Raw genomic sequence first — 57671 nt, forward strand, 5'->3', positions numbered from 1 at the left:
GGCGGAATGGACGGGACTCGAACCCGCGACCCCCTGCGTGACAGGCAGGTATTCTAACCAACTGAACTACCACTCCGCATCCCACATACGTGGATGTACTACTCTAAACTCGACCTGGTGGGCGTGGAGAGGCTCGAACTCCCGACATTCGCCTTGTAAGGGCGACGCTCTCCCAACTGAGCTACACGCCCTCAAATCGAGAGCCGAATTGTAAGGATTTTACTTGGCATGTCAAACGTTTATCTTAAAATATTTTCATCATGTTGCAGAGCTTACCTCTGCCAGGGCGGGCACATTATGTGCCGATGTTTTGCGCCAACCCTCGCGCCCTCTGGTAAACTAACAGACACAACAGCCTTACGGCACAAAAGACTAACCATTGCTGTACCGGACCCAACTAAAGATGTCCCAGACCCTGATTGAAAAAATTGACTCGTTCATACAACAAGCCCTTGATCTGCAACTCAGTCAGACCGGCCGCCTTCCACTCACTATCTATGACCCTGAATGGCTGTCAGAATGCCACGAGCCAATCGCAGAACCCGGCCAACAGACACCATGGCAGCCGGTGTTACAGTCACAAAATGATAATGCCTGTCATGATATGCTAGACCGACTAGAGCAGGCGCTGGGATACGCTATACATCCGGGTATTCGCACATGGTACAGCCGTTACTGGTCTGACCCGCTGCCCGCAACCTCTGACTGGGGCGATCTGAGTCTACTGTTTGTCTGGAGCGAGAAAGATTGTGAACGGCTTCGCGGGAACCTGGTGGGCCACTTGTTGACTAAGCAGAAACAAAAGCAGCCTGCTACCCTGTTTTTTGCCTGCACTGAACCCGACGGTGAAAAGTTCATATCGATCGACAACCAAACCGGAGAGGTATGGCTTGAACAGCCAGGTAAAAAACCAATAATGAAGCTCGCTGATTCACTAGATGTTTTTTTGGGGAAACTAACCCCCAAACCGATCCCTGATATGGAGCAATAACCCATGCGCAAATCCATTATTTCAATCATCGGCAGCATATTCCTGCTGTCAGGATGTAGTACATTCAAGCCACACCAGGTGTCTGTTGAACCGCTACACCCAACGGTAACCGCTCAATCATTATTGCCAGCTGACCTTCAGATTGAGGTACAAGCCAGGGATATGCGCAACTCAGATGTCATTGGTTATCGCATCAGTCGTTTCAGCGACCGGGCGGAAGTCAATCTGCCAGTGCCTGCAGCTGAGGCTCTTCGACAGGGCGCCAGAGTTGCGGTGGTTAAACTGGGTGGTATTCCGGCACAGACTGCAGATACCAAGCTAACTGTCGAACTGACAAACCTGGTATACAGCGCCACTCAAAGCGCGCTGCAGTCAGTCAAGCTGAATGCGACCATCAAGGTTACCGCTGAGAAAAACAGCGAATTTCTAAGTGGCAGTTATAGCACTGAAAAGGAATATCAATATGCGACTACCCCCTCCCTCGCTGACAACCAGAAAATGGTCAATGAGATCCTGCTGATGACCATCAGCCGGGCGTTCAATGACACCAAGCTGATCAACTTCCTGGGCAGATAACTGAATAGTTACCAACCCACTGTATAGGACAATAGCCGGCTGATATGAGCCATCGGCCGGCCTGACTCCTGCTGCCACTGATTAAAGCATGCTTGCACTTTCAGCAAATCCCGCTGGGCGGTAGGTGCTTTATCAATAATGCCCTGAGCTTTAAGCGCCGCGACCACATCATCCGTCAGGATAAAGGTATCTTTACCCAGCTGACGTAAAAAGTAAGCGCCAGACTTACCCCCCAACTGCTGACCCTGTTTTTTCAGCAGCGTCCAAAGACCGATAATATCGGTCACCGGCCAGTCAGCAATGAAATTGGCAAAACTGCCATGCTGCGCTGCCAGCTCAGTCACCATCATCGCATTCGCCCGCACTGATTTAATCTTCCCCCAGTGGCGGATAATCTGATCATTCTGCATCAGATTCTCTAACTGATCATCACTCATGAGGATAATTTTATCGGGATCAAAACCATGAAATGCCTGCTCAAACGCCGGCCACTTTGCATCCACCACCGAGTGTTTTATGCCTGCACGGAATACCCTCAGGGAGATCTCAGAGAGCAGCCGGTCATCGCCAATGCTTTTCAGCTCCTTTGCTGATTTTACCTGTGGCAACAAAGCCTCGACATCCTGCCCCGCTTTATGCGCAGTCACATGCTCGTAGATCCAGTTAAACGACTTCACTGATCAGCTCCCCTCTGCATCGAAGTCAATAGACACCGAGTTGATACAGTAGCGCATGCCGGTCTCGGTTGGCCCATCCGGGAAGAGATGTCCCAGATGCGCGCCGCAACCACTGCAGACCACTTCAGTACGAATCATGCCATGCGAGACATCCCTGTTTTCGGTAATATTTTCTACCACCGCAGGGGCATCAAAACTGGGCCAGCCACAGCCTGCATCAAACTTACTTTCACTATTAAACAGCGGCTCACCACAGGCAACACACTGATAGGTTCCGGGCTTAAAAAACTGGTCGTATTGCCCGGTTCCAGGCCGCTCAGTACCCTTCTGTCGACACACATAATATTGTTCAGGTGTTAACTGTTCACGCCACTCATCTTCAGTTTTTTTCACTTTAAAATCATCATCTGCCATAAAAAACTCCAATACAGATACACTCAACGAAAAGATCAATCTGTCACTGTGCAATAAATGTGAAACAGCGTATTATTCCCGGCCTTCGGTAGGCGGTTATCGCTGTGTATTTTTGCCACGTACCGATAATAGAATATTACAGGGCACCACTACAGGATTAATCCATGTCCGTTATCAGAAAATCGAACAAACTGATCAACGTCTGCTATGACATCCGTGGTCCCGTCCTTCAGGAAGCTAAACGTCTTGAGGAAGAGGGACAACGAATTATAAAACTGAACATCGGCAACCCTGCCCCTTTTGGCTTTGATGCGCCGGAAGAGATTGTTCAGGACGTTATTTACAACCTGCCTTCAGCTCAGGGTTATTGTGATTCTAAAGGCCTGTTCTCCGCCCGTAAGGCCGTCATGCAGGAGTGCCAGAAAAAAGGCATCCGCAACGTCACGATCGAAGATATCTATCTGGGTAACGGCGTCAGCGAGCTGATCGTTATGGCGACTCAGGGTCTGCTGAACGATAACGATGAACTGCTGATCCCTGCACCCGATTATCCACTCTGGACTGCCGCCGCAAGTCTCGCCGGTGGTAACCCGGTTCATTATCTGTGTGATGAAGAGAAAGGCTGGGCACCGGATATTGATGATATCCGCAGCAAAATTACCGATCGCACCAAAGGTATCGTGGTTATCAACCCGAACAACCCTACCGGCGCCGTCTATCCTGAAGCGATTCTGCGGCAGATTGTTACTTTGGCTGAAGAGTTCGGGCTGATCATTTTTGCCGATGAGATCTACGACAAAATCACCTACGATGATGCGCTGCACATCCCGCTGGCGTCGCTAAGTGATGAGGTTCTCTGTATCACCTTTAACGGATTATCTAAGGCTTACAGAGCCGCAGGCTTCCGTTCTGGCTGGATGATACTGTCCGGGCCAAAACACCACGCCCGTGATTATATTGAAGGCCTGGATATGCTGGCCAGTATGCGCCTGTGCGCCAACGTGCCAGCACAACATGCAATTCAGACGGCACTGGGTGGATACCAGAGTATCGACGAACTGACCGTACCAGGCGGACGGCTTTATGATCAGTGCAATCTCGCCTGGCGGAAAATGAATGAGATACCCGGCGTATCCTGTGTTAAGCCGCAGGGGGCGTTGTACCTGTTTGCCCGACTGGATCCTGCGGTATATCCGATTAAGAATGATGAAAAGATGGCGCTGGATCTTTTACAGCAGCAAAAAGTGCTGATTGTTCAGGGCAGTGGATTCAACGTTCCGGATACCCAGCACTTTCGACTGGTGTTCCTGCCACGTGAAGATGAACTCTGCGAAGCGATTGATCGCATTGCAGCATTTCTGAAAAATTACGCCCAGGAATGACCCAATTAAAAAGCGATCTGATGATCGCTTTTTTTTATTTCTGAAACAGGCTCTATACTTAGTCATATTTCTGTTATAAAACAGACATATAATCTGGTGGCCTTGTAGCTTTCCAGTGCGAAGGATGATTGGAACGGGTTTAATTGATTCTCTGCTGTTACTTAGCAGCCAAAGACGCAAGAGAGCTGTTCATACCGTCCTTAACAATAACCCACTCTCGCGGAATCGGTATGTTTATTAAGATCAAGAAAAATTGCGGTATCTACATGGAACACAATGGCATGGAAAAAAACCATATCATGCCGGTCACCAGTAACTTTCTGATCAACCTGGGTCATGCAGCGGAGATCTCTTTCTATACCATCAAAGAGACTAAAATACGCTATGATCTGGAAAATCACCAAATTACAGTGCCACCACACACCCGCGTTATCCATCTGCAGATGGCTTACCGTTACTCCAGCACTAAAGAACAGATCGGTGACTCGAAAGGCAGTATCGTTGAACGCAACTTCTACAAGTTCTACTTCAAGCCAGAAGAGATGGGCCAATATGAAGAACTGCGTATGCATATTGAAAAACATGTCCTGAACCTCTGATCAAAACCACTAAGCAGATAAGAATTATCTGTTAGCGCACTCCTCTGCTTAAATGAGCTCAGATCCGGCGACAAGCCTACAGCGTCCGCCGGATCAGCAAATCTCCCCATATTGAGTTTCATTTCTGTTGCAAAACCTCTGAATTAAGCTGATTCTGAAATAAAAGTGGCACAAGTTACCCACTGCCTAGCGGATAGCCTGTCACCGTCAACCAATAAGGATGAAGCAATGGAAGTCAGCGAACTATTACAACAAACACATCAGCTGCCAAATGTCCCGGATGTCGTACGTGAGCTTATTCAGCAACTCAACAATCCAAAAGCCGATTACAGCGTTATTGCCGATAAAATTATTCACGACCAGACGCTATCTCTCAAAATTCTTCGGCTGGTCAACTCAGCCCATTTTGGTCTTAGCCGAAAAGTTACCTCTATCAACGAAGCAATCATTTTGCTGGGAATGGCTCAACTAAAAACGATGGTAGTTGCATCCGGTTTTTCCGGGTCGGTAAAAGAGGTAGAGGGACTTGATCTGAAACGGTTCTGGGCAGAATCTTTCGAAGTAGCAGCCCTGTCTAAATGGTTCGCAGAGAAAACTACCGATGTAGATCCGGATACTGCGTTCACGGTTGGGCTAATTCACAACATCGGCCAATTGCTTTTACACCTGACAAAGCCAAAGCTCGCTGAAGCGATAGTCAAACTGGTTGATGAAACCGGCTGCAGCCGCTCTGAGGCGGAGATGGAGAGACTTAACTTTACCACGGCGGAAGCAGGTCAGGCGCTGTTAAAATACTGGCAGTTTCCAGCCAGCCTGGGCGAAGCTGTGCGTTACCACAAACACCCCCTGGACGCCCCAGATCCAAATCCATTGAGTGCAATTGTTAATATCGCTTGCTATTTCAACACCAGTATTCGGCAGAACCGACCTGTCGAAGAGGTTATGACGATGTTCCCTATGGCAGCAGCCGAAGTTGCCGGGCTGCCAAAAGATATTGCCGAATCGTCAGAGGACGCGATGCAGTTACAGTCAGGACTTGATGAATTGCTATAAACCTATTCATTACGTGCGCTGAAACAATGTATTGAGAAAGCAAAAAGGCAGCCTTAACAGCTGCCTTTTTACTCAGGATTAAACTTAATACATATCAGACAGAAAACCTGACGCTGCGAATCGCCTCCAATATGTGATCAACATCATCCATCGCTCGATGCTGGCGCAACTGAGCTTTGCAGACAAACTGATACTGAATCAGCTCTTCAGCGCTCAGCACATCCCGCAAGCCGACCAAACGGAAAGCCATCGTTTGCTCCCCCGCTTTAAACAGACGGCGTAACCAGAAACTATCAAACTCCCAGGCATCACTGAGCACCTCACACCCCTGCAACGCCTCATTCAGACGCTGGCAGGCGGATAGCGCAGTTACCCCATGCTGCCGTAACTCGCTGCGACAGATGTTATGCAGCTCCTCTGCGTACTCATTCCAAAAGGTCCACTCCGGGACAGAATCCGGATTAATTAAAAAGCTGTCGCAGACCTCTTCTGTACTTTTCCAGGCAACTTCAATTGGATAGGAGTGCGGCCCCAGGCCACTGGCTTCCAGATCCAGGCAGATCAAATTCATAACTTTCCTGTAAACACTTTACTTTCAGGCCTTCACACAGCCTTTTTGAATAGCAAAACTTTAAGCGCTTGCTCCGGCTCCCGGTCCGGAAAATCATCCGGATTAGCGATACGTTCAGAGTAGATAAATTCCGGACAGCAATCCTTAACCAGCTGTTGTAAAAAATCACTACCCAGCTCAGGGGAGTTAAGGCATAGCAGCACCTCACCAGACTCAGTCGTCAGCTCGGGCAGACGCCGTAGAACCTTTCGATAGTCACTGCTGGCGACAAAACTGCCGCGCTGAAAACTCGGAGGGTCAATAATCACCAGATCATAAGGCCCTTCCCGCTTCAGCTTACCCCAGGAACGAAACAGGTCATGACCTAAAAACTTCACCCGATCGAGAGATAGCTGATTCAGACGGTGATTTTCCCGGCCTGTATTCAGTGCCCCCCGACTCATATCCAGGTTAACAACACTGTCGGCACCGCCGGCCATCGCTGCAACAGAAAAACCACAGGTATAGGCGAATAAGTTGAGAACCCTTTTCCCCTGGCTGTTTTGCTTAACCCAGCGACGCCCTTCCCGCATATCCAGAAACAGACCACTATTCTGGTTTTTTAACGGACGTACACTGTATTTCAAACCCAGCTCGCTCACCTGCAGCAACTGCTCCGGATCAACCCCACGGTTATTCCACAACACCTCAATACACGCTTCCCGGCGATAGCGATGCTGAACCACCAGCAAATCGGGTTTAATACCACTATCAAGTTGCAGAAAAAACGCTTTAAGCTGCTCAACCAACTCCGGAGGATGCTCACTGAACAGACGGATAATCACGACCGGAGGCAACAGATCTATAATCAACTGTTCATAGCCCGGATAACAGCGCCCCCGGCCATGAAACAACCGTCGAACTTCACCCGATGCCAGACCAAGCTGTGTGGAGATAGAATCGAAAATAGCCTGCATGATAGATCCGCCAGATGCATCTTTGCGTAGAAAAAGGCGCGATTATAGTGATCCGCTGGTCGGCGGGCCAGTTTTTTATCTCCCATAGTAAACGAATGGTTGAAACTTACTCTGATCGCCTATATCTATAACATCAACTTCATTACAAAGAGCTACCTGAATTATGATGCGAATCGGTCTTTTCCTGTTAACCAATATTGCTGTTATTGCCCTGGCCAGCATAACGCTGAGCCTGTTTGGTGTAGGATCAATGCTGCAGGCAAACGGTGTCAATCTGGATCTGGGAAACCTGCTGGCCTTCTGTGCAGTGTTTGGTTTTGCTGGCTCCTTTGTGTCACTGCTGTTATCTAAGTTTTTAGCCAAAAAAGGCACCGGAACCGAAATCATTACCCAGGCACGCAGTGCTGACGAACAATGGTTGCTGGATACTGTTAAAGAACTGGCAGACAAAGCGGGCATCGGCATGCCGGAAGTCGGTATTTTTCCGGCACAACAAGCCAATGCTTTTGCCACCGGCTGGAACAAAAACAGCGCTCTGGTTGCGGTCAGCCTGGGACTGCTGCAACGCTTCCGCAAAGAGGAGATTCGCGCCGTACTGGCTCATGAAATTGGCCATGTAGCCAATGGCGATATGGTTACCCTTGCCCTGATTCAGGGAGTGGTCAACACCTTTGTAATGTTCTTCGCCCGCATTATTGGTCATTTTGTTGACCGGGCGATTCTGAAGAATGAACAGGGACACGGCATCGGCTACTTCATCACCACCATTGTGGCCGAAATTGTATTGGGCATTCTGGCATCAACCATCGTTGCATGGTTTAGCCGTCGCAGAGAGTATAAAGCGGACGAAGCTGGCGCTTCGCTGGCCTCCCCGCATGCCATGATCGGCGCACTTCAGCGACTCAAAGCTGAATCAAATGTCCCTGACCAGATGCCTGAAACCCTCACAGCATTTGGTATTAGCAGTCATATGAAACAAGGATTCATGGCACTCCTGTCGACTCACCCGCCACTGGATGACCGGATTGCAGCCCTGCAAAAAACATTAAATTAAACATTCATGTTTAATAGCCTTGTAAAACGCCCCACGGGGCGTTTTTTATACCTCGAAAAAACCTTAGAACCTTCTTTCCCTGCATTTCCTGATCACATTCTATTGGGCTGAGCACACCCATCAGTGCAATAGCATTTCCTATATTTTTCGCCATCTATTATTGAGTATAAATATTCATACAAACAGATGTTTAATAGATAAAAATTCATTTTACCCTCGCGAATCTTGTCCCATAATCTGGGTAGACGCGAACCTGCAGGGCAAGCGGGTTTGATCATGTAATTAATCAGTATTGGCGAGTTTTGATCAGAGCTTTTGATAGCAGTAATCGTACAGCCAACTTGCATGTGAAGTGCGGAGCCATGACAGAAAAAGAAAAGAAAGACAGCGAACTTCTCGACATCGCAGATGACTGGGAAGATGACGAAATTGAGATCGATCCGAAAGAAAAAAAGTACTGCTGTGATGCGGAGAAAAGACGTCGCATCGAACTATTAATGGAACAACGCAGACTGGAACGGGAACTTCGTGAATTCTATGATGACTGAATGACACTCGCCCGGCGACACTAGACTGTACTAACTCAGTCTAAATCGGTCGCAACCATTAAATTACAGCGACTCAGTTAGAACAAGTCTTATGTTAAAGGGCTGCCTCGGCGGCCCTTTTTGGCAATCAGGCCCGCTCTCAAGCCCCTTCCCATAATGCCGCACATCTTATAAATCCCCTTTAAACCCCGCAGTAATAATCGCAGCAGGAAGCACAGCAATATTTCTGTTACGAAAGCTTAATCGTTACGTCATCCTACCGTCACTGATAAAAGGTTTTATTTACCCATCATAAAAAACGTAACCCGGGTAAGTATCTATGAGTAGCAAAATTCGTCTGGACGACCTATCAACTGAAGCCCTGGATGATATGGACAACGACTTTTTTAAAAGCCCCGAGCCAGAGCGGCAAAAAAAAGCCGGACGCAAAAACCGTAAACGTCAAATGATTGAAGATTATATGGAGGAGCGCTCACTCAAGCGCCGTATAACAGAGTCTTACGAGTTCTTCTGATAATACTGCACTTGTTGGTTAGCGCTGCTAGTTAAAGGTTAACGGTTAACGGTTAACGGTTAACGGTTAACGGTTAACGGTTAACGGTTAACGGCTCTGAATAAGAGCTGCCAGTCTGAGTTTCACCCCCTGCAGCAACACTCAGTGTTGCTGCTTTTTCACGCTGCTTTTGCCTGCCCCTTTACGCTTTTTAGAGGGACGGGAAGCAGCGCTTTTTTTACCCGGCACCACAGGCTTCGTAGTCGCCCGCGAGGCGCTCTTCGATCTACCCCCTGCGGCAGGACGCCTTTTGTCCTGACGCTGCTGTTCACGCCCTCCTGAGGGCTCTTCAGGCGTTACCAACTGGCCAGGGCGGGCTCCAATCAGATCTTCGCGTCCCATCTCCTTCAGCTTAACCCGCAACGCAGGCCAGTTTTCCGGGTCATGGTAACGCAGCAAGGTTTTATGCGCTTTGCGCTGCTCCTTATCTTTCGGGATATAGAGCGTTTCACTCTTATAGGTCACCTGCTTCAGCGGGTTTTTCTCTGAATGATACATCGCGGTAGCCAGTGACATCGGTGAGGGATAGAAATTCTGCACCTGATCCACTTTGACATCATTTTGTTTTAGCCAGAGCGACAGACTGAGCATATCCTCATCATCACAGCCAGGATGAGCGGCAATAAAGTAAGGGATCAGATACTGTTTCTTGCCCGCCTCCTGAGAGAAACGATCAAACATCTTTTTAAAATCATAATAGGTATCCATCCCCGGTTTCATCATCTTGCTCAGAGTATTCTGCTCACTATGCTCCGGGGCGATCTTCAGATAACCGCCAACGTGATAGGTTACCAGCTCACGCACATATTCCGGGTCTTTCACTGCCAGGTCATAGCGCAGACCTGAAGCGATGGCAACATTATGGATTCCCTCCATCTTCCGCGCTTTGCGATACAACTCCGTGGTACGGCTGTGATCCGTATCTAGGTTGCTACAGATGGTGGGGTAAACGCAGGAAAGCTTTCTGCAGTTCGACTGAATCTCGTCGTCATTACAATTAAGAAAATACATATTCGAGGTGGGACCACCCAGATCAGAGATCGATCCGGTAAAACCGGGTACTTTGTCCCGAATTTCAGCCATCTCATTGAGAATCGACTCATGGGAACGACTCTGAATAATACGGCCTTCATGCTCAGTAATAGAACAGAAGGTACAGCCGCCAAAACAGCCACGCATAATATTGATCGAGAAGCGGATCATATCGTAGGCGGGAATCTTATCCTTGCCGTATCCCGGATGGGGAACCCGCTGATACGGCAGGCCAAATACGCCATCCATCTCCGACGTTTCCAGTGGAATCGGCGGCGGATTTACCCAGATCTCCCGGTTGCCATGTTTCTGAATCAGTGCCCGGGCATTATGCGGGTTCGATTCCTGATGCAACACCCGGGATGCATGCGCATACAGGGCAGAGTCTTTGGCCACTTTTTCAAATGATGGCAGGCGGATATAGGTGGTCTCTGCCTGGAGTTTCTCTTTGCGTTTAAGCGGCATCGGAATGATGCGTATCGGAGACACGTCAGCATCCACCAAATCATCGGACTGACTGACCGAACTGTCTGCACCACACCGCTTTGTAGTTGGGTCTATCAGTTTATCGACCCCACTCTGGTCATTGCCAAAGTCATAGGGGTTGGGCAATTTATCGATATTGCCGGGCCAGTCTATCCGGGTTGAATCCAGCTCGACAAAGCCCGCCGGTGGTTGCTGGCGAATCTGCACAGTGCCTCGCAGGTTCCAGAGATCATCCAGACTCTTACCCGCAGCCAGCCCGTGACTCAGTTCAACAATTGCCCGTTCCGCATTACCATACAAAAGAATATCCGCAGTGGCATCGATCAGTACTGAACGGCGGACTTTGTTGCTCCAGTAGTCATACTGAGCGATGCGGCGCAAACTCGCCTCTATGCCACCCAATACCACCGGCACGTCACTCCAGGCTTCTTTACAACGCTGACTGTAAACGATGACCGCCCGGTCCGGCCGGCTGCCGCCCTTGCCTCCAGCGGTATAGGCATCATCATGACGCAGACGCAGATCGGCGGTATAACGGTTGATCATCGAATCCATGTTACCGGCAGTGACACCGAAATAGAGATTCGGTTTGCCCAGGGCCATAAACGCATCTGCACTGCGCCAGTCCGGTTGTGCAATGATGCCCACCCTGAAGCCCTGTGCCTCAAGCAAACGCCCCATCACCGCCATACCGAAACTGGGATGATCGACATAGGCATCTCCGGTGACAATGATAATGTCACAGCTATCCCAGCCCAGCTGGTCCATCTCCTTCCGTGTCGTGGGTAAAAAGGGCGCTATACCGAAGCACTCGGCCCAGTAACGGGGATAGGAAAACAGGTCTGGAGCAATTTTTTTCATGGAGATATCAGCAAGACAACTTAATTTCGGGGAGAGCAATTGTCGCAGAAAGCACCGCTGACATATAGTGAAATAGTTGTCTGCAACTGATGTTGACTGGGCGCGGGGCCATAGTCATAGTAAAATGGTCGGAATTGAACGAAAACCACCAGAAATTATTAATCGATATGAGCCAGGAAAGCACCGCACAACCCGTCACTGTTGTGATACGGGAAAAACCGACACCCCCTGCAGACTATGAATGTTGTGAAAGTGCCTGTTCGCCCTGTGTCTGGGACACCTATTACGAAGAGTTGAATATCTGGAATGCAGAGCAGAAAGCGCTCAAAGAGGCAGTAAAAATGGCCACAGAAACTGAACAGAGTGAATAGGAATTAGTACCGATGACAGTGACAGCACCCGTAATATACAGCACCCGAATCAAACCCGAGTGGCTTGATTATAACAACCATATGAACGTTGCCTACTATGTTCTGATTTTCGATCTCGCAGGCGTCGAACTGGTCAGTCAGCTGGGGTTGAGTGAAGCAGAAACTGAAAAAACCGGAATCTCCTGGATGGTACTGGAAAACCACATCACCTATAACAACGAGGTGGTTCTGGATCAGCCGGTGGAGATCCGCTGTCAGCTAATCGATCACGACAACAAGCGTCTTCACCTCTACTTTGAGATGTTCGCTCAAGCCGAAGATGGCAGTCAATATCTGGCGTCTACGCTGGAACAGATGGCCATGTGTGTTGATCTTAACAGCCGCAGCAGTTGTGAATTTCCTGAGCCAGTCGCATCCCGGATTAACGCAATGGCAAAGCAACAATCAGAGCTCCCCACCCCCGAAAATATCGGTCGCAGAATCGGTATTCGCCGCCGCTAATCCTGAGCCTCGCCGGTTAACCCTTAACCCGGCGACAAAATAGGACTAAGCTACGGTTTTTTGTTAGCGGTTGGAGGCAAAGTGGACAGAGAGACTCTGGAGAGAGCTGCGCAGCGCGGTATCATCTCCCAGCAACAACTGCAGGAACTGATGGTATTCAGTGCTGCAGAAGACAGCGATCAGCCTGCTGGAGAAGAGCAACTTCGCTTTATTCGCAACTTCGGTGATATTTTTATCACCTTGGGGGTTTTGTTTGTTACCTTTTCCATTGCAGCAATGAGGCTGTCTCAGTTCGAGTGGCTGATACCCGCAGCTCTGTTTCTCGGTGCCGCTGAGTGGCTGGTGCGAATTCGCAGACTGGCGCTGCCTGGTATAGCCATCCTGATCTCAACACTCTATTTTCTCAGCAAAGCGCTGGGGATCTCTCAGTTTGATACCGCAGCGTTGCAATTTCTGACCCTCAGCGGCTGCTCCTTACTATTTTACCTGCGCTATCGAATGCCCTTCAGCCTGCTACCTGTGGCTGCCGGTCTGGTGGCCGCAATTATCAGCAGTATCGGCGTCGATATATTAAAACACCAGTTACTGTTCAGCGCTCTGGGAATCGCAGTGTTCCTGGTGGCTATGAGCTTTGACGCCCGGGATCGTAAACGGCAGCTGCGCTCCAGTGACTGTGGTTTCTGGCTGCACCTGCTGGCAGCACCACTGATTGTCCACGGAATGATGACCACCCTGCTGTTCAGTGATGCGGGTGTGCTGGATGCAGGCACCAACCGAGAAATAGCACTATTACTATTTTTCATCCTGTTCCTGCTCACCGCACTGTTTGTTGATCGGCGAGCGATGCTGGTATCAAGTCTTTCCTATGCGATCTACGCCATCTTTAAAGTTGTCAGCAGCAACGTGCTCGACGGCAATAATCTGCCACTGATGATCTTCATCGGCTTTGGCGTATTCATCGTTCTGTTCGGTACCTACTGGTACAAACTGCGCCGTCTCATCTTTGGCGCCATTCGCGGCAGCTGGCCTGCCCGCTTTGTGCCAGAGCTCTGATAAAGGGCTCTGATAAAGAGCTCTAAAAATCTCCGCCCCCTACCCAGGTAATTTTCGGATACCCAGATAAGTATCCATAACTACACTCTGAATAAGCACTGAATATCCCAATACTTTAAGTTGAAAAATCATCCACTGAAATCAGTCAATATTCAGCTTAGGTTTCGCTTTCACTCACTAGAATTCAGTTATACAAGTGAGGTGAAATTATGTACAACTTAAAAAGATCATTGGTTAAAATACTCTGCCTGCCACTGCTCGCCCTCCCCGCTCTGCTTCTGGCAACACCCGGATATGCTGATAGCAATACACGAATTCATGGTGGAATTGCGATCGACACGGGTGATCTGCGACTCTTTATCAGCGACCGTCACATCGGCAGTTATCTCCTCTTTAATCGTTACGATAACGATCACAGAGCAAAATACCACCGACGGGACCACTACCGCTCGCAGGGGTATCAATCGCGGGCTTACCCTAAAGCCTATATCCATAACTATTACATAGAGCCGAATTACCGACATCAGTCGTCAAGAGACTCATACCGTCGGAACATCATTACCCGTGACTATCAAAGACATGATCAACGACATGACCGGAGGCATGACAAGCAAAAAGATCGTCATAGACGCTCACACAACGATTGGTAAGCGTAAACACCAAAAGCGGCACGTCAGATCATAAAAATAGCGGCATTGTCTCCACTGTCGTGCGCGCAGAAGGTACAATTGCGGCTGCTTTTATCAGTCATACGGTATTTTCAGTGCAAAACCTTTACGCGCACACTAAACACGCATTCCTCACCGCAGATCCCGATCAGAAGATCGAGCTAACCCGACAGACCGTCAGCCGCTGGAATGCGGGGCAACTGGAGTGGCTGGACGGTGACGAACCTGAGTTACTGAATCAGCCGGGCCAACCGGACAAACCCGAGATCGTCGCGCCCTCTGCGGTGAATGAACGCAAAATGGGTAAAGAGGAGGGCCGTGCTGCGCTGATTCATGCCCTCGCCCATATCGAACTCACCGCCGTTAATCTGGCGCTCGATTCAGTCTACCGTTACCGGGGAATGCCAAAGGAGTTTTACGCCGACTGGATGCAGTGCGCGGGAGAGGAAGCAAACCACTTTGTCGCTTTGCGGGGCCGGCTGCGGGAGATGGGTTATGACTATGGCAGCTTTAAAGCCCATGGCGAACTCTGGAGTATGGCGGTCGACACCGCAGACGATATGCTGGAAAGAATGGGAATTGTGCACCGGGTGTTTGAAGCCCGTGCCCTGGATGTGGTGCCCAGAACAATTCAGCGATTTAACCAGTTGGGTGACAAGCAGATGGTCGACATCCTCACCATGATCGCGAATGAGGAGGTCGGACATGTCAGTTCAGGCACCCGCTGGTATCACTATCAGTGCCAACAGCGCCAACTGGATCCGGATAAGACCTTTATTGATCTGCTGTGGAAGTATATGAAAGGCCCTCTGAAAGGCCCCTTCAATCACGAAGTCAGATTGAAAGCCGGATTTTCTGCACAGGAGATGAAAATGATCGAGATGATGGGAAAAGCTGATTAACAAAACAGTCTGCTCAGGCTGGCTAATCGAACTTTCTAATCGAACTTTCTAATCGAACTTTCTAATCGAAACAGCAGCCGGGCAAGCCAAGTTGAATATCTACGCCTTACTCAGCTCAGACTATCCCGCAATACCCCTTTTTATGTCAAGGATTTAAAGCTTAAAACCATTCCCCAATTTGAGTAATCTCACAACACTCGTTGATCTGGATAAATTGCACCCCCAGCAAAACAGTATACACTGACCATTATCCGGGCCCTTCTATAACCGACGCTAGGTTCTTTCCAGCAGAGCCTTACCCTTGCAAGTCGGGCCCGGATCTTCACCCCAGGGGCCCTCACGAAAATCTAAAAACATAACTTTAAAATCAAAGCCTTATACGTATTTATAAAACCAATTTCATGCCAAAGCGCAAACCCTTAAACTCAGATGATTGGTGTTATCACTCAAAAATAGCTCACCATCACTGATGGTCAGTGAAAGCTGCATCGTACGGCTGACAAATTTTTCCAGCTGAGCAACATCACTATCGTGAAAACGCCATGCACTCACCTTTGGCAATTCAGCTATCGCCTTACCCTGCTTATCCCACCAGATATCAACCTCGCGACCATAAGCATAAAGTGAAATTTTTGGTGCACGGCTTACCGCTTTTCGCAACCGTTCAGGAGACGCCTGCCCCAGCTCAATCCAGTGTTCAACCTGACCATCGGGGCCCACCTGCCAAAGCTCTGGCTCATCAGTGCTGGACAACCCCCGGGTAAAGTTCAGATCCTGATGATAGTTAATTGCATACACCAATAACCGCACCATCATCCGCTGAAGTGTTTCAGATGGATGCTGTGCCAGTGTCAGGTTACAGGTTTCGTAACAGTGGCGATCGGTATCACTCAACTGCAGTTCAGCTTTAAAGATTGTTGGCTTAAGCGCCATAGGATTTAACCTTATATTGAGGGCAATTATCTGCTCAGATGCGCTATTATAGCGGTTTACTGATTGGATAATATCGCTATATGAAATGCCGTCCCGGATGTGGAGCCTGCTGTATTGCGCCTCACATAAGCTCCCCTATTCCCAATATGCCTGATGGCAAACCTGCGGGGGTCGCTTGCGTCAATCTGGACGAGTCGTTTAACTGCACAATCTGGAACAATCCTGACTACCCCGATGTCTGTCAGGCATTTAAAGCTGCAGAAGAGCACTGTGGTAAAGACCGGCACGAAGCGTTAATCATTCTGACATGGATGGAACAGGAAACGGCCCCGAATATTTGACCATCCGGGTCAATACGCTACACTAGCCGGCCTCTGCAATTAACCACCGAACGAGCTACCCAACCAGCTCTCGAACTAAAAGAACCGGAAACTGCCGCAATGGATCTTAAATTTTTAGCTATCCGTGAACTGATTAAAGAAGCCGACGACAGCGTTGCAACAATCAGTGATAAAGGAGGCGCCATCAATATCGCAGACCCAATGGCGCAGCAACTGTTTAACGCACTGGTAGCAGCCTATGGCCGACGGGCGGCACTGACCCACGGATCCTTCAATGATGAAAACAGTGAGGGCTATCCGTTTATCTCCGGATTCAAAAAGTTTATTGATAGCACCCCGGATGAGCAGACCTTTCTGTCCCTCTGTGACCAGGCTCTGGCACAATTGGCAGCATCACTGCAGCAACCCTCAGCCCGTGCTGCAACCGGCGGCTATGTGATCTTTATCTACTACTCATCTGATGTGTTCGATTACCTGCTAATTGGTTTGGTAGGCGATAAAACCGGGGTAGCCTTTGATCAGGAACTCAACCCGACAAAGGTGATCGAGGTTGATCTGGAAAAATTACATCAGGCCGCCAAGATCAATATCACCACCTATAAAGAGGGTAGCGACAGCTATCTGAGTTTTATCGGCAGCCGTCGTAAGGGTGATATTACCCACTACTTTTCCAATGCCCTGGGTTGCACCGATGTCGTCCCCTCAAAGAAATCGACTTCCGACCTGATCAAAGCAAGTGAAGAGTTTTGCCGCCATTACCAGCTGCAGGAAAAACAGGATGAGATCGTTGAGGATGTGGTCAGTTATCTCTCCCGTCAACGGGACGATAAGCAGTCGGCCTACCTGCCGGATGTTGAAAAAATATTCGAGGGCCACATGCCACCTGAACAAGCACAGCAGGCAGGCGGAACGTTCAGCAAATTTGCCAATTCCGACAGTTATCAGGTAAGTCAGGAGTTTCAGCCGCACACCAGTACAATTAATGCGTATACCCAGGTAAAAGCTAAAATGGATAACTGGCAACTGGATTTTTCCCGTCGCTCGCTTGGTCACCCCAACAGCAACAGTGAAATTGAGTTTGATCCGCAAACTAACTCAATACGGATCAACCGTCTCTCAACCAAGGTTATAGAGCAACTAAAAAAAGCGCTCAATCTGAGCGAATAATCTTCACATCCGCTACTCGTTGTTATCAATCCAAACCGGTTGCAGTCACTGAGATTAAGCCAGACTCAACCGGTAAAAAAACTTTCACTCCCCTGTTTCCCCGCTGTCACTGAACAGTCATCTTTGATTGCTAACCTGCACTAAATAAAATATCTTTTGTGCATCGCACAAAACGCTTGACGATCTGATATTTTTAACTAGAATAGTTTTTATTGTGCACCGCACCATAACCCTATGGAGACTACTATGATCAACACTACTTTTGATTTTAAAAAGCCTTTTGAATCTGCTCAGGCACTGATGGGTCTGCAAACTGCAGCTCTGACTAAAACCGTTGAGCTGCAGAAAAAATCTGCTGAAGAGCTGGCTGACTTCTTCAAAACTGAAGCGGAAAAAGCTAAAGAACTGAAGACTCCTGAAGAGTTTGTAAAATTCAACGTTGAATCAAACAAGTCTCTTTACGAACTGCTGAAAGCACAGGGTGAAGCCTTCACTGCTCTGGCTAAAGAGTCTGGCGAAGAAACTATGGCTGAAATTAAGAAAATGGCTAGCTAAGCTATCCCTTTTCTGAGAAGCCCGGCAGTGAAAACTACCGGGTTTTTTTGTACCTTTAGAAACGTATTACTACTTAAGCGACGTCATCAAATATTTTTGTGCACTGCACAAAAAAAGATTTGACTTCGGTTCACAGATCTCTACAATAGACTCTATTGTGCACTGCAGCATATAAATTACTGGAGAACGACCATGACTAACGCTATCGATTTCACTAAATCTTTCGAATCTGTAAAAACCCTGATGGAAATGCAAGCTGCGACTATCACTAAGTCTGTTGAGCTGCAGAAAAAAGCTGGAGAAGACCTGGCTGCTTTCTTCAAGACTGAAGCTGAAAAAGCTAAGTCTCTGAAAACTCCGGAAGACGTTGTTAAATTCAACGTTGAAGCTAACACTACTCTGTTCGAACTGTTGAAAGCACAGGGCGAAGCCTTCTCTGAACTGGCTAAATCAGCTGGCGAAGAAGCGATGGCTGAAGTCACTAAATTAACTAAGTAAATATCACTTAGTTCCCTTTAAAGCCCTGCTTATGCAGGGTTTTTTTTTGCCTTTTTCATACTCTTTTTGCCTTCACCCTGTCACATAAAAATAGTACATTTGCGACCCCATTTAGCAAATGAAGGTAGACGCCTTCTCCAGGGCTTTACAAATGAACCTTAACGAAATGATTGTAGTCGGTAGTGAAGAATGGTGTGCTTTTCCCAGCCTTAGCATTCCGGCGATCAAGGCCCGTGTTGATTCAGGGGCTAAAACCTCCTCGGTACACGCGGTCAATATTCAGCCTTTTAAACGAGATGGTATTCCCTGGGTCTCATTTGATATGCACCCGCTGCAAAAAAACCTTAAAGTGACGGTGAGGTGCGAAGCAAAGGTTGTTGACCGGCGTACGATCAAAAGTTCCAGTGGCGATGCAGAGAAGCGTTATGTGATTCGCGTACCGCTGCAACTGGGTGGCGATATCTGGGAGATAGAGCTCACCCTGACTAACCGCGACAGTATGGGTTACCGGATGTTGCTTGGCCGTGAAGCGATGGAAGGTATTCTGGTAAATCCCTCTTCCGGTTTCTGTCTGGGCAACCTGACCATTGAAGAAGCTAAACGTATTTATGATGTCAGGGAAACCAAACCCAGTGGTCTGAAAATCGGTTTGTTAGCCAGTAATCCAGAGCTTTACAGTAACCAGAGGATTATTGAAGCCGGTGAAGCACGTGGACATGAGATGATGTTCCTCAACATCAAGCAGTGTTATATGAAGCTGGATGCGGAACAGCCCGAAGTACATTATCGTGGTGGTACCGTGTTAAATGACCTGGACGCAATCATTCCCCGCATCCGTCCGAGCATGACCTTCTATGGCTGCGCGCTCACCCGTCACTTTGAAGGACTGGGGGTGGCAACCCTCAACGGCTCAATCGCGATTACTCAGTCCCGGGATAAACTTTTTTCTTTGCAGCTGCTACAGAAAAGCGGTCTTGATATTCCCATCACCGGCTTCGCTAATTCACCGATGGACACCACCGATCTGATCGAGATGGTGGGTGGTGCTCCTCTGATTGTGAAGCTGCTTGAAGGGACTCAGGGACGCGGTGTAGTGCTTGCTGAAACCCGTAAAGCTGCTGAGTCGGTCATCAATGCGATCAAATCCCTGCGAGCAAACCTGCTGGTTCAGGAGTTCATTAAGGAAGCTGATGGTAAAGACCTGCGTTGTTTTGTCATCGACGGTAAGATTGTCGCGTCGATTGAACGGGTTGCCGCACCCGGCGAGTTCCGCGCAAATATCCATCAGGGCGGCAGCGCCCGGCTGGTAAAGATAACCCCTGAGGAGAAAAAGCTCGCACTTCTGGCGGCCAGGACGCTGGGGCTACGGGTAGCCGGAGTAGACATTATCCGCTCAAAGAAAGGCCCTCTGCTGCTGGAGGTTAACTCCTCACCAGGCCTTGAGGGTATTGAGAGCGCAACCAATATCGACGTGGCCGGAGCGATGATTGATGCAATTGAGAAAAAACTGCACTGGGTAAAGCCTAAGAGAACGGAGTTAGGCATCAGTTCCGAAACGTTTATCTCTTAAGCTCTGCCGCAAAAAAGCCCTCTGCTGAGGGCTTTTTGTGAATGCTTATCGACACTGGCATCAGGACAGGCTTTCAGCTCATCATCATATAGTGTAGCGTCGGCCACTTTTGATTCCGCACTACACCATTGCCTGCAGCAGCGAGATCTGGCCATTAAGCTGCTCAATCCGTCTCTGGATGCGGGCAACCCGATGTTGCTCTATCCAATCCAGCCATTCGTTTATTCCCTCACCCGAACGGGCGGACACCTTTATCACTTCGATATCAGGATTCACCTGTTTAGCCGCGGCAATGCACTGCTCTACATCAAAATCAAGATAAGGCAGGAGATCAATCTTATTCAGCAACATCAGATCGGCGGCATAGAACATATCCGGGTATTTAAGGGGTTTGTCTTCACCTTCGGTGACTGAAAGAATCGCCACTTTATGAGCCTCACCCAGATCGAAGGCGGCCGGGCACACCAGATTACCAACATTCTCAATAAACAGCAGTCCGCCGGAGAGGTCATCAAAACGTTCCAGCGCATGGCCCACCATATGCGCATCAAGATGGCAGCCTTTACCGGTATTCACCTGAACCGCCTGAACCCCGGTTGCACGTATCCGCTCGGCATCGTTGGCGGTGTGTTGATCACCCTCAATGACCGCCACCGAACAGCGCCCTTTGATCTTTTCAAGACTGGCGGTGAGTAATGTCGTTTTACCCGAGCCGGGACTGGAAACAAGGTTCAGCGCGAATAGATTCATAGCATCAAAACGCTGCCGGTTTTGCCCCGCATAGCGATCATTTTTACCAAGAATATCCTGCTCGATCTGAACCATACGGCTCTGACTAAGACCCGGTGCATGAGCATGGGCAGGGCCCTGTCCAAAATGGAGATTATCACCCTCAGACACAACTACAACCTCGCGATGACTGTCGGCCTCGCTGTCAGAGCCCTGGCTGTGGCGATGCTGGTCGTGTGAGTGTCCGTGATGGTGCCCTTCAATCGATACCTCGCCTTCACTGCAACCGCAAACTGTGCACATGATTATTCCACCTCTAGCTCTTTTATTCTTAGCTCTTCACCCTGAGTTACCTGCAACTGTAAGCTGCCACACTCACTACAGGCATCATAGCGTGTTGTTATGGTAACGGACTTAGCGCATTGCAGACACCTTGCCAATCCAGGCAACTCTATTATTTCTAACCGGGCCCCTTCCGCAAGGGTGCTGCGGGTGACCGCATCAAAACAGAAACGCAATGCATCCGTCTCAACCATCGCCAGCGGGCCTATCTCAAGCCAGATCGTTTTAACCCGTTGATATTGTTGACTGACCGCTTGTTCTTCCAGTACCTGAACGATCCCTTCACAGATCGACATCTCATGCATTCAGACAGATTCCCCATTGTTTACGCTTATCTTAAAACATCAGTTTTATCGCAAATCCTAGACATGACAACAGCTGGCATCAGCCAGCATACACGACACCATAACAGGCCTGAGCCTGTAGCTGTGATGCAGTAAATCAGCATTATCACGTTAGAACATCGTCTATCGGCATAGCTTATCTACAGCGAAAGCAATAGCGCAGTATAACTGCGCTGTATGCGGCACCTGGTCATAGGTCTGACTCAAGTATCGGCTGCTGCTCAGGCTGATGCAAGTCGGGGAACTTCGGCAGGTGCAACGGCCATTTGAAAGCGTCTTGATATTAGACAAGGAGCAATACCTCGGGGGGCGTATTATCTGAAATCCTAATTATTAAAGGATGTTTATATGACACTGTTAACAGCAGAGCAGATCCCTACGGTAGGGCTTGATTTCATGAACCATGACCACGCAGAAGCGGTCAGCCAGATTAACAGGCTGGATCAGCTTCTCCGACAGGCCGGTACAGGGGATATAGCCGCAGAGAAACAGGTCGAGGCGGTTCTGACAGAGATCCATGAGCACAGCAAAAGCCACTTTGCCCGTGAAGAGGCAGAAATGCTCCGGGTAGATTTCCCCGCTTACGAATGCCATAAAGGCGAGCATGAACGGGTATTAGCTGAATTGGTTCAGGTCTTACAGCGGTGGCAACAAAATAGTGATATTGAATCGCTTCAGGGCTATCTGAACAGCACTCTGTGCCGCTGGCTGATAAACCATGTCTCAACCATGGATAGCGTTACCGCGATGTTTGTCGCCCGTTACAATCATTCTGTCGCCTGACTACATACAGCGTGACTTATAACCGCCTATGGCACTCTACATAGGTTAAAAGAGTGTATATTATATAATCAAATAACTTATTTACTCCATAAAAATCAGTTAGTTACATATACACCAAAAAAAATATAAAAATTTTCAATTTTTTATGAACTTTACCTGAACAGCCGTCTCTAAAGTTATACATCAACGTAATATGTAAAGCCCGAACTGCCCGGAGGAACCCCTTCCCTCCGGGCAGTTTTTTTATAGATCCCTCATCGTTCAGCGACGTTCACTGCCCATACGGCATTTTGAAAACATTTTAAAAATATTTATTTTTTTCTGAACTTTATCAAAACATCACTCTCTATATATTTACATCAACATGCTATGCAAGACCGAAACTGCCCCGAGGAACCCCTTCCCTCCGGGCAGTTTTTTTATGCCCTATTTTTTGTAGCGGGCTGAAACGGTATAGCGAGAACAAGCCGCTATTTGATATGCTAAGGCCAACAGTGACGCCGGGAATAACAGATCAATCCCTGCAGCTCACTTTCTGCAAACTCCTTATATAGCGACACGCGATCCATCATGAGTAAATACTGGAGCCCGGCCATCAGCCAGCTCACCCCCTATGTTCCGGGTGAGCAGCCAAAGGTGGATAACCTGATTAAGCTGAATACCAATGAAAACCCTTATCCGCCCTCTCCCAAGGTTGCTGAGGCGATTAACAACTATCCCAAAGACAGTCTGCGGCTCTACTGTGACCCGGATGCTTCGGCCCTGAAACAGTCACTGGCAGATCATTTTCAGCTGCAATACAACAACATCTTTGTCGGCAACGGTTCTGATGAAGTACTGGCCCTGGCGTTTATGGCGTTTTTCCGTCAGGACAAGCCATTACTATTACCTGAAACCACATACAGCTTCTACGATGTCTACTGCAATCTATACGCTATCGAGTATCGCCAGATTCCACTGAGCGATGATTTTGAAATTGATTTTGCCGACTACGATCAGCCCAATGGCGGTATTATCTTTGCCAATCCGAATGCACCAACCGGACGGCAAACCGCACTGGATGAGATCGAGGCACTGTTGCAAAAAAACAGTGAATCACTGGTTATCGTTGATGAAGCCTATATCGATTTTGGTGGCAGTTCAGCCGTTGAACTGATCAACCGGTATGACAACGTTCTGGTTATTCAGACATTCTCAAAATCACGCAGCCTGGCAGGCCTGCGCATCGGTTTTGCATTGGGACATAAGGATCTGATTGCAGGACTGGAGCGGGTTAAAAACTCCTTTAACTCCTACCCATTGGATAGTCTGGCGATTGTCGGCGCGGTGGCAGCCCTTGAAGATGTTGAATACTTCAATGAAACCAACCAGAAAATTATCGATTGCCGGGAGTGGACCACCGCACAGCTGGAACAACTCGGCTTCAGGGTTATCCCGTCTAAAACCAATTTTGTCTTTACCCGCCATAACACAATCAGCGGTGCCGAGCTGATGCAGTATTTGCGCAGCAACAACCTGCTGGTAAGGCACTTCAGCAAACCGGGCATCGAGAACTTTCTACGCATCACCATCGGTACATTTGACGAGATGCAAACCCTGATCGAAACCCTGAAGCAGCATCCACAGATCTGATTCGGCCAGATTTTTTGATCAATGAGTCTGTCGATATAGTGTATAGTTCAGATTGATAAGAGCAGCCCAAAGCGGCTGCTTTTTTATTGTTTGTTTTGCTCACTGTCCACAGGACTAGTTATTCATCCGTGAGCTTTATTACGCCAAGCGCTCTTCGGGCAGGTTTTCTGCTGATATGTCCCTATGGACAGATCTTTGCCAAATCGTATCCATGCCAGAAGAATAAACAGACCATTCAGAATAAGCCTGGCTGCTAGAACCGGCTGCATAACAGATTCAGGCAAGACTAATCACTGGAGCTAGTTTTATTATCCAGTAGTTTAGATAAGCTAAGAGAAGTCGATTTAACCTCCCGCGTAACGACATAAATATAATAGCGATCAATGCCTATCTCTTCATCGAGGAGCTGCTCTATTAAATTTTGAAAATCATGCAGGGTTTTTGTAATCACTTTCATAACATAATCCGAACCACCCCCAGTCGCACTACACTCGACAATCTCATCAACGCTCTGAATGCGTTTTTCAAACCGTTCAAAATTCGACCGATTGTGTGCTTTCAAGGAAACAGTGACATAAACCCGGGTCAGATCAAGAATTTTATCGATAGCAATGTCGCCACGATAGCCTTTTATGAAGCCCGCCTTTTTGAGCTTGTCCAGGCGCATCCAGCATGGCGTTGGCGAAAGACTGACCAACTCCGAAAGTCTGGATTTACTGATCTGTCCATGCTGCTGCACGGCACTCAGAATACGAATATCCAGCGCATCTAAAATGACTTTTTTCATATTTTTGACTACACAATGAATCCCAATCCCAAACGTCGAGTCTACCCACCTGCAGAAACCAGAGCAAATGCTATATGTCAAAATTGTGAGCACATAAACGCTGCCAAAATAGAAAGTTCGCTAATCTGAGCTGAGTACTGCATCGACAGTGTAGCAAAACTAAAAAAGGCCCCTGTGGGGCCAAAACGCAGATGCTCTCGCACCAAGGAAGATAAATCTATTCTAAGTAACGAAGCGTTGGAAGCCAGTGCGTTTATGCCGGTTAAGCCAAAGCGGATCGTCGGGTTAGCCGACTCATCCGCAGGCTGCGTTACTCATTGATCACTCTGAGGCGATGGTTAATGTCCCGGGAAGACAACGGTCTTGTTGCCATTCAGGAAACAGCGATCCTCTACGTGCAGCTTAATAGCCTTTGCCAGGGTCACCCGCTCGGTATCACGCCCTTTTGCTACCAGACGTTCAGGTGTATAAGTGTGATCCACCGGCTCTACTCCCTGAGTGATGATCGGCCCTTCATCGAGATGCTCGCTAACGTAGTGTGCGGTGGCGCCTACCAGCTTAACGCCTTTTTCATAAGCCTGATGGTATGGCTTGGCACCTTTAAAGCCCGGCAGCAGCGAGTGGTGGATATTAATCGCCCGGCCATGCAGCTTCTTGCACATATCCTCGGAGAGCACTTGCATGTAGCGCGCCAGCACAACGAGATCGGCTCCGGTTTCCTGGATGATCTGCCACATCTGCGCCTCCTGCTCCTCCTTGGTGTCTGCAGTTACCGGTAGGTGATGATAGGGGATGTTGTACCAGTCAGCCTGTTTTTTCAGATCAGGATGGTTGGAAATGATCGCCGGAATCTCGATATTCAGTGCCCCGGTGCTATAGCGATGCAGCAGATCCACCAGGCAGTGATCATACTTAGATACCAGAATGACTACTTTCGCAGGAACCGCCAGGTCTCGCAGCTCCCATTCGACTTCAAAAGCCTCCGCTTTGTCGGCAAGCTGGTTACGTAGATTCTCTTCCGAAAACTCACCGTTGCCCCGGTAATTAAACTCAACCCGGAAGAAAAAGCGCCCCGTATCGGCGTCATCAAACGTGTGCATTTCGTATGCATAACAGTCGTTGCGATACAGGCTGCTAATAATCAGATCGAGCACTCCCAGTTTAGTTTCGGAGCTACCGGTAAGGATATAGGTTGTTGTATTTGTTGTATTAGTAGTCATTCTACTGGTCCTTAAAGATTTTCTTTCGCCAGACTGATGTTGCATGAGAAATCGGTTGCGGATGCCCAACTCCACAACCTACTCTCGTGTCGCGACTTCAGCGGGCTGATTTATCGATGCCGGGATACCCGGGAGATCCAACGACATCCACTATCAGAAAAACCTCACAGTGGATGAAATCGGGAATCGGCGGGCCGTTGTCCACAATGGGTGCGTCAACGGCCAACCTTCAGCCTCAGGTCGCTGCAATTGCCTTTTTCGGGTCAAAGAATGGCATTTCGACAACAGTGGCGGTTGCTTTTCCACCCGGCAGCTCAACATCAAACGCGGTACCAAGGTCAGCAAACTCTGCGCTAACCATGGCCAGGGCAATGTTTTGTTCCAGACGGGGAGAGAACACCGCTGAGGTCACCTTACCCACCTGCTCACCCTCTTTTTCCAACGTCCAGAAACGCGTGTTAGGTCCTGTCAATGCAGGGCTATCGATCAGCAGGCCCACCTGCTTGCGTGACACACCCTCTTCACGGATACGCTTGAGAGCTGATTTACCAATAAAATCTGCTTCCATATCCAGCTCAACCAGACGATCCAGACCCAACTCATATGGATTCGTGTTGATATCCATATCGGCGTGATACGACAGCATACCGCCCTCGATACGGCGAATTGACGAGGTGTGACCCGGTTGAAGCCCGAACGGTGCACCGGCTGCCATAATCTTTTCCCATAGTTCATTACCTTTCGAGCCATCCTGCAGATAAAGCTCATAACCCAGCTCACTTGACCAACCGGTTCGGGATACGATCAGGGGAATGCCGTCCAGATCATATTCACGTAGCCAGTAATACTTCAGATCAGTAATGCTGTCGCCAAACAGGGCCTGCATAATTTTGCCGGACTTCGGCCCCTGCAGTTGCAGCGGTGAAACATCCGGTTCACGTATAGTGACATCCAGACCGGAGTTCACCGCAACGCCTTGCGCCCACAGCAAAATGTCGCTGTCGGCCAGGGAGATCCAGAAGCGGTTTTCTTCCAGGCGGAGCAGGATAGGATCGTTCAGAATTCCGCCATCAGCATTGGTGATCAACACATACTTGCACTGCCTTACCGCACACTTTGACAGATCTCGTGGTGTCAGTAGCTGCGCAAACTGAGCGGCGTCGGGACCGGTAATCTCTACCTGACGTTCAACCGCCACATCACACAGAATTGCGTCGTTGACCAGGTTCCAGAAGTTCTGCTCCGGATTACCAAAATCACGGGGAATATACATATGGTTATACACCGAGAAACCGGTAGCGCCCCAGCGCACGGTTGCATCAAAGTAAGGGGATTTACGAATCTGTGTGCCAAAGCCAAATTCTTCTTGTTTTTGTGTCGCCATTTTCCAGTCCTCAAAATGTTCAATCCCGCCCGATACGACAAAATTGAACCGTACTTAAATCGTTTGATCACGGTAAATAATATGAGTAATTCACGGATAGAAGGGCCTAAAAAGATGGCATAAAAATGGAAAAACGGTCTTGTTTTAAGCGCATATTAGTCTGTTTGGACTATGCTCAGACACACCGAAGAATCGGTCTTTAAACGGATCTGGACAGGCATACGTGACGCTATGGATAGACAGGAAACCAGGATGCCTGGCTTTAGAAATAGCAGGAAGGTGATGTTGCGCCCCCGCTGCGATGAAAATCGATACGGGGCTCTGACAAATTAACGTAGCGGGATTAACATTAGCGCTGTCACCAGCGCTCATTCCGGATGGATCAGATGCCCCTCACTCAGCTGAAACGGCAGCGTCCAGCGCTAGACCATGACCCGTTATGATGGACTATGATCAGACCGTAAGCCCTTGGGGCACAGGGAGAGCACTGGCTCGGCAGCACGCGGTCACTGTATTTGCCAATAAACACGCAATCGTCATCGGGCCAACCCCCCCAGGAACCGGAGTAATTGCTCCTGCAATCTCTTTGGCAGCGTCGAAATCCACATCCCCCACAAGTCGTGTAGTACCGTCGCTGTTCTCTATACGATTGATTCCCACATCGATCACGGTAGCACCAGGCTTAATCCATTTACCCTCAACGAACAGAGGTCTTCCCACCGCGGCAACAACAATATCGGCATTGCCCACCAGTTCAGGCAGATTTCGCGTCCGCGAGTGCGCCACAGTCACAGTACAACTCTCTCTCAACAGCAGTTGCGCCATCGGCTTGCCGACAATATTAGAACGCCCGATCACTAGAGCATTCAGGCCCGACAGGTTGCCACAATACTCACGCAGCATCATCAGGCATCCCAAAGGGGTGCAGGGCACCATCGCTTGTTGTCCTGTCGCAAGCAAGCCCGCATTAGAAATATGAAATCCATCCACATCTTTGGCGGGATCGATCGCATTAATCACTAACGCTTCATCAATGTGATCAGGCAATGGCAACTGGACGAGAATGCCATGAACATCCGGATCGGTATTGAGCCGATCAATCAGTGCCAGCAGTTCAGTTTCAGAGGTATCAACAGCCAGCTTGTGCTGATAAGAGTTCATACCCGCCTCAATGGTTTGCTTGCCCTTAGAGCGAACATAAACCTCAGATGCCGGATCCTCACCCACCAACACCACTGCCAAACCCGGAGTGATGTTGTGTTGTTGTTTCAAATAGGCTGTATGCTCAGCGACCCTTTCGCGTAATGCGACGGCGAAATTTTTACCCTCGATGATCTGTGCAGTCATATTATTCTTCTCATCTAGCGCTCAACGAAATCTGGCTGAAAACCTGTAAAGCGGCGCCTTGATTGCTTTTTTGTAGCACGCCCTGTCGTGGGCTTTATTAACTACAGATATATATGGATCAATCTTCAGTCTGCTGAAGCAGGTCGGCCAGCGCTGCCACCATTATCAGAGACCCAGACTGCATTATTCTTAATTCCCCCCAGCGGGAAGAAATGTACCTGCTCAACGCCGAAATCCGGATGGCGTTCTTTATGAGCGGCAAGCTCGGTTAATAGTTCAGTAGGCTCATAGGGCAACAGCAACTTCCCGACATCTTTTGCCCGGCGTTGCAGAACCCGCATGCTAGGTCCAACGCCACATGACAAAGCATATTTTATCAGGGTATGCAGTTTAGCCGGTCCCGCCACGCCAATATGTATAGGCAGATCAACCCCTTCCTCTGCCAGCCTGTCAGCCCAGGCAATCACCGGAGCAGACTCGAAGCAGAACTGAGTAGTGATCGCCACGCGCGCATCCGTTCGCTCGAAGAAAGCTTTTTTCCATTTCACTGCTTGCATCACCATCCGGTCTGAACCATCGGGGTCTATATCACGGTTCCCTTCAGGGTGGCCTGCTATGTGCAAATTGCTGAATCCATCGAAAAGACCCGTTTCCAGCAACTGCATAGAATCCTTAAATTCACCCACCGGGGTGTTAAGGCCACCGCCTAGAAGCAGCGCTTGATTAACACCCGCCTCGCCCCGGTACCGGGCGATCCATTCAGCGAGCTCATTATACCCTGTAATCAGACGCGCAGGAAAATGCGGCATAACCTGAAAACCCTCATCCGCGAGACGACGTGCGGTATGGACCATCTCCTCAATGGGTGTTCCATCGATATGAGCTATATAAACGCGGGTGCCGGTCGGCAGAATATCGCGAAAACACTCCACCTTAACCGCGGTGCTCGGCATTACTTCAATCGAATAGCCGCGTAGAAAGCTCTCCAGCAAGCTGGATGTCTGATCCGGAGTGCTGGCATCAGTAGATTTGTGAAGAAAAGATAACAGCCCCATAAAATCGCCCTTATGTTCTGGTGGGTGGTGAAACCCTGTTATTTATATATGAGCATCCGCAGACTATTTAAAAGCATTTTTTGCTCTCAGCTATGGATCAAATCAACATCTGATCATCAACAATAGTCTGCAGGAATCGCTCATTTTTGAGCTTTCAGTTTGTCTAAATCAGCTCGCCGCAATTGCCTTTTTTGGATCAAAGAATGGCATTTCAACAACAGTGGCGGTTGCTTTCCCACCTGGCATATCGACTTCAAATGTGGTGCCAAGATCAGCAAACTCTGCACTCACCATGGCCAGGGCAATGTTTTGTTCCAGACGGGGAGAGAACACCGCTGAGGTCACCTTACCCACCTGCTCACCCTCTTTTTCCAACGTCCAGAAACGCGTGTTAGGTCCTGTCAATGCAGGGCTATCGATCAACAGGCCCACCTGCTTGCGTGACACACCCTCTTCACGAATACGCTTGAGAGCTGATTTACCAATAAAATCTGCTTCCATATCCAGCTCAACCAGGCGATCCAGGCCCAACTCATATGGATTGGTGTTGATATCCATATCAGCATGATACGACAGCATACCGCCCTCGATACGGCGAATTGATGACGTGTGACCTGGCTTCAGACCGAACGGTGCACCGGCAGCCATGATCTTTTCCCATAGTTCATCACCTTTCGAGCCATCCTGCAGATAAAGCTCATAACCCAGCTCACTTGACCAACCGGTTCGGGAAACGATCAGGGGAATGCCATCCAGGTCGTACTCACGCAGCCAGTAATATTTCAGATCAGTAATGCTGTCACCAAACAGAGCTTGCATAATTTCACCCGACTTCGGCCCCTGCAGCTGCAGCGGTGAAACATCCGGTTCACGTATGGTGACATCCAGACCCGAGTTAATTGCAACGCCCTGCGCCCACAGCAAAATGTCGCTGTCTGCCAGAGAGATCCAGAAACGGTTTTCTTCAAGACGCAGCAGGATAGGATCGTTCAGAATTCCGCCATCAGCATTGGTGATCAACACATACTTGCACTGCCCTACCGCACACTTTGACAGATCTCGTGGTGTCAGTAGCTGGGCAAACTGAGCCGCATCGGGACCGGTAATCTCCACCTGACGTTCAACCGCCACATCACACAGAATTGCGTCGTTGACCAGGTTCCAGAAGTTCTGCTCCGGATTACCAAAATCACGGGGAATATACATATGGTTATACACCGAGAAACCGGTAGCGCCCCAGCGCACGGTTGCATCAAAGTAAGGGGATTTCCGTACTTGTGTTCCAAAGCCAAATTCTTTTTGTTGTTGTGTAGCCATTCTCTAGTCCTCATTTTGTTCAATCCCGTCCCATACGGCGAAATTGCACAGCACTCAAATCGATTGATCAGGGTAAATAATATGAGTAATTCACGGATAGAAGGGCCTAAACAGATGGCATAAAAATGAGCAAACGGTCTTGTTTTCGGTTTACTTTAGTCCATTTGGTCTATAGCGGGCAATAGAGCACGATCCAGGCAGAAAACCTGTCGATATCTTCGTCGATAAACGCTGATAAAACTTAAAAAAAAAGAGGGGGCGAGACTGAGCTACCAGTTAATCCGTAAGACGATATAGCTATTTTCAAACACAGATAGGGACCCTGTTTAACCTGCCGCACACTAGACGGATCAGACCCTGGCCTGCCTGAATTCACTCAGTCAGTATTTTACGATTATTGGTAGTTTGCACTGGCAAAGGAACCGGCATGTGAGACTAGAGGGTCTGCCCAGAAGCAGAGATGTAATTCAGCCCCGCCCGCCGTAACGAACAGATTGAAACTCAGTTTTAAGGGGGTGTTCAGAGCGCAGATGAACCGGCCTCATGCAATAACCACTCTCGAAATTGCCTGGCGATCTCCCGCTCGTTATTTACGCCCGCACTGACCACATAATAAGCCTGGGCACAGTGCATCGGGCGATCGATCGCTACTTGCAGTTTGCCAGAGGCAAGCTCTGCATGCAGAAGCTCTGTACTAGCAAGCAAAAAGCCTTGTCCAGACAGGGCGGCTTCAAGTGTCAGTAAGCCGTTTCCAAATCGAAGTTCACGCAAGGGAGCAGTATTTTGGACCTCCTGTTGCAGAAACCACTCATGCCAGCCGCAGGAATCTTTAAACTGCGACAGAGTGCTGTCCCAAAGCAGGGGTTGTTGACGCAATGACTCAACACTTTCAAGGCTGGCAGCAAGGTCCGGCGTGCACACTGGAACTAAATCAAGGTTCATTAAACGTTGTGGATCAAGGTCTTTATAATCGCCATAACCCAGTCGTACAGACACATCGATTCCCGCGCGCTTTAGCTGCGAACCTTCGAATTCACTGTTACGGCACTTATCGACGGTATGCAGACTGGCCTGTAAGCGCACTTCCGCTTCAGGACAACGCGCGTAAAAGCGATGAAGCCGTGGCACGATCCATTTGGTCGCGAGCAAGGGTTCAGCACACACCGTGACAACGCTCCGCTCTTCACTAAACAGGCGTATATTATCAACGGCTTGCTCTAATACTTTGAAACCTTCATGCAGCTCAGGCAAGGCGGCTCGTGCGGCAGGTGTCAAACTGACCCGGCGGTGATGCCGAACAAACAACTCTACCCCAAGATATGCCTCTAATGCCTTAATCTGGTGGCTAATTGCCGCCGGCGTCACGTTAAGTTCCTGAGCGGCCTTAGCGAAGCTTTTGGTTCGGCTGGCAACCTCAAAATATGAGAGGGCTATCATGGGGGGGAGTCGTGACATAGCGTGTACCCTTAGGAAAAAACAATACCCATCAACCGGGCACGGCAGATGCCCGATAACAGACAGCTAACCATAGTAGCTTATTTCATCTATATCTATATTTTTCCATACAGCCATGTAACAACTCCCCTAACCTCAATCGTTTTAATTACACGCCTCTGGTCTCAGTAGCTGGCGCAAAGCGAACTTTTGGATTTTACCAGTTGACGTCGTTGGCAGGCTGCCAAAAACAATCCTCTTAGGCGCTTTGAAACGACTCATGTTATTGCGACAGAATTCGATCATATCGGCTTCACTTAACTCGCTGCCAGGACGTAACTGCACAAAAGCCGCAGGCACTTCTCCCCATTTCTCATCCGACATAGCGACAACCGCTGCGAGCTCTACTTCAGGGTGGCGCTGGATGATATCTTCAACTTCCAGGGATGATATATTTTCACCGCCCGAAATGATGACGTCTTTTGAACGATCGGTAATCTTGATATAACCATCCGCATGCACTATCGCTAAATCGCCGGTATGGAACCATCCACCGGCAAATGCCTCTTCAGTTGCTTTCTCGTTATGAAGATAGCCTTTCATGACAATATTGCCCCGGAACATTATCTCACCAACGGTTACCCCGTCGGCCGGTACCGGTTGCATGGTCTCCGGATCCAGAACAATCACCTCCTCCTGCAGAGGATAGCTCACCCCTTGCCGACCGTTAAGTACGACTTGCTCTTCGAGTGTGCGTTCTGCCCAGTCATCCTGCTTAACGCATACTGATGCAGGACCATATGTCTCAGTCAGTCCGTAGACATGGGTCAGCTCAAAACCAAGTCGTCCCATCCGCTCCAGAACCGATGCTGGCGGTGCGGCACCTGCAATCAATCCTGAGACCTTATGATCGATCGTGGTTGTTTGGGTGACTGCCGCATCAGCAATCATCGAATGCACTATTGGAGCACCACAGTAATGGGTGACATGATGCTGTCTCATGAGCTGATGAATTCTTTGCGGATCAACTTTACGTAAGCAGACGCTGGTTCCACCGATCGCAGCCAGCGTCCAGGGGAAGCACCAGCCATTGCAATGAAACATAGGCAAGGTCCACAAATAAACCACCTTTGATGGCAGACTCCATGAGAGCGTGTTGCTGACGGCATTCAGATAGGCACCCCGATGGTGTGTCACCACGCCTTTAGGATTGCCGGTTGTGCCGGAGGTATATCCCAGCGCAATGGCATCCCACTCGTCTGCCGGTAGTTCCCACTCGGCATTGTCTGGCTGCTCAGCTAATAATGCTTCATATTCAAGATCGCCAATAAACCGCCCTTCGCCGTAGCTGGGGTCGGAAACATTGATCACAATCGGTGCGGGGCCTTCGAGCAGGGACAGTGCTGTTTCGATGATATCAGCATACTCAGTGTCCACCAGCAAAAGGCGCGTGCGACTGTGATTAAGAATGAAGGCGATCGCTTCTGCGTCGAGGCGAATATTAATTGCGTTCAGCACCGCGCCCACCATAGGTACACCAAAATGCGCCTCATACATGGCCGGGATATTGGGCAGCATAACTGACACGACATCTCCCCTGGAGATACCAAATGACTGTAATACCGAGGCTAGCTGGCGGCACCGCCCATAGGTTTGACGCCAGCTATAGGTTTTATCGTCGTAGATAACCGCGGGTTTATCCGCATATACAGCTGCGGCTCGCTTAATAAAGCTTAGTGGCGACAGAGCCACGTGATTAGCATCGGTTTTGCCCATCGCTTGATTGAAAGAACATAACTCGGTCATTACATTTCCACTCTTTTTATGACTAATCAGCTGACTCTGCTCAGGTTAACTATCCACCTGGAGCAAACAGAGCCTGACTGATGGCCCAATATATATTCAAAATTTCTTGGACAGCCTTTGAAACCAAAAGAATCAACCGGGCTATCCTGGGAGATTAAGGTCCTTATGAAACCGGTTTTTCCCAGGTTGGTTCCCGCTTGGCAAGAAAAGCATCTATGCCTTCAGCTGCGTCGTGGGTCATCATATTGTCGGCCATGATATTGCCGGCAAACTCATACGCGTCAGACAAAGACATCTGCCGTTGAGGGTTAAACATAGACTTACCAAAACGGACAGCGGAAGGACTCTTACTGAGAATTTTTGCTACTTTTTCAGCAACCGCGTTATCCAGTTCCGTACTATCAACTACGCTGCTAATCAGGCCCCATTCCAGCGCAGTATCGGCATCTATAATATCGCCAGTCACCAGCAGGTCGAATGCCCGCTTAGGGGAAATATTGCGGGACAGTGCAACTGCCGGGGTTGAACAGAACAACCCCACATTGATACCTGGCACTGCAAATCGTGCTGATCTTGCGGCGATAACCAGATCACAGCTGGCTACCAACTGACAGCCTGCAGCGGCCGCTATACCATCAACCCGGGCAATAACCGGCACCGGCAAATTAACGATGCTCTGCATCACCTTACCGCAACGCGTAAACAGCGATTGATAATAGCTGTGCTCCGGATTGTTGCGCATCTCTTGCAAATCGTGTCCGGCACAGAACCCGCGTCCCTCAGCGCTGAGAACGACGCACTGAATAGTCGGGTCAGCCGCAATACTGTCTAATTCAGTTTGCAGTGCAGCGAGCATCGCTTCGGATAAAGTATTTAATTTATCCGGTCGGTTTAAAGAGAGAAAAGCGGCCCCTTTCTGATCGTTTCGCAGCAGAATATTTTCGTTTAACTGATTAGTGCTCATATAAAGCCTCGCAAAATATCAAAAGTTAAGCGTGGTTAATCTCAACAGTGGCCGTAATAGAGTTTCTGATGAAACAATTTTTGTGTGCATTGGTATGGATCTTAGAAATTGTTTGCTGATCCGGCTGTTTATCACCTCCGAATATCACGCTGGGGGAGAGAACGATCCGGGTAATTTCCATCCCCCCTTTGCCGTTCTTTTCAAGGTATCCCTCAGGAACGTCTGCATATGACTCAACATAGAACCCCTGAAACTCTGCAATCGCCAGAAAAAACAGCATATGGCAACTGGACACGGCGCTCACCAGCATCTGCTCTGGATCTGCACAGTTCGAATCCCCCTTAAATTCCGTGGAAGCTGACACCTGAAGTTGCTGATCACCATTCAGGCTAACCTGATGGTTACGCGAGTAAGTCGCTGAATCTGAGGAGTGAGGTGTGCGCTGCCAGTTAATTTTTGCTTGATGTACAGACATAACATAAGGTCTCTTTCTTGAATTTCTTTAAACCCACTTTAGGAAAAGCGCATACCCGTGTAAAACGATGTTTCCTAATCGAAACACTTAGCAAAACTAACCCAGCATCGTATTAAATAAGATTGATAACCTCATAAATCTAAGGCCTGAGACTAATCAACATTCTGTTTCTGCATTACAAAATCTAAATAAAATAGATAGAACTCATCGTTTTACCGATGACTCTAATCACGTTAAGGTCACTTAGAAATCGATGACGGTTAGCGTTTCCAGATAGCTGAACAAATAAGTCAAAGAGAAACAGACTGAAAGGAACATAGAACTGAATTGACCGTTATTCGACATGACAGGAGTGGCTGGAATTTTTCCGCCCAATGAACAACAACCTTTACCTACTTTATCACTCCCCATTCTCACCGATTGCGTGACAATAGGGTCAATGGAGCACACCAGGCATGAAACACATCGACGTAGACTACGCAATCATTGGCGCAGGAACAGCAGGCCTGGGGGCCTACTCCAAAATAAGCCGTCAAACGGACAGTCTGGTGATGATTCAGGATGGGCCTTACGGCACCACCTGCGCACGTGTAGGCTGTATGCCAAGCAAGCTTCTGATCACCGCTGCTGAATATGCTCACCATATTGAAACCAGCGACTTTTTTGGGGTTAACACAACCGGAGCGGTGGATGGTCAGAAGGTCATGGAACGACTGCGCCGGGAGCGGGATCATCGGTTTGTCGCGCGCAACCTTAGTTATGTCGAGAAAATTCCGGCGCATCACAAGATCGAAGGCCGGGCGACCTTTATCGGTCCGGGTCACCTCATGGTTGGCGAGGATATATCCATCAGAGCAAAGAAAATCATTCTTGCCTGCGGCTCAAGGCCCGTCATCGATGATGTATTCCAACCCATTATCTCACGGGTGTTCACCAGCGATACCATTTTCGAGATAACCGATCTACCGCGCTCAGTGGCGGTCATTGGTCTGGGTGTCATCGCCCTGGAACTCGGGCAGGCACTCCATCGACTGGGGGTTGATACCACACTCTATGGACGGTCGGGTTCAATCGGCAGTCTAACCCATCCGGTTATGAAAAAAGAAACCCTGCAGATCTTCAGCAAAGAACTGGAGATCTATCCCAGCGGAGCCGTGGAGAAAACATGGAAAGATGAAGACGGAGCGTGGATTCAGTACAGGGAGTCGAGTGGTGAAACAGTGACCCGGGTATACGACCGGGTTCTGGTAGCCGCAGGCAGGACACCGAATATTGATCGCCTTAACCTTCAGGCCGCGGGCGTTGAATACTCGGCGGACGGCACTATGCCGTTCGACCCTGAAACCCTGACCTACCCCGGCCATCCCATTTTCATTGCCGGCGATGCCACCGACATTCTGCCCGTCTGGCATGAGGCCTACGATGAGGGACGCATCGCCGCTGATAATGCACTGAACTACCCAAAGACCGTGGATATCAAACGCAAAACACCACTGATGATATATTTTACTGACCCTCAGATAGCAATCGTTGGACAGACATATCAACAGTTACAAGACCAGGAGATTGTCATCGGCGAACTCACATTTGATAGCCCGCGACATATCGTCTGGAATAAAGTCGATGGGCGCATTCAAGTGTATCTGGACGCACGAACCGGCACCATCCTTGGGGCGGAGTTGCTCGGTTATCAGGCTGAGCATCTGGCACATATACTAGCACTGGCCATCACCCACCAAATGACCGCCGATCAGGTACTGGAGATGCCTATCTACCACCCCAGCGCTGAAGAACTCTTACGCGATGTCTTAATTGATGCGCAGAAAAAACGTTAACCAGGAGCTGCCAGGTTTTCTCCGCTTTAGGGTAGATTCTGAAGCGGTTAGCACAGAAAGCACAGAGGCAAAGCGATATCTACTTTCGATAAGCTGCAGAATGAATACTTGAAAGTAGATATTGAAAGTCTGATAGATGGAAAGACGCGTTCGCACACAATAACGCAGATTCCCGTTTAACTCCGTAGCAATCCTCCAATCGCGCTATGCAAAGTGGGTCGGGGCCGATCCTGTAACGACTGAAACTGCTGTAAACAAGGGACTTTGTGACATCCCGGTTATATGCTCAAGCGGCTATAAATCAAACCACTCTCCACAACTCTCAACGCCGAACTGGCCATTTCGCTCCATTGCAATCTCAGCCAGCTGGTAAAATACATTGCGGTTTAAGCGCCCTTCCATACCATACCGCACCATCAGGTAGGGTGACGGCTCTCCGGTTTGAGAGTCAGCTTCAACCCGTAGCGGGTGCTCAGCGGACGCGATGACAACATCATCGGTTGATGAGGTAAACACCAGTTCCTGACCCTGTTCGCCCTGACGAACCTCAAGAGCGGTAAAAAAGAAAGGCACATCCTCAACCTGTATCCCCACTTTCTCGACCGGTGTTACCAGAAAATAGTTATCGCCTTCACGCCATAAAATAGACGAAAACAGGGTCACCATAGCAGGCCGCTTGATCTCGCCACCCTCATGTATCCAGCGCCCATCCCGCTTGATCTGTATATCCAGATCACCACAAAAGTCGGGTTTCCAGAGATGAACCGGGGGAGCTTTTCGCCCCTCTTTACCGTCTGTTTCCAGCTGTTGCTGAATCGATTTAAGATCTGTTTTGTTTTCGCTCACGGCCTACCCCTAACTCTCTGACACACGGTTAACTCTATTGTATTTCAGCTGACATTAAATCGGCTCATATTGTCTGCAAAAAATTTCACCTTATAACCTAAACACATGAAAGCAATTCATTGTTAGAATAGATCGTACTTAAACACCAGTACTTACCGTCAAATCAAAGACGCATAACTGTTTAAACACATTTACGGATACTCAGATGATCGACTCACGACTAAAACAGAAATTCGCCGACCCAAAGCGCGGCGTCTATTTTATTGGCACCACTCCGCCGAAGTCTTCTGTTTCTATGGAGCAACTGTCTGAGATTGGCGATAAGTTACTGGAGCGTCTGCAACAGATCGATTATGACGGTGTGGTTGTCTATGACATTCAGGATGAAAGCAGCCGCATCGATAAGCCACGCCCGTTCCCCTTTATGAATACCCATGACCCACGGGATTATTCAGCCATTCTGCGGGAGAAGTCCGGTCGCCCGGTGATCACCTATAAAAGCGTTTCCCAGCGAAATGAGGATGACTTCAATGAATGGCTGGACCACGCCTGGTGCCCCCATGGGATTCGCGATATCGTTCTGGTCGGCAGCCCCTCGTCAGACGGCGATATTAAACTGACGCTGCCGCAAGCCTATAAAACACTCAAAGATCACAGCCTCAATTTCAACTTAGGGGGTGTCACTATTGCCGAGCGCCATGCCAGTAAAGGCAATGAACACCTGCGCCTGCTGGAAAAAAGTGCACAAGGCTGCGAATTCTTTGTCTCTCAGGCTGTCTACAACCCGCAGGCCACTATCGACCTGTTAAGCTCCTATGCCCGGGAGTGCAAGGAACGGGGTGTCGCACCGAAACGGATTATCCTCACCTTCTCTCCCTGCGGCAGTGCCAAGACACTGGAGTTTATGGAGTGGCTGGGCATCTCGGTCCCCCAGGCAACCTGCCACCGGATTCTGGACGCCAATAATCCGCTGGGAGAATCAATCCGCATCTGCCGCAACAACCTGGATCAGATCCTGGAAGCCTGCGGTAGCCTGGGTATCCCTCTGGGGTTGAATATTGAGAGTCTGACCAATCGCAAAGAGGAGATCGATGCCGCCATCCGGTTGTACAAACTTCTCAAGGCAACGCTGGATCTCAAGCTGGCAGAGCTTGAGACAAACGGCTAAACCGGTCACTTAAAACAAATAAGGTCGCGTAAATGTAGCTTTCAGGCCCTTATCCAGTATTAGATTGTAGAGATTAAGTGACTGCAATCAATGGGCTTTTAAGCAGGAACAGGCCCTGACTTAGCGGCTGACACACGCTCAAGCCCCCTTAAAAAAATCGCTTGATTTCTAAAACACTGTAGGAGCCCTTTCCAAGCGCGATTGGGGGGCTGTATAAGTCAGGTAATTTACTTTTTCCAGGTTGCGCCTAATATCCCAGCCGAGCTGTTCAAACTCCTGCTCTGTTAAGCGTTGAAACTCTTTAATGAGTTAAAGTTTGAATTCAACGGATATACAACTGGCAAATTCAAACGCGATATCTTTTTGAGCGTAGGTGCCGCCGTAACGCCCCGCTTGAGAAATAATACCGATGGCGCCGGTGGTTTGTATCCATTGTTTCGGCGTTAAGGTGAAGCTATTAAGCACCGCCTCTTTTTTAAAGTCTTCGAATTCGAGGACTTTAAAATCCGGATTGTTAAGCTGCTCCAAAATCCCTAAAAACTCGACAGTATTTATGTTTAGTATCCAGTTTCCAATGATATGAACAGCTTGATCACTGCACTTTTTTGGCGATATAGGAAATAGTGCTTTCTAAGCTGCCTGTTCGGCAGTGAACCAAACCGCCGGGGATCTGTTCGCCGCCGAACTTTTCTAAGCTGCCTATTCGGCAGTGAACAGGGAGTGACGACACCGCGCCCCGGATATCATTTTCTAAGCTGCCTATTCGGCAGTGAACCCTCTAGTACAGCGATTCTGCCTGCCACTGCTTTTCTAAGCTGCCTATTCGGCAGTGAACCAATCGTGGGATAAACTGTATTCTCATCAAACTTTCTAAGCTGCCTATTCGGCAGTGAACGGCGAAATTGAGTGGAGGGAGAAGCGAGTAAATTTCTAAGCTGCCTATTCGGCAGTGAACCATAGCAGACAGAAAGCCTTTATTGTCTAAAATTTCTAAGCTGCCTATTCGGCAGTGAACTTAACCAAAATCAGACCAAAATCAGACCGAGTTTTCTAAGCTGCCTATTCGGCAGTGAACTGCTAAAACGAATAGCCATACTTTCATAGTTATTTCTAAGCTGCCTATTCGGCAGTGAACTTACAGTCTGAAAATATACTCACAATAGGCATTTTCTAAGCTGCCTATTCGGCAGTGAACGTTACCGGTTGAAAGCCAGCCTTTAACAAGTATTTCTAAGCTGCCTATTCGGCAGTGAACATTGGTCGCAAATCAAGCGGTAACGCTGATTTTTTCTAAGCTGCCTATTCGGCAGTGAACGTTTCATGGTTTTACGCATAAGCCTTTATCGCTTTCTAAGCTGCCTATTCGGCAGTGAACTCGGAATAACCGGCGGAACAGTGGTTTCGAGTTTTCTAAGCTGCCTATTCGGCAGTGAACGAGACAGACGAAAATGATGATCAGGACAGATTTTTCTAAGCTGCCTATTCGGCAGTGAACGTGACCGGGTTACCACTGCGCTGACGTTACCGTTTCTAAGCTGCCTATTCGGCAGTGAACGGCATTGGCGTGTTTGCTGTAGCTGCTGGTCTTTTCTAAGCTGCCTATTCGGCAGTGAACGTATAGGGTTTTTCTGTAATCGCGCATCATCATTTCTAAGCTGCCTATTCGGCAGTGAACTTCTTCGCTAAACCCCATGCGCTCGGCAGTCATTTCTAAGCTGCCTATTCGGCAGTGAACCTTCCTTCGGCACCCGAACCCGCTGTTTTTGCTTTCTAAGCTGCCTATTCGGCAGTGAACACCTTCTGCAACACTTTCCCTATCTTTTTACGTTTCTAAGCTGCCTATTCGGCAGTGAACCAAAGAAAAACCCGGAACAGTCCGGGTTGGTTTTTCTAAGCTGCCTATTCGGCAGTGAACTCGCAACGGCAAGGGCTGGTCGCGCTATTGATTTTCTAAGCTGCCTATTCGGCAGTGAACTAATGACGGTATTGACGAATGAACAGTTTTTATTTCTAAGCTGCCTATTCGGCAGTGAACTTACTAAAATCATATTCAACGTCAACAATACTTTTCTAAGCTGCCTATTCGGCAGTGAACCGATGTATGAGGCAGATCGCCGGGCAGATGAGTTTCTAAGCTGCCTATTCGGCAGTGAACATACAGCCGTAACTTAGCCGGTAACTTTAACCTTTCTAAGCTGCCTATTCGGCAGTGAACTTCTCAATCGAAGTAAAGATTAATGCGGCGGCTTTCTAAGCTGCCTATTCGGCAGTGAACAGAACAAGAAGCGCAGCAATTGCAGCAATACCTTTCTAAGCTGCCTATTCGGCAGTGAACCGGAATTTGCACAAATCGCTGTGCAGTGAAGATTTCTAAGCTGCCTATTCGGCAGTGAACTATCGGCGTATTCGTGGTGGTGCCGATTGACTTTTCTAAGCTGCCTATTCGGCAGTGAACTCAATCCAGCAATATGGCGAAGTCTCTAATGATTTCTAAGCTGCCTATTCGGCAGTGAACATGACGTTATCTACAACCGAAGACCCACAGCGTTTCTAAGCTGCCTATTCGGCAGTGAACACTGGGATTATGTCGGGCATATGGTTGCAGTATTTCTAAGCTGCCTATTCGGCAGTGAACGACCAGCCCAGTTCTCAACCGTCACGCGAATATTTCTAAGCTGCCTATTCGGCAGTGAACAGTTTGGTGCTTACGGGGCGACATATTCACTTTTTCTAAGCTGCCTATTCGGCAGTGAACTACGCAACTGATTTGATTTACAAGTACATGCATTTCTAAGCTGCCTATTCGGCAGTGAACGTGTCCCTTATATCCTGTAACGTGTTTTCACGGTTTCTAAGCTGCCTATTCGGCAGTGAACTAGGCATTAGAAAGACCTCGTTGTTTCTTCACTTTCTAAGCTGCCTATTCGGCAGTGAACTCTAAGGTCTCTGGGATCCTATATAAGGCGCATTTCTAAGCTGCCTATTCGGCAGTGAACCCCTTCTGACGACTGGGCAATCATCTCTGAGCTTTCTAAGCTGCCTATTCGGCAGTGAACGATATCAAAGAGAAATTCGATGTTGATATCATTTTCTAAGCTGCCTATTCGGCAGTGAACTGATCATGGCTTTGTAGATGTCATCCAGGAATTTTCTAAGCTGCCTATTCGGCAGTGAACTCTAACGTTACACTCTCCAAACGCCCAATCAATTTCTAAGCTGCCTATTCGGCAGTGAACACGTAAAAAAATTACGGCCCCTACGCCACATCTTTCTAAGCTGCCTATTCGGCAGTGAACAATTACCGGAACAACTATATTTTTTTATTGAATTTCTAAGCTGCCTATTCGGCAGTGAACCTACATGATGAACCTGATAAAAAGGCCCATAATTTCTAAGCTGCCTATTCGGCAGTGAACTTCCCGTTCTGATGAACTGCGAAAAGTGTAAATTTCTAAGCTGCCTATTCGGCAGTGAACAGGCAATTGATTCAGGGGTAAAGGCGGTTGGTTTTCTAAGCTGCCTATTCGGCAGTGAACACACAGAACGCGGATGGCGAAGAAGTTACTCATTTCTAAGCTGCCTATTCGGCAGTGAACTTCACAAAAAATATTCACATCAACCAATTTAATTTCTAAGCTGCCTATTCGGCAGTGAACTTCAGCAGACATAAAAAAACCCGGGTCATGGATTTCTAAGCTGCCTATTCGGCAGTGAACTTCCGCTCACATATTTTAAAGATTTCACCCATTTTCTAAGCTGCCTATTCGGCAGTGAACTGCCAGCCAGGAATCTGTCCAAGGGCTTTGATTTTCTAAGCTGCCTATTCGGCAGTGAACTTAATGAATCATTCACATATAACCGAAGCTTATTTCTAAGCTGCCTATTCGGCAGTGAACAAACCCGGCCACTGAGCCGGGTTTTTTAACATTTTCTAAGCTGCCTATTCGGCAGTGAACATTCTTCAACACCCTTTTGTCTAGCTCTGGCCTTTCTAAGCTGCCTATTCGGCAGTGAACGCCTTTGTTCAGCAGTTGCTCAGCTTATGGGATTTCTAAGCTGCCTATTCGGCAGTGAACATAAATCTGGGTTTAAAATTCCATCTGGTTTGTTTCTAAGCTGCCTATTCGGCAGTGAACATACTACTATTCAACACAGGTTGAACTTCTCATTTCTAAGCTGCCTATTCGGCAGTGAACCGTTTACATTATCAGTATCTGACGGACAGTCATTTCTAAGCTGCCTATTCGGCAGTGAACTCACTACAAGAGTACGTAGAAAACGCGCTAATTTTCTAAGCTGCCTATTCGGCAGTGAACGACCAGCCCAGTTCTCAACCGTCACGCGAATATTTCTAAGCTGCCTATTCGGCAGTGAACAAAGCCGTTGCGCAGTTGGAAAAGGGGCAGCGTTTCTAAGCTGCCTATTCGGCAGTGAACAGCTCAGAACGCCGAATCTCTGGATTTGAGGTTTTCTAAGCTGCCTATTCGGCAGTGAACAGGGCGACCGCACAGTGATGGAGTTTATTTATTTTCTAAGCTGCCTATTCGGCAGTGAACCGTTCGTATCTGCGGGGTGAACAAACCTATCCTTTCTAAGCTGCCTATTCGGCAGTGAACTTTTAACCGACGTTTATTCAGTTGTCCATGTATTTCTAAGCTGCCTATTCGGCAGTGAACTTTATGATGTCTACTCTGATGATACTCAGATATTTCTAAGCTGCCTATTCGGCAGTGAACTGAAGTATAACGCAGAAAAAAATAGCTGCATCAAACACTTAACCCGATATTAGTAAAAATACCAATGATTTTAGTGTTTTCTGCAACTATCTGTTTTTCAACAAATTTTTAAAGAGCCAAAAATAAAGGGTTAAAACCAGGGTACGGTGCCGCCTTTAGACAGGCCGTAAGCATTGAACTCACCTTCAACCGCTTTACCCTGCATCACCTGTTCTATAAACAACATGAACTTTGCCTGCCCCGTGGTATAGCTTTTCAGCGTAACGTGGGGACAGTTCTGAGGTTGTCGATACTGTGCGAATATCGCTTCCTCTAACTCTGCTGTCCATGTTCCTCGTGCTTTATGCCTTTTAATCAGTCGCCTGATGTCGCTTTCGCCCTTTACGTGCTTACGTCGATACAAGGAATACCCTTTCACCTTTTCGGGAACCGGAAAGACATCGGTTATCAAGGCGTAGTTAGACAGCACAGAATCATCGCGAGCCTGATCACACAGTCGTTGTATGTCCTCAGATGAGCCATGCAGGCGTAAGATTCCACCTAATGCCCTCGCCTGACCATAGGCCGGGAAACTAATTCCTACACGCCCTTCATAGGCTGGCAGTAAGCCATGCAGCGCTTGCATTAGCTGCGCTACGATGGCGGATTGCAGCAACTCGGGATCAGGGATGGCTTTTATTTCAAAATAGCTATCCATAGTCGTTATTCCTTGCCGCTAGCCCCAAATACGCCACCACGAATTAGTACAGACATAACGTAGTGTTGTTGCTCAACACTCGGTTTGGTGTCATTCAGTACCCACCCATCAAACAAGCTATAGAAATCTTGCTTCTGCTTAGGCTGACGAAAAGCGGTTCCTAATGTGGTTACTGCAGCGTACGGTTCTGCGGCTACCGGGAATTGAGCATCGGGGTACCAGGTGTCAACCGTGCGGATGGCATTGCTGATTTTTTGTGAGTGCATACCGGCAATGTCATGCTTTTTGTAAAGCTCTTTGCTTTTGGTTTTACCGGTATCAAGAACCAGCTCTTGAGATGGATAGACCTCTTGTCCGTAGCCTACTTTCACTTCTGCTTTGACATAAAGAATGACAAACGTCTCACTTTTTAAACCCTGTTCGATGAAAGCTGATATTTTGGCAGCATCCGCATTAACATCATCAAAATTCGTCAGTGACAGTTTTTTGGCATCGGCTATTTCCGCGACTGAGTCGTCACCATTAGCCGATAAAGATACCGTTACTTTAATTGTTTCTGCACCTAAACGGTTGCGCCACAACCAACGCGCATTGGCGATGTTTGCAGCATAGCGACGAGAGAGTTCAGCAACACCCTGTTCCGTTAAATAACTATTTACGACTTCGAGTAATTTAGTTTGATAATCCTGGTCATTACAGACGCTTGGCTTGCCAGTAAAAGGTAAAACCTTACAACTCCATTTTACTAATAGCGTGTCGCAATCGTGATCTAATGCAGCTACATCTACCGTTTGTAGGTTAGCCTTTTCGATCTCTGCATCAAGCTTTGCCGGATCATTAGCGATGGCCGCTTTAAGCCGATTACTGATGGTGCCTCGTACCGATTTGGTTTGAATACCTACCGGTTTTAATTCCGTGGTTTTTGAGTGACTATCAAATTGCCAGAAAAAAGCGTCTGAAATATCTAAGTTGCGCTCAAAAGCTAATACGCTAGCGGTTTTTAATGTCATGGTTACTCTCCTTGAAGACCATTACTGGTTTGGGTCATAAGATAAAGGTTGTCGCTTTGACTGTAGCGCCAAAAGCAGTTTGATAGATCATTGGGTAAACGATTTGGGAACAACCATTTGCCTAAGCTATAAAGGGCTTCAACATAATGGCTTGGGTAATCGACAGTGCGACAATTCTGCAGCTGCCCTGGATCGAACTTCGGATTTAATGCCTGATAACCAACCGGCATAGGCACTAACCAGCCCCTGCCGGTTTTAGGGCTTCGCGTTTGCCAACCGCTCTTGCTGACTTTTGTGTCAACTGGAACATGGTGAAGTGTTGCCACTTCAATTAAGGCATCCAGGCTATTGGCCTCGGGGTTAGATTCTTGCAAAGTATGGGTAATATCGACCAAATCTTTCTTTGCATCCATTAATACAAATGCTGGTAATAACGACCGTTTAATCTGTTCACCATCACTGGTATTGAAAAAACAAACCTGCTTAATCGCTCTTACGCTGCCCCCTGCCATGCGCTGCTGAAAGATGATTTGCCGACAACGCTCCTCGATGTTGTCGATATCATCATCTATATCTCTGGCTTCTTTTCGACTGGCAGACACCTCTACAACCAAACTGACTGTCAGGTGCACTTTCCCCTCTTCAATAATGGAAGCGGTCTTACCATCTTTTTTGATCGGGTTTCGCGACTGATTGAAGCTGTAATCAGCATAAGCATGTGGGCGATAACGCTGCACCTGAATATCATGACAGGCGATTAATACGCCAGACAAATCAAGCGAAATACCTGCTTCCACTAATTTTCGATTGAGCGCATGCACCGCGCCAAGAAAGCCGGAGATGGCCGGAAATCCATACGTTAGAGGACTTGATATCGCATTCGCGTTTTCAATTTCAATGCGGTCTAACAATAGGTAATGACTTGGATTACTCATGCAAATATCTCCTTCCCTGTGCGCAAGCTAGTTTTAATGGCATCCTCTATTTCACGTTGCCACTCTATGTATTCCGCATCACCAAAATCCTTAGCAAAACTTTTAAATCGCTTTTGAAGGCGAGTGTTAACCCATAACGAAAACTGATCAACGATGGTCGCTTGCCAGTCGCTGGACAATCTGTTTTCAGCGAAGTCTTCTTCACCTTCTAAGTCTGCTCTATACGGATCTAACCAATATTTTTCATGCATGCTGAGTTGATAGTCTTTACTCCATCCCGGTGTATAGGTTTGCTGAATGTGTTCAGCCAACACAAAAACACTCGCGAGAATTAAGTCCAATGCATCTTTCCGACTATCACGCACGTCTATGGTTTTTCTAAATTCTGAAATCACCTGGTAAAGCTGGCTAAGTCCTACGCCACAACACTGCACAAGCCGTACATCAAATAATGATGTCTGTGATTTTGTAATACGGTATTGTGACTTAGTGTCATAGTTCGGCGGCATTGAAGAGAGTAAATAGCTACGCCCGCTCTGCTTACTGGTTAACTGGCTAACATTCTGCGAATTAGCTCCACCAAGTCGAATAATAGCAATGTCAGGTATCGACCGATAAGGTTGTTGCTCAACACTCTTCTTTTTTCTATTTTCTCTTGCCAGTTTATTTTCTTCACTAAAGCGCGAATGGTTTATTTTTTGGAAAACCTGACTCGTCAGCGCAGAGGGATACAGCGGCACCACGGCAACATAAGCATCATCGGTAATCGCATTATTCAATGGCCACAGCAATTGCTTATTACGCTCGTAAGTTATCGGTTCGTCGATCACATTATCTAATGCCGCTTTGAAGCTGCTGGCATATTCGGCAGACAACTCAGCATTCGAACTAAATGCACCTTCCACCGCTGGGTGTTGTGACTGAATCAATGTTCGCAGTTTTACAACATTGCCCGCTTCTACCTCTTCTTCAAAAAAAGCCACTAGTGGTAAGGCGGCAGCATTGCCATTTGCATCTAGCGGCAATTCACTCAACGTTTGCGAACCAACAATACCGTCTGGCAGAGGGGGTGACGTATCAAAGTTTAAGTTATCACCCTTAGAATCGGGATGAATCCCCTTTGAAATGTGTGTACCAAAATATAGCTGCTTCGCCATTCTATGGGCAGCATCCGGCATCCAGTTTTCTAGCTCATATCTGGCTTGAGTCGCGGTGATCTTAGTCTGCAACGAGGCGATTTTTTCCGCATCATTGACAGCGTCTAACTTATCTAACGCTTTTAATTCTGGCTCGAGTTTTTTATCACACTGCGTTTTTAAAAAACGCAGAACCGTGGCTTTCACTTGCCCTTCCGTTATGGTTTCCATAAGCACTCCTTGTGTACTCATTTTCCAAAAATGTATTTTTCAATATCAGTGAATAACTCACTGCCAGAATCCTAACCACGTGTGATACCACCAGACGCGGTCTTCACGATTTTCCAGAGAGACCGTGGCAAACTGCCGGGCAATGCGGGATACATTAGACTCATCCCGTTTATCTGCCAGCTCTTGCAGCACCTCATCTAACTCGGTTGTCAGCCACGGTGATACCCTGTCGTTGTCGGGATTAAACTCCGCAAAGCGGATCTTCTTGCTCTGAAATGTGCAGTGATTAAGGTCTTCCCATGCGTCTTCTGCGTATGTGAATTTGTAGCCGCTTGGATCATCTGCCACCGGCAAACATACAAAATCATCCTGAGGCCCATCACTGACACGAAATGGACTGATTTTTTGCAAATGTGCCGACGCGCGATTACCGTTATTTTCGCGCCAAAAGGCACTTACGAAGTTATCGCGATTGTTAAGTAGCTTTTGCATTACAGCATGCTCTAAATCGGCCAGACTCTCTATTGGCTGCAACTCGTTAGAACGCACGATTCTTGCTACTGAATCCACATTGGCCAGTTGGTCTGCGCTAATTAAATCCCGACAAAAATGACTGCTCAGGACGAAACCCCTACTCTCAAAACCAGGCCGGACAAACGCCAGTTCACTCCCTTTCAGAGCAAGAATATTTCTATCCAAAATCAGCATATTGGGTTTGTCAGCTACTTTATCGGGACGATGACGCCAAACCCTGCCTGCCAACTGAATAAGAGATCGCATCGACGATGGTTCAACAATCGCCCAGTCATAATCATGATCTCGCCCTACCTCAGCCACAGGGCTGGCGACAACAATAAAGATGTGATGCTTGGCGGGATTAGTACTTATCGCAGCTTGTATCTCTTTGTGAGAAAAAATGGCGTTAGGCTCAACGCGGGTCAGAATTCGGTCGAGACGCCTCTCCAGGGCATCCCTTAACATCAATAACTGTTTCGCGTGATAGCAACAAAGATGAATCTGCGTATCGGTATCAAAACCGGCTTGTTGATAAAGAGCGCGAACTAACCCAATGATAGGTTTCACATTCGCCATGCGTACCAAACCGATACTGACTTTTTTTCCAGTCTTAGGGCAGGTTTCTGAATTATTCCGGTGCAGTTGAATCGCACCGTTTACTACCTCAGCCGCCAGTGCAGGCATATCAACTTTTTCATTCTCTGGCGGTGGAGGCAGATCAAGTGGCAGTATTTCTGCATGACGCCTTGGCCGTTGCTTACCAAGTTCTTTCGCTCGTTTTTGTGCAAACTCCAGGTGGGCTGTTGTGTATTGATCGACGTTCGCACAAGTTACCTGCTGTTGTTTATATTCATCGAACCAGGCACAACAGATGGGTAAACCCGGATGAATCCCCATATGGCTATTCCAGATTTTTCGACCCGCCGCATAGGCTTGATATAATCCCGTAATCAGATCAGGCGTCAGGGTAGCTGAGGATAACAACACCTTACTCCCATACAGGCCAGCCATGTGAACTAAGCGCGACAGCGCAGGCAGATCCGACTGATCAAAATCATCCGGTTCGTCTAACACTAAATCACTGGTCAGCAGACGAAGAGTTGGCGCGATGTATCTTCCACCTCTGACACATTCCGATGCTTGCATAATGTGATCAACCGTACAGCTTACTACAGGTGCATAGAGCAACTGCCGGGTTTTAGGGTCGGAGACCAGCGTACCGAATTCATCAGGTAAAATATCGCCATCAACCCATTCACTTTTATCTAATAGTTCTTCTAACGACTCACTGCCCTGATCTTCAAACGTCATGCTGTTTCGTTCAGTTTGTGCCAGGTCAAAAAGCATACGATTAGCAGAACCACCAACGAGTATCGCCAGATCATCCTCATCCAGAGAAAGTCGCTGGCGCAATGCTTGTCCTGTTTGCAATGTCAGCACACGCAACCCTAATGCGATAGTGAAACGCGCACCGGTTTCCGGGTTAGCTAAGGCATACATAATTCGGGCATTAGCTAATGTTTTTCCGCGCCCCGTTGAGGCCATGTTTACCCCAAAGAACCCTTGATCCTGGGCTAGAGGTTGTAACTTTTGTGCCAGCGCAAATGCGCCGTTTTGCCATGAGTAAACAGGATGCCTGGTCTGCTCAGTAAATGCTTTAAGCTTATCCGGCAGGCTTGGTAACTTTTGAAGAAGAGTTGGAATTTCAAGTGCCACTCTTTTGGCAAATTCGCCGACGCCTATCAGGTGTTCATCCAATGCTTGCTTTATTTGACGGTTGTTATCGGTATTGGCGGCCAATTTTGCTAAAAAATCGGCATCCCCTTTTACTCTTCTTCTGTCTTCGACATTAGGAAGGCTGGAGTAATTATGATCCGCCAACATCAAACACAGCCGCGAAAGATTCATAAACAATGGGTCGGATATTGTTTGCGTTGCAAGTGCTCGCAACGGTGCACAATCTCTAGCTTTTCTAGCCCAGCGACGTACACCTTTTTGCCAGCTTTTACTCGCCATAATGACGTCTTTTAATCGCCAAAAATCTTGATTATCCGGCAATTTTTCATTTCTCACCCACTTATCAAAAGGCGCAATACTGGCGAAAAATTCATCAATATCTATTTCCTCACCCCAATCTCGAGCATTGCATTGTTCTTGCTGGCGATTTTTTGCCTCATACTGTGATGGCAAGAAGGTTGGCATTCGGTGGTGAGTAACAATCAGCCAGGCAACCAGCTTTGCCAAAGGAGGTAGATTGTCTAGTCTTTTAGATTTCACATCGTTTTTTTTAGTACCTAAAGCGTCATTCGGTAACTGCTCTAACCACGCAGGATTAGTACACATGAAACCGTCAAAATCCATTAATCGAGTTAACCATTCGTCATCTGTTTTACAACCATAAATCATTGCCTGAAAAAGCCTTAGCGAAAGCCACTCGTGACGGTAGGGATCACCCATATTTTTGCCACTGTTGTTCAGTAATTTAGCCTGGAAGCCAATCGTCGCTTTACCAATATCGTGTAGAAGACCTGATAGAACAGCGATAATTTGAATGCTATGAGCATGAATCCACTTTGTTTCATCATGGTTGCTGGAAAATGCTTTATGTGTGCTATTAACTGGCACCTGGCCAAGCTCATTGAACTTTCTTTTATTACCCACCACCCACACCAGATCAGAGCGCGACCGGCTTCGTATCCAATGGCAACTTACCGCTGTGCTTTTGCTCGCGGTTTTGCGAAGCAGTTTTTTAACCGCCAGAAGGCCTTCCTGAGTAATGATAGTTTGCCAGGTGTTATCGCCAATGCGATCCGCAAACGCGTCCAGCACTCGTCGCGTGCGAGCCAGCGCTTTCTTTTCACATTGAGAAACAAAGGTGACCATCATGATTACATCGGCTCCCAATCTTGTTTCAACGCGATGGCTTTTACCTGATCAAACATAAACTCTAATGCTTTATGGTCGGTAAAGGCTTGCAGACATTGCTGACGAAACTCTTGCTCTGTCGCTTTTTCTTTAGCACAGATAAAGGCCCAGGGCAGGATGATGGCGTCTTTTATCAGGTCGGCGATATCAAATACCAATGCACCCCGGCGTGTTTTGCCATGCATAACGGCAAAGCCATGGGGTATACCTAATACCCAAAGCGTGGTGGCTGCCAGACCATAGGCCAGGTAGTTGCCGTGATTCAGAAAAGCATTTGCTGTGTCGATTGCTTCACGCTCGCGGGTGAAATCACCGTAGTTGGTTGAGCGAGCGGCATATTTATAGAGTTGTTTAGTGAGTTCCGCTTCAGCTTGTAGCAGGCGTGTTACCTGATCGGCGGCGGATATTTTAGCAAGGCAGTTGTCGAGGGCGGGTTGGATATCGGCGCTATTAAAGCCTTCCGCTTTAAGATCACGATTTTTACTCCACAGTGTTTGCAAGTAGCTGATTCGGGCCTGTTGAAACTGCTTGGCGGCGATGAGGCGCTTATTGTCATCGAACCAGAACTGCATCCAGCCTTGTAGATATTCAGTCGGGCGATATTCGCTTTGTGGCGTTAACCACTCTATCTCTGTCGCCATCAGCAATGGTGTGCCACCGCCACCGCAAAAACCGACCAGTACGCCCGCCGAAGCCAGCATGCGCATGGCCGCCTGAGTGATTGAGGTTCCAGTACCTAACAGCAGGCAGGTAGTGTTGGCGATGGGAATGTTCCAGTACTGGTTTTCGTTTTTGGCCTCAGTGAGATAGAGGACACGGCCATCTTTTTGCATTACCCGGCATTTTTCCAGGTAGTAGATGTTGGCGCGCTTAGAGTGCAATATTGCTTTTAGATCGGTCAACTGATCCATATTCGTGTGTCCCAGTTATTAATGGGCCTTCCATGGCACATCCTTTTCCTTGGTCTCTTAACCGTGTCCCATTTCCTGTGGCCTTCCTGACGGTGCTTATTCAACCTTGTTTATACAAACGCAACAATGCTGGTTATAAACACATGTCGAGATTTAAGGCAGGTAGGGCTGTATCTGTTTCCAGCTCTCAGGCTCGACAATTATCTGCTGTGCTTCAGGGCTATTCTGGTAATGATCCAGGCGCAATCGCTGCACCAGATACATCGCCAACGCGGCACGTACGGGGATGCTCCGCTGGCCATTGTTCATCTGATAGTCCAGCTCAATCAGGCGGCGCTTTTCAGGTGTTAGCCTAGGGTCCGGTTGAATCACCAGCTCCAGCCAGGTTTGCCAGCGCTTGTCCTGCTCAGAGCCAAACATTGCAGCGCCCTCAAATTCAAACTCGCCATTGAAGCGGGACAGGACAAAATCACGGTAATCTCCATTTTTCTCGCAGTAAGCACGGACATGCCAGCGAATACCGTCAAACACCAGGCAGTGAGGAGAGATGATGCGGCTTTCATATTGCGGGCTGGAGAGCGAGGTATAACCTATATCGAGACGCAAACGGTCTCGGATGGCACGGATAATGGGTTGCACCAGCGTAGCTGATATATTGCGTAACGGGGCTTCTAACTGACAGAAACCTGTCTCGAAAACCGACAGGTAATCATCACAGCCGCTACGGGCAAGAAGTTGGCCATACTCATCAATATGTCCCTGAGCGAAATGGGGTTGAAAATTCGCTGTCGGTATGTAGCCCTTAGCCGAAGCATCGTATATCAGATTATCCGGCGCTTGATGCTGATAGCGGCCCACAATGTCAGAGGCTTTCTGGCGACTAATCTGCAGAATATTTTGTAGATAGGTGGTGTTGATTCTGCCTTCCCATTGGGCGAAGGTTTCGATGATCCGGTAGTGATCTGCCGCCTGATAACTGATCCCTGCTCTGTTCATAGCCCCTACATCCCTGGCAGTTACACTGACACCATATTTATTGAGAATTTATATTTAATCTGATTTACACAGCAAAAAACAACACTCTTCTATAGAAATTCAGGCATCTCGGCTAGGTGATTCGGAGTAGCCTATTGCTGACCGTTGCCACCAACTGACTCAGCTTCTGCCGCGTCAACAACAGAATCAGGAGGATTTTTTAACGCCTCCAGCACTGCACTCATCTCCTTATACTTCTCAGGTGACCAGACAATCTTACGCTGACCATAATCGATGTTGTAGCCACCACCGCCGAGTATATCCATTCCCAGCAGCCCATCAAATGATTGCGGAGCAGTGGTTTCAATCACCGCAGTGGATTTATTTTCAAAACGGTATGGCCCCAGTTCTATACGATCAAACACCACGCGTTCGGTTTTGATCAACCCACCCCCGGCAACCTGGGCATAGCTGGAATCACGACTGGTAGCGTTCAGCGAGCTAACCCCGCCTTTATGTAGCACGGTCATGCTGGCGCCGGTATCAAGCAACAGATTCAGGCTGGCCTTTCGTCCGCGCCAAATAACATTGACCGGTACCAGTACCTGATTCCCCATCACTTTAACCGGCGATGTCATCTGTGCCAGAGTTCTTTCCAGCTCACGTATCTGTTGTTTCCGGGCGTATGCGTCGGATTGTTCCTGACGACGTTTCTGACTAGCCAGTTTTTCCTCTTCCGACAAAACTTCAGTCTCAACCTGCTGACTCTGTTGCCGAAACTGTGAAGGAATTTTATGCGGGCTATCAACAAATATTTTGCGTCCGTTGGCATCGATATAATGAAGAATTTCTGCAGAAACTGCCGGAGCAAAAAGCGTGCTCATAGAGAGCAGAATTGTAGCCACCCTCATAGCCGTGGTGACAAAAGTTCCGTGAGATCGGTCATCGTATCGCTGCATAATGTTTATCCCTGTTTAATTGATTGGCTTCCCGCCTGCTGCAGATGCTATCAGCTTAGAAACTGATAGACTCCATTTAATATGAAAACGCCTACAATCACCAGAAATAGAAGCATAAAACGGATCATGAGACAGTGTTTACAAACCTTCTTGCGCTTCGGTGCCGCCATTGTCAGCCCCCTGCCAGCTTCACGTTAAAGCCCTGTTGCTCAAGCAACTGTTTAAGCTTTTCCCGATGATCGCCCTGAATCTCGATAACGCCATCTTTTAATGAACCACCGGTACCACACTGCTGCTTTAGCTTCTTAGCCAGCTCTTTTAACGCTTTTTCAGCCACCGGCACACCGGTAATTGTAGTCACGCCTTTGCCTTTTCTGCCGGCAGTTTCCCGGCGAATCCGCACAACGCCATCCAGGCTGCCGAGCCGTTGCTGATCGGCCAGCTGATCGCAGACACACTGATCAACCGCCTCTTTACACCCCGGGCAGAGCTGCCCTTTTTCCGTTGAGAAAACCAGATTACTTAGCTGATCACGCATCGACACAACAAGACACCTTAATGGTTATACATTTCATTGAATTAATTAACTGACATTCCGCCGATCTGCCGGGACAGATAGGCTGCATAATTGTCGGTCATTCCGCCGATAAAATCGAGTACGCGCATATAGGCTTGATACAGTGGCCACTCAGGGTTGGGGCTATGAATCCCCATCAGACTGATAATCTTCTGACTGCGATAACTGAGCTGGTCACTACTCTGGGTGTGTTGTTCGTAGGCTGCAGCGCAGAACGAGTCCAGCAAAGAGCCCAGGGTGCTGTACGCCCCCACCTCAAGCTCAGCTTTTCGGTTATCCGGAAACACCCGTTCACGGGCCAGTGTTTTGGCTTTTTCCAGCCCTTCCCTAACATTAAGATCACCATCAGCCAGTAGCTCGCCGGTATAGTCTCCGGCCATGATAGGCGTCAGATTAGACATAAACGCAGATACCGTTGACTCAACCATATTTTCCATCGCCATACCCCGCAGGGCCGATATTTTGCGGCGCGCGGATGCCTGAGTGAAAAAGATCTCATCTTCATAGTTAAGATCACCGCAGATCTGCAGCATTATCGGCTTAACATCATTGAAACTGAGTATGTTCAGTTCAATCGCATCTTCGAGGTCAAGAATTGCGTAGCAGATGTCATCGGCGGCTTCGACCAGAAACGCCAGCGGATGGCGGCACCAGTAGTCGTCCCCCAGTTTGACCAGCCCCAGCTCTCGCCCCAGCGCATTTAGAATTTCGCGCTCGGTTCCAAAACAGCTGAACTTGCCTTTTTTACCTGCCCGCTCCACTGTCCAGGGGTATTTCAGCAGAGTTCCCAACGTTGGGTAGGTTAATCGCAGACCACCATCAAACAGGTTGTTCTCAATCCGGGTCACGACTCTGAACCCCTGCGCATTACCTTCAAAGGTTTGCAGGTCCTGAAGCTCTGCTGTGCTCAGCTCTTCAAGATAATGTTTAGGCGCTTTGTGCTTAAACCAGTCGCGGATGGCATACTCCCCGGCATGACCAAAAGGAGGGTTGCCAATATCATGCGCAAGACAGGCTGACTGTACTATCGTCCCAAGATCATGAGGACTAATCCAGGATGGCAATTGATCCTGCAACAACTCGCCTACCCGGATGCCGAGACTGCGGCCCAGACTACCCACTTCGATACTGTGAGTCAGACGGGTATGGATATGATCGTTGAGTGATAATGGATGTACCTGGGTTTTTCGCCCCAAGCGGCGAAATGCGCTGGAGAAAATTATCCGGTCATGATCCTTGTGAAAATGGCTTCGACCTACCTCTTCCGGGGTTAGGTTTTCGTGGCCATAACGCTTGGTTGTCAGTAGCTTATCCCACTCCATTAGTACGATCCGTCAAATTTTGTTCACTCAAGTGTGCGGTATCAGTTAAGGCAAATCAATCTATACTCCTGACTTAATGACAGAGATTAGTCTGCAGATGCCGACGCCTTTCAGAAAAGGAGCAACCGCCATAGCGAAGACACGTAGAGGCCCGTTTGTAAGCCTGCAGTGATCACCGACCAGGTGATGGACCTAAGGAGATAAGACCAGGGCCTATTTAGAAGAGTCTGATTCTCCCCTGCCGGTATCCTGATCGAGTTCTACTAAGGAGATTTCATGTTGTGTATAGATAAAGCAGCTTTCACAGTGACGACATTGATAGATCTCCGCCGAGGGCTTTTTCAGCAGCGTTTTTAACCCCCGGTGAGGCTCAGTGACAAGCGATGATTCAATCAGTAACGTACAGTCCCGACAATGTGTGTGCATATACCCCCCCACGAGCTACTGCATGACCCTACTCAGTATAGAAGCCCACTTTCAAATCAGCCTGTATTTCATACATGATTTATACTAATACAATCTTACTATTATAAATATTCCATTAAATATCAGTCGACTACACGTAAATATCGTTTAAATTTAAAACAAACACAGCTATGACTCTCAATAGTTCATAGCAACGAAATAATGCGGATATGACAATGCATCATTTCGTTACCCCACTGATAATGCGACAATTTGTCACATTCAGATCTACAGAGGGATCGGTGACAATTCACTACAGAGGAAATACCCGGAGATGGTTCAACCCACAGTCAAAAAAAATAGATCACAATACCTGTATCTGATCCTGCTGGCGGGATTCATTCTGGCGGTATGGCTAGGCTCCTCAATGTTCAGCTTGCCCTCCTCTGAGGCACCAGGTGTCGCCAGTACTTGTGATCTGAACAAGCAGAGTTGCACGGTTGATATGGGAGAGGTAAGCATAACTCTGGATATTCAACCCAGGCCTGTCCGCTCT

General features: G+C 48.2%; 53 protein-coding genes, 2 tRNA genes, 1 pseudogene and 1 CRISPR repeat array (1 of these 57 running past the window's edge). Of the genes and pseudogenes, 23 read left to right on the forward strand and 33 right to left on the reverse strand.

Annotation, left to right across the window (positions count from 1 at the left end; translation table 11 throughout):
* Window positions 1-2: 2 nt before the first annotated feature.
* Both Q0499_RS07980 and Q0499_RS07985 read right to left on the reverse strand, forming a co-directional pair.
* A tRNA-Asp gene (locus Q0499_RS07980) sits at window positions 3-76 on the reverse strand.
* Window positions 77-115: 39 nt separating this feature from the next.
* Window positions 116-191 (reverse strand) — tRNA-Val (locus Q0499_RS07985).
* Window positions 192-403: 212 nt separating this feature from the next.
* On the opposite strand from Q0499_RS07985, the gene syd reads away from it, so the two are divergent.
* Entirely contained in the window at window positions 404-991 is a 588-nt protein-coding gene (syd, locus tag Q0499_RS07990) for a SecY-interacting protein (protein ID WP_299198042.1), read from the forward strand.
* A 3-nt stretch (window positions 992-994) separates the two neighbouring features.
* Window positions 995-1567, forward strand: a complete 573-nt coding sequence (locus Q0499_RS07995; RefSeq protein ID WP_299198044.1) for a YajG family lipoprotein — start codon at window positions 995-997, stop codon at window positions 1565-1567.
* 8 nt (window positions 1568-1575) lie between these two features.
* Here the strand turns inward: Q0499_RS07995 and Q0499_RS08000 are convergent, their stop codons facing one another.
* Together Q0499_RS08000 and msrB are read right to left on the reverse strand one after the other, a co-directional pair.
* The gene (locus tag Q0499_RS08000; protein WP_299198046.1) at window positions 1576-2244 is read right to left on the reverse strand and encodes a DNA-3-methyladenine glycosylase I; all 669 of its coding nucleotides are present in this window, start codon (window positions 2242-2244) and stop codon (window positions 1576-1578) included.
* Between the two features lie 3 nt (window positions 2245-2247).
* A complete protein-coding gene (gene msrB, locus Q0499_RS08005) occupies window positions 2248-2658 on the reverse strand; it encodes a peptide-methionine (R)-S-oxide reductase MsrB (protein ID WP_299198049.1) in 411 nt (136 codons plus the stop codon).
* A 164-nt stretch (window positions 2659-2822) separates the two neighbouring features.
* Here msrB and Q0499_RS08010 point away from each other — a divergent pair, with 164 nt between their 5' ends.
* From Q0499_RS08010 to Q0499_RS08020, 3 genes are all read left to right on the forward strand, one after another.
* On the forward strand, window positions 2823-4040 hold the full coding sequence (locus tag Q0499_RS08010; RefSeq protein WP_299198052.1) for a pyridoxal phosphate-dependent aminotransferase: 1218 nt from the start codon (window positions 2823-2825) through the stop codon (window positions 4038-4040).
* Between the two features lie 230 nt (window positions 4041-4270).
* The gene (locus Q0499_RS08015; RefSeq protein WP_299198054.1) at window positions 4271-4639 is read left to right on the forward strand and encodes a hypothetical protein; all 369 of its coding nucleotides are present in this window, start codon (window positions 4271-4273) and stop codon (window positions 4637-4639) included.
* A 165-nt stretch (window positions 4640-4804) separates the two neighbouring features.
* Window positions 4805-5692: an HDOD domain-containing protein gene (locus tag Q0499_RS08020; RefSeq protein ID WP_363317781.1), complete on the forward strand. Its 888-nt coding sequence runs from the start codon at window positions 4805-4807 to the stop codon at window positions 5690-5692.
* Between the two features lie 94 nt (window positions 5693-5786).
* Here Q0499_RS08020 and Q0499_RS08025 read toward each other — a convergent pair whose 3' ends face one another.
* Both Q0499_RS08025 and Q0499_RS08030 read right to left on the reverse strand, forming a co-directional pair.
* Window positions 5787-6263, reverse strand: coding sequence for a hypothetical protein (locus tag Q0499_RS08025; protein ID WP_299198056.1), 477 nt, complete (start codon window positions 6261-6263; stop codon window positions 5787-5789).
* Between the two features lie 32 nt (window positions 6264-6295).
* Entirely contained in the window at window positions 6296-7219 is a 924-nt protein-coding gene (locus Q0499_RS08030; RefSeq protein ID WP_299198058.1) for a class I SAM-dependent methyltransferase, read from the reverse strand.
* A 163-nt stretch (window positions 7220-7382) separates the two neighbouring features.
* Between Q0499_RS08030 and htpX the strand changes: the two genes are divergently transcribed.
* The 3 genes from htpX (at window position 7383) to Q0499_RS08045 (ending at window position 9335) form a co-directional block, all read left to right on the forward strand.
* Window positions 7383-8273 (forward strand): protease HtpX, encoded by an 891-nt coding sequence (htpX, locus tag Q0499_RS08035; RefSeq protein WP_299198060.1) that lies wholly within the window; start codon window positions 7383-7385, stop codon window positions 8271-8273.
* Between the two features lie 362 nt (window positions 8274-8635).
* Window positions 8636-8821, forward strand: coding sequence for a PA3496 family putative envelope integrity protein (locus Q0499_RS08040; protein ID WP_299198062.1), 186 nt, complete (start codon window positions 8636-8638; stop codon window positions 8819-8821).
* A 319-nt stretch (window positions 8822-9140) separates the two neighbouring features.
* Window positions 9141-9335: a PA3496 family putative envelope integrity protein gene (locus tag Q0499_RS08045; protein ID WP_299198063.1), complete on the forward strand. Its 195-nt coding sequence runs from the start codon at window positions 9141-9143 to the stop codon at window positions 9333-9335.
* Between the two features lie 141 nt (window positions 9336-9476).
* Here Q0499_RS08045 and Q0499_RS08050 read toward each other — a convergent pair whose 3' ends face one another.
* The gene (locus tag Q0499_RS08050) at window positions 9477-11753 is read right to left on the reverse strand and encodes a YgiQ family radical SAM protein (RefSeq protein WP_299198065.1); all 2277 of its coding nucleotides are present in this window, start codon (window positions 11751-11753) and stop codon (window positions 9477-9479) included.
* 167 nt (window positions 11754-11920) lie between these two features.
* Between Q0499_RS08050 and Q0499_RS08055 the strand changes: the two genes are divergently transcribed.
* The 3 genes from Q0499_RS08055 (at window position 11921) to Q0499_RS08065 (ending at window position 13678) form a co-directional block, all read left to right on the forward strand.
* Complete coding sequence (locus tag Q0499_RS08055) at window positions 11921-12124, forward strand: oxidoreductase-like domain-containing protein (protein ID WP_299198067.1); 204 nt, start codon at window positions 11921-11923, stop codon at window positions 12122-12124.
* Between the two features lie 12 nt (window positions 12125-12136).
* Window positions 12137-12625 carry a thioesterase family protein gene (locus Q0499_RS08060; RefSeq protein ID WP_299198069.1) on the forward strand — a complete coding sequence of 163 codons (489 nt, stop codon included), beginning with the start codon at window positions 12137-12139 and terminating at the stop codon, window positions 12623-12625.
* An 81-nt stretch (window positions 12626-12706) separates the two neighbouring features.
* On the forward strand, window positions 12707-13678 hold the full coding sequence (locus Q0499_RS08065) for a hypothetical protein (RefSeq protein WP_299198070.1): 972 nt from the start codon (window positions 12707-12709) through the stop codon (window positions 13676-13678).
* A gap of 227 nt (window positions 13679-13905) precedes the next feature.
* Here the strand turns inward: Q0499_RS08065 and Q0499_RS08070 are convergent, their stop codons facing one another.
* Complete coding sequence (locus tag Q0499_RS08070; RefSeq protein ID WP_299198072.1) at window positions 13906-14094, reverse strand: hypothetical protein; 189 nt, start codon at window positions 14092-14094, stop codon at window positions 13906-13908.
* 347 nt (window positions 14095-14441) lie between these two features.
* On the opposite strand from Q0499_RS08070, the gene Q0499_RS08075 reads away from it, so the two are divergent.
* A complete protein-coding gene (locus tag Q0499_RS08075) occupies window positions 14442-15248 on the forward strand; it encodes a ferritin-like domain-containing protein (protein ID WP_299198073.1) in 807 nt (268 codons plus the stop codon).
* A 399-nt stretch (window positions 15249-15647) separates the two neighbouring features.
* Here Q0499_RS08075 and Q0499_RS08080 read toward each other — a convergent pair whose 3' ends face one another.
* Complete coding sequence (locus Q0499_RS08080) at window positions 15648-16181, reverse strand: YaeQ family protein (protein ID WP_299198075.1); 534 nt, start codon at window positions 16179-16181, stop codon at window positions 15648-15650.
* Between the two features lie 80 nt (window positions 16182-16261).
* Here Q0499_RS08080 and Q0499_RS08085 point away from each other — a divergent pair, with 80 nt between their 5' ends.
* The 6 genes and pseudogenes from Q0499_RS08085 (at window position 16262) to rimK (ending at window position 20312) form a co-directional block, all read left to right on the forward strand.
* Window positions 16262-16522, forward strand: a complete 261-nt coding sequence (locus Q0499_RS08085; protein ID WP_299198079.1) for a YkgJ family cysteine cluster protein — start codon at window positions 16262-16264, stop codon at window positions 16520-16522.
* Window positions 16523-16621: 99 nt separating this feature from the next.
* Entirely contained in the window at window positions 16622-17689 is a 1068-nt protein-coding gene (locus Q0499_RS08090) for a nucleoid-associated protein (protein ID WP_299198081.1), read from the forward strand.
* 246 nt (window positions 17690-17935) lie between these two features.
* Window positions 17936-18244, forward strand: coding sequence for a hypothetical protein (locus Q0499_RS08095; protein WP_299198083.1), 309 nt, complete (start codon window positions 17936-17938; stop codon window positions 18242-18244).
* A gap of 192 nt (window positions 18245-18436) precedes the next feature.
* Window positions 18437-18742, forward strand: coding sequence for a hypothetical protein (locus Q0499_RS08100; RefSeq protein WP_299198085.1), 306 nt, complete (start codon window positions 18437-18439; stop codon window positions 18740-18742).
* Window positions 18743-18908: 166 nt separating this feature from the next.
* Window positions 18909-19298: pseudogene (locus tag Q0499_RS08105) on the forward strand (ATP-dependent zinc protease); the annotation flags it as partial.
* Window positions 19299-19379: 81 nt separating this feature from the next.
* On the forward strand, window positions 19380-20312 hold the full coding sequence (gene rimK, locus Q0499_RS08110; RefSeq protein WP_299198162.1) for a 30S ribosomal protein S6--L-glutamate ligase: 933 nt from the start codon (window positions 19380-19382) through the stop codon (window positions 20310-20312).
* Between the two features lie 120 nt (window positions 20313-20432).
* Here rimK and hypB read toward each other — a convergent pair whose 3' ends face one another.
* Both hypB and hypA read right to left on the reverse strand, forming a co-directional pair.
* Entirely contained in the window at window positions 20433-21344 is a 912-nt protein-coding gene (hypB, locus tag Q0499_RS08115) for a hydrogenase nickel incorporation protein HypB (RefSeq protein WP_299198087.1), read from the reverse strand.
* 2 nt (window positions 21345-21346) lie between these two features.
* The gene (hypA, locus tag Q0499_RS08120; protein ID WP_299198089.1) at window positions 21347-21688 is read right to left on the reverse strand and encodes a hydrogenase maturation nickel metallochaperone HypA; all 342 of its coding nucleotides are present in this window, start codon (window positions 21686-21688) and stop codon (window positions 21347-21349) included.
* Window positions 21689-22075: 387 nt separating this feature from the next.
* Between hypA and Q0499_RS08125 the strand changes: the two genes are divergently transcribed.
* Window positions 22076-22510 carry a hemerythrin family protein gene (locus Q0499_RS08125; protein WP_299198091.1) on the forward strand — a complete coding sequence of 145 codons (435 nt, stop codon included), beginning with the start codon at window positions 22076-22078 and terminating at the stop codon, window positions 22508-22510.
* 570 nt (window positions 22511-23080) lie between these two features.
* The gene (gene hisC / locus Q0499_RS08130) at window positions 23081-24142 is read left to right on the forward strand and encodes a histidinol-phosphate transaminase (protein WP_299198093.1); all 1062 of its coding nucleotides are present in this window, start codon (window positions 23081-23083) and stop codon (window positions 24140-24142) included.
* A 286-nt stretch (window positions 24143-24428) separates the two neighbouring features.
* Here hisC and Q0499_RS08135 read toward each other — a convergent pair whose 3' ends face one another.
* From Q0499_RS08135 to Q0499_RS08180, 10 genes are all read right to left on the reverse strand, one after another.
* Window positions 24429-24929: an Lrp/AsnC family transcriptional regulator gene (locus Q0499_RS08135; protein WP_299198095.1), complete on the reverse strand. Its 501-nt coding sequence runs from the start codon at window positions 24927-24929 to the stop codon at window positions 24429-24431.
* Window positions 24930-25267: 338 nt separating this feature from the next.
* Window positions 25268-26149, reverse strand: a complete 882-nt coding sequence (gene purU / locus Q0499_RS08140) for a formyltetrahydrofolate deformylase (protein ID WP_299198097.1) — start codon at window positions 26147-26149, stop codon at window positions 25268-25270.
* 235 nt (window positions 26150-26384) lie between these two features.
* A complete protein-coding gene (locus Q0499_RS08145; protein WP_299198099.1) occupies window positions 26385-27533 on the reverse strand; it encodes a glycine cleavage T C-terminal barrel domain-containing protein in 1149 nt (382 codons plus the stop codon).
* Window positions 27534-27986: 453 nt separating this feature from the next.
* Complete coding sequence (gene folD, locus Q0499_RS08150; RefSeq protein WP_299198101.1) at window positions 27987-28880, reverse strand: bifunctional methylenetetrahydrofolate dehydrogenase/methenyltetrahydrofolate cyclohydrolase FolD; 894 nt, start codon at window positions 28878-28880, stop codon at window positions 27987-27989.
* 125 nt (window positions 28881-29005) lie between these two features.
* Window positions 29006-29935: a methylenetetrahydrofolate reductase gene (locus Q0499_RS08155; protein ID WP_299198103.1), complete on the reverse strand. Its 930-nt coding sequence runs from the start codon at window positions 29933-29935 to the stop codon at window positions 29006-29008.
* Window positions 29936-30103: 168 nt separating this feature from the next.
* Window positions 30104-31252, reverse strand: a complete 1149-nt coding sequence (locus Q0499_RS08160; protein WP_299198105.1) for a glycine cleavage T C-terminal barrel domain-containing protein — start codon at window positions 31250-31252, stop codon at window positions 30104-30106.
* A gap of 519 nt (window positions 31253-31771) precedes the next feature.
* Entirely contained in the window at window positions 31772-32707 is a 936-nt protein-coding gene (locus tag Q0499_RS08165) for a LysR family transcriptional regulator (RefSeq protein WP_299198107.1), read from the reverse strand.
* Between the two features lie 144 nt (window positions 32708-32851).
* Entirely contained in the window at window positions 32852-34492 is a 1641-nt protein-coding gene (locus tag Q0499_RS08170; protein WP_299198108.1) for an acyl-CoA synthetase, read from the reverse strand.
* A 163-nt stretch (window positions 34493-34655) separates the two neighbouring features.
* A complete protein-coding gene (locus Q0499_RS08175) occupies window positions 34656-35456 on the reverse strand; it encodes an enoyl-CoA hydratase (RefSeq protein ID WP_299198109.1) in 801 nt (266 codons plus the stop codon).
* A gap of 25 nt (window positions 35457-35481) precedes the next feature.
* On the reverse strand, window positions 35482-35931 hold the full coding sequence (locus tag Q0499_RS08180; RefSeq protein ID WP_299198111.1) for an OsmC family protein: 450 nt from the start codon (window positions 35929-35931) through the stop codon (window positions 35482-35484).
* Between the two features lie 455 nt (window positions 35932-36386).
* On the opposite strand from Q0499_RS08180, the gene Q0499_RS08185 reads away from it, so the two are divergent.
* Window positions 36387-37766 (forward strand): dihydrolipoyl dehydrogenase, encoded by a 1380-nt coding sequence (locus tag Q0499_RS08185; RefSeq protein ID WP_299198113.1) that lies wholly within the window; start codon window positions 36387-36389, stop codon window positions 37764-37766.
* Between the two features lie 294 nt (window positions 37767-38060).
* Here Q0499_RS08185 and Q0499_RS08190 read toward each other — a convergent pair whose 3' ends face one another.
* Entirely contained in the window at window positions 38061-38582 is a 522-nt protein-coding gene (locus tag Q0499_RS08190; protein ID WP_363317782.1) for a DUF1285 domain-containing protein, read from the reverse strand.
* Window positions 38583-38817: 235 nt separating this feature from the next.
* On the opposite strand from Q0499_RS08190, the gene Q0499_RS08195 reads away from it, so the two are divergent.
* Window positions 38818-39780: a hypothetical protein gene (locus Q0499_RS08195; protein WP_299198117.1), complete on the forward strand. Its 963-nt coding sequence runs from the start codon at window positions 38818-38820 to the stop codon at window positions 39778-39780.
* A 309-nt stretch (window positions 39781-40089) separates the two neighbouring features.
* On the opposite strand, the gene Q0499_RS08200 is transcribed toward Q0499_RS08195, so the two are convergent.
* The 11 genes from Q0499_RS08200 to Q0499_RS08250 all read right to left on the reverse strand — a co-directional run bounded on the left by Q0499_RS08200 (window position 40090) and on the right by Q0499_RS08250 (window position 56710).
* Window positions 40090-40395 carry a KilA-N domain-containing protein gene (locus Q0499_RS08200; protein ID WP_363317783.1) on the reverse strand — a complete coding sequence of 102 codons (306 nt, stop codon included), beginning with the start codon at window positions 40393-40395 and terminating at the stop codon, window positions 40090-40092.
* A 12-nt stretch (window positions 40396-40407) separates the two neighbouring features.
* Window positions 40408-44516: a CRISPR direct-repeat array (repeat unit 28 nt; unit sequence TTTCTAAGCTGCCTATTCGGCAGTGAAC).
* Window positions 44517-44646: 130 nt separating this feature from the next.
* Window positions 44647-45213, reverse strand: coding sequence for a type I-F CRISPR-associated endoribonuclease Cas6/Csy4 (gene cas6f, locus Q0499_RS08205; protein ID WP_299198119.1), 567 nt, complete (start codon window positions 45211-45213; stop codon window positions 44647-44649).
* A gap of 5 nt (window positions 45214-45218) precedes the next feature.
* Window positions 45219-46223 carry a type I-F CRISPR-associated protein Csy3 gene (csy3, locus tag Q0499_RS08210; protein WP_299198121.1) on the reverse strand — a complete coding sequence of 335 codons (1005 nt, stop codon included), beginning with the start codon at window positions 46221-46223 and terminating at the stop codon, window positions 45219-45221.
* A 2-nt stretch (window positions 46224-46225) separates the two neighbouring features.
* Window positions 46226-47158 (reverse strand): type I-F CRISPR-associated protein Csy2, encoded by a 933-nt coding sequence (csy2, locus tag Q0499_RS08215; protein WP_299198123.1) that lies wholly within the window; start codon window positions 47156-47158, stop codon window positions 46226-46228.
* A complete protein-coding gene (gene csy1 / locus Q0499_RS08220) occupies window positions 47155-48525 on the reverse strand; it encodes a type I-F CRISPR-associated protein Csy1 (protein WP_299198125.1) in 1371 nt (456 codons plus the stop codon). Before csy1 ends, csy2 begins: the two co-directional genes overlap by 4 nt.
* Window positions 48526-48582: 57 nt before the next feature.
* Window positions 48583-51927 (reverse strand): type I-F CRISPR-associated helicase Cas3f, encoded by a 3345-nt coding sequence (cas3f, locus tag Q0499_RS08225; protein ID WP_299198127.1) that lies wholly within the window; start codon window positions 51925-51927, stop codon window positions 48583-48585.
* Window positions 51928-51929: 2 nt separating this feature from the next.
* On the reverse strand, window positions 51930-52877 hold the full coding sequence (cas1f, locus tag Q0499_RS08230; protein WP_299198129.1) for a type I-F CRISPR-associated endonuclease Cas1f: 948 nt from the start codon (window positions 52875-52877) through the stop codon (window positions 51930-51932).
* A 153-nt stretch (window positions 52878-53030) separates the two neighbouring features.
* The gene (locus Q0499_RS08235; protein ID WP_299198130.1) at window positions 53031-53873 is read right to left on the reverse strand and encodes a WYL domain-containing protein; all 843 of its coding nucleotides are present in this window, start codon (window positions 53871-53873) and stop codon (window positions 53031-53033) included.
* Window positions 53874-54004: 131 nt separating this feature from the next.
* Window positions 54005-54811, reverse strand: a complete 807-nt coding sequence (locus tag Q0499_RS08240) for an aspartyl protease family protein (RefSeq protein WP_299198132.1) — start codon at window positions 54809-54811, stop codon at window positions 54005-54007.
* A 172-nt stretch (window positions 54812-54983) separates the two neighbouring features.
* Window positions 54984-55349 carry a translation initiation factor Sui1 gene (locus Q0499_RS08245; RefSeq protein ID WP_299198167.1) on the reverse strand — a complete coding sequence of 122 codons (366 nt, stop codon included), beginning with the start codon at window positions 55347-55349 and terminating at the stop codon, window positions 54984-54986.
* Between the two features lie 41 nt (window positions 55350-55390).
* The gene (locus Q0499_RS08250; protein WP_299198134.1) at window positions 55391-56710 is read right to left on the reverse strand and encodes a deoxyguanosinetriphosphate triphosphohydrolase; all 1320 of its coding nucleotides are present in this window, start codon (window positions 56708-56710) and stop codon (window positions 55391-55393) included.
* 739 nt (window positions 56711-57449) lie between these two features.
* On the opposite strand from Q0499_RS08250, the gene Q0499_RS08255 reads away from it, so the two are divergent.
* Window positions 57450-57671, forward strand: the 5' end (the start) of a protein-coding gene (locus Q0499_RS08255; RefSeq protein ID WP_299198135.1) for a hypothetical protein. It continues 255 nt past the right edge of the window; only the first 222 of its 477 coding nucleotides appear in the window; its start codon is at window positions 57450-57452; its stop codon lies beyond the right edge, outside the window.

Source organism: uncultured Amphritea sp. (assembly GCF_937127095.1).
Lineage (GTDB): Bacteria > Pseudomonadota > Gammaproteobacteria > Pseudomonadales > Balneatricaceae > Amphritea.

Bases quoted from the DNA above. Each gene is read 5' to 3' on its own strand.
- syd (WP_299198042.1), top strand. From the start codon at position 404: ATGTCCCAGACCCTGATTGAAAAAATTGACTCGTTCATACAACAAGCC.
- Q0499_RS07995 (WP_299198044.1), top strand. From the start codon at position 995: ATGCGCAAATCCATTATTTCAATCATCGGCAGCATATTCCTGCTGTCA.
- msrB (WP_299198049.1), bottom strand. From the start codon at position 2,658: ATGGCAGATGATGATTTTAAAGTGAAAAAAACTGAAGATGAGTGGCGT.
- Q0499_RS08010 (WP_299198052.1), top strand. From the start codon at position 2,823: ATGTCCGTTATCAGAAAATCGAACAAACTGATCAACGTCTGCTATGAC.
- Q0499_RS08015 (WP_299198054.1), top strand. From the start codon at position 4,271: ATGTTTATTAAGATCAAGAAAAATTGCGGTATCTACATGGAACACAAT.
- Q0499_RS08025 (WP_299198056.1), bottom strand. From the start codon at position 6,263: ATGAATTTGATCTGCCTGGATCTGGAAGCCAGTGGCCTGGGGCCGCAC.
- Q0499_RS08030 (WP_299198058.1), bottom strand. From the start codon at position 7,219: ATGCAGGCTATTTTCGATTCTATCTCCACACAGCTTGGTCTGGCATCG.
- htpX (WP_299198060.1), top strand. From the start codon at position 7,383: ATGATGCGAATCGGTCTTTTCCTGTTAACCAATATTGCTGTTATTGCC.
- Q0499_RS08040 (WP_299198062.1), top strand. From the start codon at position 8,636: ATGACAGAAAAAGAAAAGAAAGACAGCGAACTTCTCGACATCGCAGAT.
- Q0499_RS08045 (WP_299198063.1), top strand. From the start codon at position 9,141: ATGAGTAGCAAAATTCGTCTGGACGACCTATCAACTGAAGCCCTGGAT.
- Q0499_RS08050 (WP_299198065.1), bottom strand. From the start codon at position 11,753: ATGAAAAAAATTGCTCCAGACCTGTTTTCCTATCCCCGTTACTGGGCC.
- Q0499_RS08055 (WP_299198067.1), top strand. From the start codon at position 11,921: ATGAGCCAGGAAAGCACCGCACAACCCGTCACTGTTGTGATACGGGAA.
- Q0499_RS08060 (WP_299198069.1), top strand. From the start codon at position 12,137: ATGACAGTGACAGCACCCGTAATATACAGCACCCGAATCAAACCCGAG.
- Q0499_RS08080 (WP_299198075.1), bottom strand. From the start codon at position 16,181: ATGGCGCTTAAGCCAACAATCTTTAAAGCTGAACTGCAGTTGAGTGAT.
- Q0499_RS08085 (WP_299198079.1), top strand. From the start codon at position 16,262: ATGAAATGCCGTCCCGGATGTGGAGCCTGCTGTATTGCGCCTCACATA.
- Q0499_RS08090 (WP_299198081.1), top strand. From the start codon at position 16,622: ATGGATCTTAAATTTTTAGCTATCCGTGAACTGATTAAAGAAGCCGAC.
- Q0499_RS08095 (WP_299198083.1), top strand. From the start codon at position 17,936: ATGATCAACACTACTTTTGATTTTAAAAAGCCTTTTGAATCTGCTCAG.
- Q0499_RS08100 (WP_299198085.1), top strand. From the start codon at position 18,437: ATGACTAACGCTATCGATTTCACTAAATCTTTCGAATCTGTAAAAACC.
- hypB (WP_299198087.1), bottom strand. From the start codon at position 21,344: ATGTGCACAGTTTGCGGTTGCAGTGAAGGCGAGGTATCGATTGAAGGG.
- hypA (WP_299198089.1), bottom strand. From the start codon at position 21,688: ATGCATGAGATGTCGATCTGTGAAGGGATCGTTCAGGTACTGGAAGAA.
- Q0499_RS08125 (WP_299198091.1), top strand. From the start codon at position 22,076: ATGACACTGTTAACAGCAGAGCAGATCCCTACGGTAGGGCTTGATTTC.
- hisC (WP_299198093.1), top strand. From the start codon at position 23,081: ATGAGTAAATACTGGAGCCCGGCCATCAGCCAGCTCACCCCCTATGTT.
- Q0499_RS08135 (WP_299198095.1), bottom strand. From the start codon at position 24,929: ATGAAAAAAGTCATTTTAGATGCGCTGGATATTCGTATTCTGAGTGCC.
- purU (WP_299198097.1), bottom strand. From the start codon at position 26,149: ATGACTACTAATACAACAAATACAACAACCTATATCCTTACCGGTAGC.
- Q0499_RS08145 (WP_299198099.1), bottom strand. From the start codon at position 27,533: ATGGCGACACAAAAACAAGAAGAATTTGGCTTTGGCACACAGATTCGT.
- folD (WP_299198101.1), bottom strand. From the start codon at position 28,880: ATGACTGCACAGATCATCGAGGGTAAAAATTTCGCCGTCGCATTACGC.
- Q0499_RS08155 (WP_299198103.1), bottom strand. From the start codon at position 29,935: ATGGGGCTGTTATCTTTTCTTCACAAATCTACTGATGCCAGCACTCCG.
- Q0499_RS08160 (WP_299198105.1), bottom strand. From the start codon at position 31,252: ATGGCTACACAACAACAAAAAGAATTTGGCTTTGGAACACAAGTACGG.
- Q0499_RS08165 (WP_299198107.1), bottom strand. From the start codon at position 32,707: ATGTCACGACTCCCCCCCATGATAGCCCTCTCATATTTTGAGGTTGCC.
- Q0499_RS08170 (WP_299198108.1), bottom strand. From the start codon at position 34,492: ATGACCGAGTTATGTTCTTTCAATCAAGCGATGGGCAAAACCGATGCT.
- Q0499_RS08175 (WP_299198109.1), bottom strand. From the start codon at position 35,456: ATGAGCACTAATCAGTTAAACGAAAATATTCTGCTGCGAAACGATCAG.
- Q0499_RS08180 (WP_299198111.1), bottom strand. From the start codon at position 35,931: ATGTCTGTACATCAAGCAAAAATTAACTGGCAGCGCACACCTCACTCC.
- Q0499_RS08185 (WP_299198113.1), top strand. From the start codon at position 36,387: ATGAAACACATCGACGTAGACTACGCAATCATTGGCGCAGGAACAGCA.
- Q0499_RS08195 (WP_299198117.1), top strand. From the start codon at position 38,818: ATGATCGACTCACGACTAAAACAGAAATTCGCCGACCCAAAGCGCGGC.
- cas6f (WP_299198119.1), bottom strand. From the start codon at position 45,213: ATGGATAGCTATTTTGAAATAAAAGCCATCCCTGATCCCGAGTTGCTG.
- csy3 (WP_299198121.1), bottom strand. From the start codon at position 46,223: ATGACATTAAAAACCGCTAGCGTATTAGCTTTTGAGCGCAACTTAGAT.
- csy2 (WP_299198123.1), bottom strand. From the start codon at position 47,158: ATGAGTAATCCAAGTCATTACCTATTGTTAGACCGCATTGAAATTGAA.
- csy1 (WP_299198125.1), bottom strand. From the start codon at position 48,525: ATGGAAACCATAACGGAAGGGCAAGTGAAAGCCACGGTTCTGCGTTTT.
- cas3f (WP_299198127.1), bottom strand. From the start codon at position 51,927: ATGATGGTCACCTTTGTTTCTCAATGTGAAAAGAAAGCGCTGGCTCGC.
- cas1f (WP_299198129.1), bottom strand. From the start codon at position 52,877: ATGGATCAGTTGACCGATCTAAAAGCAATATTGCACTCTAAGCGCGCC.
- Q0499_RS08235 (WP_299198130.1), bottom strand. From the start codon at position 53,873: ATGAACAGAGCAGGGATCAGTTATCAGGCGGCAGATCACTACCGGATC.
- Q0499_RS08240 (WP_299198132.1), bottom strand. From the start codon at position 54,811: ATGCAGCGATACGATGACCGATCTCACGGAACTTTTGTCACCACGGCT.
- Q0499_RS08245 (WP_299198167.1), bottom strand. From the start codon at position 55,349: ATGCGTGATCAGCTAAGTAATCTGGTTTTCTCAACGGAAAAAGGGCAG.
- Q0499_RS08250 (WP_299198134.1), bottom strand. From the start codon at position 56,710: ATGGAGTGGGATAAGCTACTGACAACCAAGCGTTATGGCCACGAAAAC.